Source organism: Xanthomonas sp. NCPPB 3569 (assembly GCF_041475645.2).
In the GTDB taxonomy this organism is placed as follows: Bacteria; Pseudomonadota; Gammaproteobacteria; order Xanthomonadales; family Xanthomonadaceae; genus Xanthomonas; species Xanthomonas phaseoli.
In genome coordinates, this window is the sequence record NZ_CM192969.1 from 2,060,534 (window position 1) to 2,118,204 (window position 57,671).

The following is a 57,671-nucleotide window of genomic DNA, read 5'->3' on the forward strand; positions in this document are numbered from 1 at the left end:
CCGGCACCAGGCTTTCAACCTGCACGTCTTCCAGGCTGATCGCGCGCCCCGCTTCGCGCGCCAGGATCACCAACTTGCGCGCCACGTCCACACCGGACAGATCGTCGCGCGGGTCCGGTTCGGTATAGCCCATGCCACGCGCCTGCGTCACCAGTTCGGCGAACGGCACGCTGCCGTCGTATTTATTGAACAGCCAGGCGAGCGTGCCGGAGAAGATCCCTTCGATCGATGTCACCGTATCGCCGGTATCGACCAGGTCGCGCAGCGTAGTGATCACCGGCAAACCGGCGCCCACGGTGGCTTCATAACGGAAGCGCGCACCGCTGGCATCGGCCGCTGCGCGGATCGCCTCATAACGCGCCAGCGGGCCGGACCCTGCCTGCTTGTTCGGCGTCACCACATGGATGCCAGCGGCCAGCCAACCCGCATAACGGTCGGCCACTTCAGCGCTGCCACTGCAATCGATGATCACCGCATGCGGCAGGTGCGCAGACAGCAGATGCGTGGTGAAGCGCTCCAGATCGGTGGGCGCGGACGCCGATGCAAATGCATCGCGCCAATCGCCGACCAGGCCACGCTCGTCCAGCAGCATGCGACCGCGCGAGACCACCGCACGCAGGCGCAGATCCAGATTGGCCTTGCCCAGCAACTGCGGTTGCGCGATGCGCAGTTGATCCAGCAACGCCGCACCCACATTGCCCGGCCCGATCACGCCCACCGAAAAGGTTTGCGGCGACAACCAGAAACCGGCATGCGCCGCGCGCAACGCCTTGGTCGCATGCGCTGCATCGATGGCCACCGAGATATTGCGTTCGGAAGAGCCCTGCGCAATTGCCAGGATATTGACCTGGGCTCGCCCCAGCGATTCGAACAAGCGCGCAGCCACGCCCGGCTGCCCGGCCATGCCATCGCCCACCGCCGCCAGCACGCTGATGCCGGTGGTCAGTTGCACGCGCTGCACCTGGCCGACCGTGAGTTCATGCGCGAACGCCTGCAACAACGCATTGCGCGCACGCTCGGACTCGTGCTGCTTGACCACGCAGCAGATCGAATGTTCCGACGACCCTTGCGAGATCATCACCACCGACACCTGCGCGGTGCGCAGCGCCGCAAACACGCGCTCGGCCGTACCCGGCACGCCGATCAGGCCGGTGCCTTCCAAGTTGAGGACGGCAAGATCCGGACTGAGCGTCAGCCCCTTGATCGGCCCGCTCACCGCGCTGCTGGCGGTGATGCGCGTGCCCGGGTGTTCGGGCTGGAAGGTATTGCGGATGATGATCGGCAAGCCGCGTTCGATCGCCGGCGACATCGTTTGCGGATGCACCACCTTGGCGCCAAAATACGCCAGCTCGCAGGCCTCATCGTAGCTCAGCGTTTCCAGTTGCACCGCTTCTGGCACCACGCGCGGGTCGGCCGACAGCACACCATCCACATCGGTCCAGATATGCAGCTCGTCCGCATTGAATAGCGCCGCGAAGATCGCACCGGAATAGTCGCTGCCATTGCGCCCAAGCGTGGTGATGCGGTCGGCGCGGTCGCGCGCCACGAAGCCGGTGACCACCACACGCGTTTGCGGATGCGCCTGCCGCCAGGTTGCCAGGCGCTGCGCACTCGCCTCCCAATCCACATCCACACCGAGTTCGCCGCGATTGACCACCAGCACATCGCGCGCGTCCAGCACCGCGCAGTCTTCGCCGATGGCGCGAAAGTGATCGCCCAGCAACTGCGCCGAATACACCTCGCCCAGGCCCTGCACGCGGTCGAGCACCTCGCGCGGCAATTCGCCGATCACCGCCAGTGCACCAAGGATCTGCGACAGGTGTTCGAAACGTTCGTCCAGCCACTCCACCGTCGGCCCGGAATGCTCACCGAGCAAGGCCACCGCCGCACCGCGATGGCGCGCGCGGGTTTCGTGCCAGCGCTCGCGCCATTCGGAAGGATTTTTCGCCGCCAGTTCGGCCAGTTCGATCAAGGCATCGGTGACGCCTTTCATTGCCGAGACCACGGTGACCTGCACCGCCTCGTCGCGGGCAAGCAGCAACTGCGCCACATGCCGATACCGGTCGGCATCGGCCACCGAGGTGCCGCCGAATTTGTGCACGACAGTGCGCGCAGAGGACGCAAGGACAGCAGCGGGTTCAAACGAAACAGCGGGCGATGACATCGACAGACCTCGTTGGGGGAGGCCCCGTCCGTATCGGATGAGAGAGGGAAACCCCCGCATCCTGATCCGGGTGCGGGGCCGTTGTTTTCGGAAGTTACGCGAAGACGACGGGCCGCACCGGGCGAATGGTGGCGGTAGTAATGATGGTGGTAATGCCGGCCACGCCCGCACCGGCCCGCAACAGCGGCCGGCAGGAAGGCGAAACGGTGGCGGAGGCGTTACCCATGCATGCAAAAGACATCACCTGGCCGAGACCTGTCAAGCATTGCGTGAATGGGCAGGCGCATGCGTTGGGCGCACGGAACAGAAAACCTTGCCGCTCAGGGATTTAGCCGCCGCGCTCGCAAGTAATTGATTGCCATGGAAACTGTTACGGCGACCTTGACGGATCGCCGTGCGCAGCTTTGGCACACCTGTCAGCGCCGCCCAGGGGGAAAGCTTCAGCTCGCATCGTTGGTGCCCACCCACGGTTGGCGCCCATCCACGCGTGTGCACCTGTCTGGTCAGCACGGACATCCGAGGCGGCTCGGAGGCCGTCATGCCCCTTGAACAACCTGCCCCTTTGGCGCTGCCGACCTATTGCGTCCCAAAACGGATTTTCGTCGCACCACTCGTGATGAGCGTCGTCCTGTGTTCCAAGCCAGCAAACTAGGCAGATCCAACCAACTGCCTGTGTCACACCACAGGATCAGCCGAGCACCTGAGGATTGAGTTGCCAGACCGAGAAATTAAGCGCCGTCGCAAAGCTTACCCATGCCAGATACGGCACCAGCAACCATGCCGCCAGCGCTTGCCTCTTCGCGAACGCCGCGGTCGTGGCCGCCAGCACCAGCCACAGCGCCACGATGTCGGCAAACGCCCAGGCTCCCATGTGCCATGCGAAGAACAACCAGCTCCACAGCCCGTTGAGCGCCAGCTGCACCACGAACAGAGTCAATGCCAACCGCGCCTTAGTCCAGCCGCCACGGCGCCACACCAACCAGACTGACACCGCCATCATTCCGTACAGCACCGTCCACACCGGCCCGAACAACCACCCCGGTGGTGCCCAGACAGGACGCTGTAACTCCGCGTAAAAACTGGCCGCCTGGATCGATGCCGCCGCGCCCAGCCCGGCGATTGCGTAGCACAGCGCCAGCCAGCCGATAAGGCCGAACCATTGCGATTTTTTTGAAAGACGGTGCGTCATGAGATTTGTGGCGAGTTATCAATGCTCTCTAGGGAAGGTCTGAACAACGCGATCGGAGGATGTGGTAAGCCATATCGGTCGCGGTGACCGCGCTCAGATCCTCGGTTTTTCGCCGTTTTTGGCGCTTTTTCGGGGTATCGTCCCGATTACGGGCGCACCTACCCCGCGGCGGTAATGAACTCTTTGCGCTTCAGCCACAGATTCGACAGCGCAAACAGCATCAGCATCTGTGCGGTGTTCTTCGCCAAACCGCGATAGCGCACCTTGACGTAGCCAAACTGGCGCTTGATCACCCGAAACGGGTGTTCCACCTTTGCACGCAGGCTGGCTTTTGTGTGCTCCCAGCGCTTGGCCAACTTCAGTTCGCGCTTGTTCTTAATCTGCTTCAGCTTCGAGGGCTTCTCCGCGATCAGGTAGCGCAGTTTGCGCTTGCGCTTCATCTCCTCGCGTTTCTCAAGCCCGGTGTAGCCGCTGTCCGCGCACAGCGTGTCCTCCTTGCCGTGCAGCAGCTTGTGCGCTTGTGTGATATCGGCCACGTTGGCCGCCGTGCACTCCACGTGGTGCACCAGCCCGGAGTCATCGTCCACCCCGATGTGCGCCTTCATCCCGAAGTAGTACTGGTTGCCCTTCTTGGTTTGGTGCATCTCCGGATCGCGCTCGCCATCCTTGTTCTTGGTCGAGCTGGGCGCAGCGATGATCGTGGCGTCCACGATCGTCCCGCCGCGCAAGCTCTGCCCCTTGCGCGACAGGTGCGCGTTGACCCGATTGAACAGCTTGCGCGCCAAATCGTGCTGCTCCAACAGATGGCGGAAGTTGAGAATCGTCGTCTCGTCCGGCACCTCATCCAGCCCGCCGATCTTGGCGAAACGGCGCATCGACACCGTGTCGTACAGCGCTTCTTCCGCCGATGGATCGCTCAGTGCATACCACTGCTGCAAAAAGTGGATGCGCAGCATGGTCTCCAGCCGATACGGCTGTCGCCCCGGCTGCCCCGACTTCGGGTAGTGCGGCTCGATCAGCGCCAGCAGGTCCTTCCACGGCACGACCTGGTCCATCTCGGCCAAGAACACCTCACGCCGCGTCCGCTTGCGCTTGCCGTTGTACTCCGCGTCGCCGAAGGTCAGCTGCATCGAAATCGTCTACTCGGGTCGTTGATCGATTGTGGCAGATCACGATGGATTGTTCAGAGTTTCCTTAGTGCGCTCCAGTGAGGATTCCAGACACGCTGAGCCGTCTTCTCAGACAGGCAATGCCCGAATGCAGGCAAATCTGCCCAACTCGAAAACCATAAGCATTCAGGCAGGCCGAAGCGGGAGACGAGCCAGGGCACGAATTCGCAATCGCACTGGTATCCAGGATGTCCAGTTCCATGGATACCTGCCTATAGGCCAAATCCGCCGATGCGTGTTCGCGCTCGGCAATTGCTTGCTGGTGACCCCGGCCCGATTCGAACGGGCGACCTTCCCCTTAGGAGGGGGACGCTCTATCCAGCTGAGCTACGGGGCCAAGGCGGCATTGTCGCACGATCGTTGCGATTGCCAAGCCGGTAGGTGGCCGGCGGAGCCTGCTAAAATCGCCGCCTACCGAGTTGCGGGTGGCTCTGCTACCGCGACCGTCACCGTTTCCAGGAGATCCCATGTCCGCTGACCTGCTCAAGGCGCTCGACCTCGCTGCGTCCAATTCCGGTACCTATCTTGGCGAGGCGACCTGGTCGCAGGCCACCGGCGCCGGGGTGCTGCAGCCGCTCAATCCGACCACCAACGCGGTGATCGCCGAGGTGCAGGCGACCACGCCGGAAGACTACGAGCTGATCGTCCAGCGCGCGCAGGCCGCCTTCAAGGTTTGGCGGACCACGCCGGCGCCGCGTCGCGGCGAGGCGGTGCGTCTGTGCGGCGAGGCGCTGCGCGCGCACAAGGATGCGCTCGGGTCGCTGGTGGCGCTGGAAATGGGCAAGAGCAAGCCCGAAGGCGACGGCGAAGTGCAGGAGATGATCGACATCGCCGACTTTGCCGTGGGCCAGAGCCGCATGCTCTATGGCTACACCATGCATTCGGAGCGCCCCGGCCACCGCATGTACGAGCAGTACCAGCCTTTGGGCCTGGTGGGCATCATCAGCGCGTTCAACTTCCCGGTGGCGGTGTGGGCGTGGAATGCGTTTCTGGCGGCAATTTGCGGCGATGTCTGCATCTGGAAGCCGTCCAACAAGACGCCGCTGACCGCGATCGCGACGATGAAGATCTGCAACGCGGCACTCAAGGGTGCCGGCTTCCCGGACATCTTCTTCCTGATCAACGATGCCGGCACGGCGCTGTCGGAAAAGCTGGTCGAAGACACCCGCGTGCCGTTGATCAGCTTCACCGGTTCGACCCAGATCGGCCGCGTGGTGGCAGAGAAGGTCGCCCGTCGCCTGGGCCGCTGCCTGCTGGAACTGGGCGGCAACAACGCCATCATCCTTGACGAAACCGCCGACCTGAAGCTGGCCATCCCCGGCATCGTGTTCGGTGCGGTCGGCACCGCCGGGCAGCGCTGCACCACCACGCGCCGCCTGATCGTGCACGCCTCCATCTATGACACCGTGCTGGCCACGCTGGTCAAGGCGTACAAGCAGCTCGACAGCAAGATCGGCGACCCCACCGACCCGGCAAACCTGATGGGCCCACTCAACAGCCAGGGTGCCGTTGCGCAGTTCCTCGACTCGATCGCCAAGGCCAAGGCGGCCGGCGGCACCGTCGAAGTGGGCGGCACGGCGATCGATCGCCCGGGTAACTTCGTGCTGCCGGCCATTGTCACGGGGCTGCAGAACAGCGACGCGGTGGTGCAGCACGAGACCTTCGCGCCGATCCTGTACGTGATGAAGTACAGCACGCTGGATGAAGCGATCGAGCTGCAGAATGGCGTGCCGCAGGGCCTGTCGTCGTCGATCTTCACCCAGAACCTCAAGGCCGCCGAGAAGTTCCTGTCGGCGGCAGGCAGCGATTGCGGCATCGCCAACGTCAATATCGGCACCTCGGGTGCGGAAATCGGCGGTGCGTTCGGCGGCGAGAAGGAAACCGGCGGCGGGCGCGAATCCGGCTCGGATGCGTGGAAGGTGTATATGCGTCGTCAGACCAATACCATCAACTACTCCGATTCGCTGCCGCTGGCGCAGGGCATCAAGTTCGATCTTTGATCCACGTCGCATGGCGCGCCGGGCACATGCTTGGCGCGCCGTGCGGTCGCAACGGGCCTGCTGCAGCGGTCCGCGCGGCATCGCCGACGCACATACCCCGGGGTGTTCCCACTATTGCGGCCGCGGTGCCGCCCGGAAAACATTGGCGGCTGCAGGCGAAGCCCAGCAATCCGGCTCTGTGCAGCGCATGCCACGTCTGCACCGGGCGCAGCGCTCGCCCAACGGTAAAATGCCGGCGCCACGTGGCACCGGCCCGGCTTGAGCCCGCCGAGCCGCATGGCGCCCGTTCGGCACGCCGTCAGCCAGCGTCCGGCAGCACGCGCCTCGACAGGCATGGCCACGCCCTACCCGCACGCGCGGCGATTTCAGCTCATCGCGCACGCAAAACCAGCCCCGCAACGACGTTTGGCCGCAAACGGCACGCCTTTTGCCCGGCAGCTCTGGGATAATCGTGCGACGCCAGCCTTCGGCTGCCCGCCTTTCAAGGAGTTCATGATGAACGTTGTCGTTCGACAGACCAGCGCCATGGCGATCGTCAGCCTGGTTGCGGGCATTCTCGGCTGGACGCTGATCCCGTTCCTGGGCAGCATCTGCGCCATCATTACCGGGCATCTGGCCCGCGCGGAAATCCGCCGCAACCCCCAGGGCCTGGATGGCGACGGCCTGGCCATCGGCGGCCTCATCATGGGCTGGCTGGCGGTGGCGCTCTGGGTGGTGGGAATCGCGTTTTTCCTGCTGTTCTTCGGCGGAATGGCCTGGCTTGCGGCCGCCAACAGTTGAGCATGGCCACGCCCTCTTCCGCCCAGCGCTTCAACGACCGCGTGGCGGCCTATGTGCGCTACCGGCCCAGTTACCCCCCGCAGTTGCTGCGCTGGCTGCATGACGAACTGGGCGTGACGCCCGCAACGGCAGTGGCCGACATCGGCGCCGGCACCGGCATTTCCAGCCGCCTGTTTCTGGAAGCCGGGCATGCGGTGACGGCGGTGGAGCCCAACCAGGCCATGCGCGAAGCCGCGCTGCAGTGGCTGGCGGAATTTCCAAAGTTTCAGGCGATCGACGGCACCGCCGAAGCCACCGGGCTGGCCGATGCCAGCGTGGGCTTGGTGTCTGCGGCACAAGCATTCCACTGGTTCGACATGCACGCGGTACGCGAGGAATGGGCGCGCATCCTGCAACCCGGCGGGCTGGCGGTGGTGTACTGGAATTCGCGCGAACTGGACAGCACCGCGTTCCTGCGCGGCTACGAGCAGCTGCTGCTGGATTACGGCACCGACTATTCCGCAGTGGCCGAGCGGTATCAGGACGACGCCACCATGCAGGCGTGGTTCGGCGAAGGCTTCCGCGCGATGGCCCGCTTCCCGAATGTGCAGCGGCTGGACTTCGAGAGCTTGCGCGGCCGCCTGCTGTCGTCCTCGTACGCCCCGCTTGCGCACGACCCACGTCATGCCCCGATGCTCGCCGCACTCCGCACGTTGTTCGATGCGTCTGCGCACGACGGGCTGATCGACTTCCAATACCAAACCCGCGTGTTCGCCGGGAGATTGAACTGACCCGCATGTATTCGCTTGCCCGCCCCTTCCTGTTTTCCCTGGATGCCGAGCGCGCCCACGCGCTGGCGTTGCGTTCCATCGACACCGCCTACCGCACCGGCACCACGGCGTTGCTGGCCAGGCGCCCGGTGCCGCTGCCCACCCCGGCCTTCGGCCTGATGTTCCCCAACCCGGTGGGGCTGGGTGCCGGGCTGGACAAGAACGGCGAGCACATCGATGCGTTGTTTGCGCTGGGCTTCGGCTTTGTCGAGATCGGCACGGTGACGCCGCGTGCGCAGGAAGGCAACCCCAAGCCACGCATGTTCCGATTGCCGGAATACCAGGCGGTGATCAACCGCATGGGCTTCAACAATCTGGGCGTGGATGCGCTGGTGGCCAACGTGCAGCGCGCACGCCGCACGGGAGGCCTGCTCGGCATCAACATCGGCAAGAACAAGGACACGCCCAACGAGGAGGCCACCAGCGACTACCGTTACTGCATGGAGCGCGTGTATCCGCTGGCCGACTACATCACGGTCAACATCTCCTCGCCCAATACCGCAGGCTTGCGCGAGTTGCAGGAGGAACAATCGCTGCGCCGCCTGATTTCCGACTTGCGCGAAACCCAGGAAGCGCTAAGCGCGCAGCACGGCAAACGAGTGCCGATGCTGGTCAAGGTGGCGCCGGACCTCAACGACCGCGACATCGATGCCGCCGCACGCGTGCTGGCCGACCTGGCGGTGGATGGCGTGATCGCCACCAACACCACGGTGACGCGCACGCTAGTGGCCAATCACCCGCTGGCTGCCGAAGCCGGTGGACTCTCCGGCGCGCCGCTGCTGGGGCAATCCACGTTGGTGCTGCGGCGCCTGCGCGCGCGCCTGCCCGAATCGATCCCGTTGATTGGCGTGGGCGGCATCAACTCCGGTGCCGATGCGGTGGCCAAGATGGCAGCCGGTGCGAGCCTGGTGCAGTGCTACAGCGGGTTGGTATATCGCGGACCGCAGCTCATCGGCGAATGCGTCAACGCCATCCGACGCCGCCGCGAAGCACCCAGCGGCGGTGCGGTGTCGCCGTTATGAGCGATGCCGTGCACACAGGCTGGCAGCTGAGCGAACAGGCGCCGCTGCGCGCGCTCAACACCTTCCATGTGGAGGCCACCGCGCGCTGGTTACTCAACGTCCACGCGCCTGAGGCATTGCCGCAGGCATTGGCCGCGCCCGAGATCGCCGGACAACCGTTGCTGGTGCTGGGCAGCGGCAGCAATGTCCTGCTGGCCGGCGATCCGCCGGGCTGCGTGCTGTGTTTCGACAACCGCGAGACCTCCATCATCGCGCACCGTGCCGACCACGCCATCGTGCGCGCCGGTGCCGGCGTGAACTGGCATGCGCTGGTGCTGTACTCGCTGCAGCAGGGCTTGTCGGGGCTGGAAAACCTGGCGTTGATTCCGGGCACCGTGGGCGCCTGCCCGATCCAGAACATCGGCGCGTATGGCGCGCAGGTGGGCGACTTCATCCACGTGGTGGAAGCCTTCGACCGACATGGCCAGCAGTTCGTGCGGCTGGATGCGGCCGACTGCGCGTTCGGCTACCGCGACAGCGTGTTCAAGCAGCAGCCCGAGCGTTATCTGATCGTGGCGGTGGAATTCAATCTACCGCTGCTGCACGAACTGCGACTGGACTACGCCGGAATTCGCGAGGAACTGGCGCGCATGGGCGCCGAACTGGCGGGCGCGGCCGATGTGGCGCAGGCAGTGATCAACATCCGTCGCCGCAAGTTGCCGGACCCGGACGTGCTGGGCAACGCAGGCAGCTTCTTCAAGAACCCGCTGCTGCCGAGCGAACAGATTGCCGCGTTGCAGGCCAGCTTTGCCGACATGCCGGTGTATCCGGGCGAGCATGCCGGCCAGGGCAAATTGTCGGCCGCCTGGCTGATCGAGCAATGCGGCTGGAAGGGCAAGCGCGAGGGCGATGCAGGCGTGTCGCCCGAGCATGCGCTGGTGCTGGTCAATTACGGCACCGCCACCGGCGCGCAGTTACTGGATTTCGCGCGGCGCATCGCCGAGTCGGTGCGCGAGCGCTATTCGGTGATCCTGGAGCCGGAACCGCGCATCATCGGGGCGCATTGGTGACGCCAGCGCAGGTATCGCGGCGAGCCGCGCTGTGGATGCTCACCAGTACCTTCGCCTTCGGGTTGATGGCAATCACCATCCGCCTGGCCTCGAGCACGATTGCGACGACCGAGATCGCATCTTTCCGCAATGCGTTCGGGTTGCTGGCGTTGTTGCCGTTGATCCTGCGGCCGGGCAAGCCGCTGCCGCGCACGCGGCAATTGCCGCAGTATTTCGCCCGTACCTTGATCGGCCTGGCCTCGATGCTGTGCGGGTTTTGGGCGATCGGCCATCTGCCCCTGTCGCAGGCCATCTCGCTCTCCTACTCCACGCCGCTGTTCGTCACCGTGCTGGCCGTGGTATGGCTGCATGAGCAGGTCCGGCTGCGGCGCTGGCTGGCGGTGGCGGCGGGTTTTATCGGCGTGCTGGTGATCCTGCGACCAGGCTCGTCCACGTTCACGCCCGGCTTGCTGATTGCGCTGTTGGCTGCGGTCATCAGCGCCATCGTCGCGATCCAGATCAAACAGCTCTCGCGCAGCGACGACTCGGACACGGTGGTGTTCTACACCTACGTGTTCTGGGTGCCGATGTCGCTGATTCCGGCGCTGTTCCAATGGAACTGGCCGCAGGGCATCGGCTGGGTATGGCTGGTGGCCACTGGCATCTTCGGCACCGCCGGGCAGTTGTTCTGGACGCGCGCACTCAAGCTGGGCGAAGTCTCTGCGTTGCAGCCGATCAGTTTCATGCAGCTGCCGTTGGTGGCGCTGCTGGGTTGGTGGCTGTTCGGCGAGGCGATCGAACGCCACACCGTCATCGGTGCGGCCATCATCATCGGCGCCAACGTCTATATCGCCCATCGCGAAACGGTGCTGGCGCGTCGCGCCGCCACGCATGCACCCGTGGAAGGCGCCAAGCCAGGCGAGTGAGCCGGCATCCTGAGCTGCCAGGGCATGATCGGGAATGCATCTGGTCGGGACGCCAACGTACACTTCGGTCCCCAAGCGCAGCGCACGCTGCGTGCCGTAGCCCTGGCAACCTCATCCGCTGTAGTGTTATGGAGTTCGCATGCCGGTTCCAAGCAAGACAATCGGTTTGATCGGTGGCATGAGCTGGGAATCCACGCTGCCCTACTACCGCATCATCAATCAGCGCGTCCGCCATGCATGCGGCGGCCTGCATTCGGCGAAACTGCTGCTGTACAGCGGCAATTTCCACGACATAGAACGGCTGCAGCACACCGGCGATTGGGAGGGCGCTGGTCAGGCGATGGCAACCGCCGCGCGTGCGCTGCAAGCAGCAGGCGCCGACTTCATCGTGCTGTGCACCAACACCATGCATTGCGTTGCCGACGCGATCACCGCCGCGACGCCACTGCCGCTGCTGCATATCGCCGATGCCACCGCCGCTGCGCTCATCGCAGCGGGCGTCACCCGGGTGGGGTTGCTCGGCACGCGCTTCACCATGGAGCAGCCGTTCTATCGCCAGCGCCTGCAGGCGCGCGGCCTGGACGTGCTGGTGCCGCCGGCCGAGGCACGCGCTCAGCTGCATCGGGTGATCTACGACGAGCTCTGCCAGGGCGTGATCAAGCCCGAATCGCGCGCGTACTTCCGCCAGGTCATGGCCGAGCTAGGCCAGCACGGAGCGCAAGCGATCATCCTGGGCTGCACCGAGATCTCGCTGCTCGTGGACGACACCGATGCACAGTTGCCGTTGTTCGACACCACCGCACTGCACGCCGAGGCAGCGGCGCTGGCAAGCGTGTCCGGCTGATTCGCAGCGAACGTCCAGGCGCGCGCGGTAACCAAAGCCCGCAAGGGTGTTCGCGTAAGGTTTGATGGGTGTCATCGGCATTTCAATGCCAAAACGGCGTAGCGATGGCCGCGCCCGGCAGCTAGCATTGCCTGCTCGGCGCGTCGGCAGGCTTTGATGGCAATGCGCGCCACCCGCGACAGGATGCGACTGCATGACCAGCCATGCCCCATCAACCCAGCTCACCCGCAGCGATTACAAAACGCTGGGCTTGTCTGCGCTGGGCGGCGCGCTGGAGTTCTACGACTTCATCATTTTCATTTTTTTCGCGAAGGTGCTGGGCGAGCTGTTCTTTCCGCCAGGCATTCCGGAGTGGACGCGGCAGCTGCAGACATTCGGCATCTTTGCGGCCGGCTACCTGATCCGCCCGTTGGGCGGCATCGTAATGGCGCACTTTGGCGATCTGCTCGGACGCAAGCGCATGTTCGCGCTGAGCATCGGATTGATGGCGTTGCCCACACTGGCGATCGGCGTGCTGCCGACCTACGCGCAGATCGGCGTGGCCGCACCGCTGCTGCTGTTGACGTTGCGCCTGTTGCAGGGCGCAGCCATCGGTGGCGAAGTACCCAGTGCGTGGGTGTTCGTGGCAGAACATGTGCCCGCGCGGCGCACAGGGCTGGCCTGCGGCACCTTGACCGCTGGCCTGGCTGCCGGCGTGCTGCTTGGTTCGCTGAGTGCCGGCGCACTGAATCGTGCGTTTTCTTCGGACCAAATCGCCGAGTACGCCTGGCGCCTGCCGTTTTTGGCTGGCGGCATCTTCGGCCTGCTCTCGGTGTACTTGCGGCGCTGGCTGCATGAAACGCCGGTGTTCGCCGAGCTGGTCGCCATGCGCGCACTGGCGCGCGAGACGCCACTGAAGGTGGTACTGCGCGATCACCCGCGCAGTCTGGCCATGTCGCTCTGGCTGACCTGGGTGATCGCCGCCGCAGTGCTGGTGGTGTCGCTGATGACACCCACGCTGCTGCAGAGTGCCTACGGCTACCCGGCACCGGTTGCATTGCAGGCCAATCTTCTGGCAGTGCTGATGCAGGCGATCGGCTCGGTGGTAACCGGGGCACTGTCGGATCGTTGGGGCAACGGGCGTGTGCTACTGGCCGGCAGCGTGTGCCTGGGCGTCAGCGCATGGCTGTTCTACCGCTTTGCGGGCGACCCCCACCTGCTGTTCCCGCTGTATGCCCTGCTCGGCGCTGCGCTGGGCGTGCTGGGTGCGATTCCGCGCGTGATGGTCGAAGCGTTTCCACCGGTGGTCCGTCTGTCCGGCGTATCGTTCGCCTACAACCTGGGCTATGCAGTGTTCGGCGGCCTGACCCCGCTGCTGGTGGTGATGCTGCTCAAGCAGCACCCGATGGGGCCGGCGTACTACGTGATCTTGCTGGCTTCCATCGGCGCCATGGTTGGCGCCCGATTAGCGCAGCGGGAGCGTATCAACCGCCGTTAATCGGCAAACGGCACGCGCCCAGGTTGCTCTGCCACCGCGCCAGCCGGCGTGCGCCAATGCGGCCGCCGCGCGCCGCGGAACATCACCAGATACAGCCCGACCACCCACACCAGCGCGGCCGACCAACCGCCCAGGATGTCGGAGGGGTAATGCACGCCCAGGTAGATACGCGAGATGCCCACCAGCAGCGCGAACAGGCTGGCGGCGATGCTCACCGGCCAGCGCCAGCGCGTGTTCCAGGCCAGCGCGATGACCACCGCGGCCAGCGTCATCGAGCCCATCGCGTGGCCGCTGGGAAAACTGAACGTGCTCTCCGGCGCGATCGATTCCCACAAGCTGGGGCGGTCGCGCTGGAAAAACTGCTTGGCGCCCATGTTGAGCAGCGCCGAGCCACCGAATCCCAGCGCGGCAAACGTGCCCTCGCGCCAGCGCTGCAGCACCAGCAACACCAACACGATGGCGATATCGGCCGGAATCACGCCGTATTGGTAGCCGGCCTTGGAGATCGCGCCGAAAAACGCATCCAGGCCGGGCGTGGCGATGCTGCGCATGCTCCACAGCAGCGGCTCGTCGAAGTACACATTTTCCAGCGCGTGGACTTCATCGGCCAGGTCCACGAACAGCCCTAGCGGCAGCAACACCCCTGCGAACAGCAACGCCATGCGCCACGCATTGCTACGCAACCACCCTTTGAACCCGGCCGGCGATTCAGCCGGCGCGGCGGACATAGGTACGTTCGACGTATTGATCGATCAACTCGATGAATTCGTAGGCGATGTTTTCGCCGCGCAAGGTGACGCTTTTTTCGCCATCGATGAACACCGGTGCCGACGGCGCCTCGCCCGTGCCCGGCAGCGAAATCCCGATATTGGCGTGGCGCGATTCGCCTGGCCCGTTGACCACGCAGCCCATCACCGCCAGGGTCATGTTTTCGGCGCCGGGGTTGGTGATTTTCCACTCCGGCATCTTGGCGCGCACATGGTTCTGTACCACGCCGGCCAGTTCCTGGAAGAACTCGGAGGTGGTGCGGCCGCAGCCCGGGCAGGCGGTGACCATCGGGGTAAACGCGCGCTGGCCGGTGGTCTGCAGCAGTTCCTGCGCCACCACCACTTCCTGGGTGCGCGACTGCCCCGGCTCGGGGGTCAGCGAGATACGAATGGTGTCGCCAATGCCCTCCTGCAGCAGCACGCTCAGGGCCGCCGCCGAGGCCACGATGCCCTTGCTGCCGATACCGGCCTCGGTCAGGCCCAGATGCAGCGCGAAATCGCAGCGGCTGGCCATGTCGCGATACACCGCGATCAGCTCCTGCACACCGGACACCTTGGCCGACAGGATGATGCGCTCGCGCGGCAGGCCCAGCTCCACCGCACGCTCGGCTGAATCCACCGCCGAGCGGATCAGCGCCTCGCGCAGTACCCGCCCGGCATCCCACGGGGTATCGCGTTGCGAATTTTCGTCCATCAGCTGCGCTGCCAGCGACTGGTCCAGCGAGCCCCAGTTGGCGCCAATCCGCACCGGCTTGCCGTACTTGATGGCGAACTCGATCAACTGACTGAACTGCAGGTCCTTCTTCTTGCCGAACCCGACATTGCCCGGATTGATGCGGTACTTGGCCAGCGCCTCGGCGCAGGCCGGCTCGGCAGCGAGCAATTGATGGCCGTTGTAATGGAAGTCGCCGATCAAGGGCACTTCGATGCCCATCATGCGCAGCTTGTCGACGATGCGCGGAATGGCGGCAGCGGACTCGGCATTGTTGACGGTCAGGCGCACCATTTCCGAGCCGGCGCGCCACAGATCGGCCACCTGCTTGACGCTGCCGGCGATGTCGGCGGTGTCGGTGTTGGTCATCGACTGGACGACGACCGGATGGCCCCCGCCCACGGTCACGCTGCCGATCTTGACGGCCTGGGTGATGCGGCGCGGCCAGGCGGTGGCGTCGGCGGGAGGGGTTGGGCGGGTCACGGCGTCATGCATCCCGCTATTTTAGCCTGTCCGCCGTGCGCTCACAGCTGAAGCGAGAGGCACGCCGATTTCTAGAGCGTGTTCTGTACGTTGAGGTGAGTGCGAAGCGTCCTGTGGCGCGTCGCGACAAGGCGGCGCCTTGACCACGCTTGCCGCCTGGGCAAGGCGCGCAACGCGGTATCGGCGCGCCACAGGATGCTTCCCGGAGGGTTGGCCGCCGGCGGCCCGGAGAGCGTGGCCAACGCATCTCATCTCAACGTGCATATCCCGCTCGAGGCCGATGCGACGGTTTGTCGCAGGCCACCATCTTCCCAAGCGCATAGCATTGCCGGGATGAACAGCTCCGACGCTTCCTTCCTGCGGACCCTCTGCAGCCTGCGATGGCTGGCCACTGCCGGCCAGGCTGCCACCATCCTGGTCGCGACCGGGCTGATGGGCCTGAACCTGCCGCAGCAACCCCTGTGGGCCGGCGTGGCCGCGTTGGCGGTCTTCAACCTGTATGCGCAGCTGCGCGTGGCGCACCGCGGCGCTGTGAGCCCGGCCACCGAGTTCGGCCACATTCTGGTCGACGTGACCGTGCTGACCTGGATGGTGGGCTGGAGCGGCGGCATCGCCAACCCGTTCGGCTCGTTGTTCCTGGTGCTGATCGCGCTGGCCGCACTGGCACTGCCGCTGAGCTGGGCGATGGCGGTAGCGGCATCGTGCGTGGCCGGCTATGTCATCAGCGCGGCGTTCGGGCTGCCGCTGCCCTACGGCGGCTTCGACCCGCTCAGCCTGCACATGTGGGGCATGGCGGCCAACTTTCTGCTGTCCACCGTGGTGGTGCTGGCGTTCGCGACTCGGCTGGCGTTTTCGATGCGCGAGCGCGAACGCGAGATCTCCACCTTGCGCGAGCGCTTTGCGCGCAACGAAGGCATCGTGGCGCTGGCCACGCATGCGGCGTCGGTGGCGCACGAATTGAACACCCCGCTGGCCACCATGACGCTGCTGGTGGACGACATCGCCGACCAGTGCGATCAGGTGGAACTGCGCGAAGACCTGGACACCTTGCGCGAGCTGCTGGTGCAGTGCCATGAGCGCGTGCTGGCATTGGCGGCACCGGCCGACAACGGCCATCTGAGCCGCGAGGTGGCGGTGAAAGACGTGCTGGAACAATGGCGCCTGGTGCGCCCCACCATCGAACTGCGCCGCAATGATGACGCACCGATGCGGCTGATGCTGCAGCCCGGCGTCAGCCACCTGCTGATGGTGCTGCTCAACAATGCCGCCGATGCCGGCGAACGGGCCGGGCGTCCGCAGATCGACCTGACCCTGCGGGTGGAACACGACTATCTCAGCGGCGAAGTGCGCGACTACGGACCCGGCTTCGACACCGCGCAAGCGATGCTGCCGGGCACGCTGTTCAATAGCGGCAAGCACGACGGCATGGGCGTCGGGCTGGCGCTCTCGCATGCCACTGTCGAACGCCTGCAGGGCGAGCTGTGGATGCTGCCCGCCGAAGGCAGCGGCGCGCGCGTCGGTTTTCGTCTGCCGCTCTCCGACCACGAGGCACTCGCATGACAAGTCCCCCAATCCGTACCGGCCTGCTGGTCGACGACGACACCTTGTACCTGCGCACGCTGCAGCGCAGCCTTGCACGCCGCGGCGTGGAAACGCTCACCGCCACCGATGCGGCCAGTGCATTGTCCACGGCACGCAGCGCGTTGCCGGATTTTGCGTTGATCGATCTCAAGCTCGGCCACGACTCCGGTTTGAGCCTGATCCAGCCGCTGCGCGAGATTCGCGCCGACATGCGCATCCTGCTGGTCACCGGTTACGCCAGTATCGCCACGGCGGTGGAGGCGATCAAACTCGGCGCCGATGACTACCTGCCCAAGCCGGCCAATATTCCCACCATCATGCGGGCGCTGGGCGAAGAGGATGACGAGTTGCCAGAGCCGGACGAAGAAGAAAGCGCGCAGGAAATGATGACGCCGCTCAGCCGCCTGCAGTGGGAGCACATCCAGCAGGCGCTGCACGAAACCGGCGGCAACGTGTCGGCGGCCGCGCGCCTGCTCGGCATGCATCGCCGATCGCTGCAGCGCAAGCTGACCAAACGCCCGAGCCCGGGGCCGTTACGCTAGCCGTCTTGCCCCTGTCGCCGGACCTTAAACGGCAGGGATATCGCGAAGACTTGTGACGCATCTGAAATGCGTGTCACGCGTGCCGGTGTGCCGATGCCGGCCGCGCAACGGCGCACAGATCGACAGCGTTGCAATGCCCTTGTGCGCGGCCGAAAAACTACAGTTTCCGGCTGCAGGACTTCATCTCACAGCGGGCCGAACACGCTTGCCCGACGCGAGGTTGCCGCGATGCCATCGGTGCCCAGGATCAGGTTGCGGCCCCAGCTGCTCAGTTGAGCGGCATTCCAGCCGATCGCGATATCCAGCGACTGCGTGCTGCTGTCGTTGCCCGACCATGACCAGCCCATGTAGCCAACCTTGTAGTCGCGCGCGCGGCGCATGATCGCCGCTTCGTCCACATGCGCACCGCGATGGTCGCCACCGAATTCGCCGATCACCAGCGCCAGCTTTTTATCGTTGAAGGCGCGCAGATAATTGTTGATCGTGGCATCGCTACCGAACACCTCGTACATGTGCACGCTGAACACCAGGTTGCGGCGGCTGTCGCGGGCCAGCAGCACAGCGGCGTTGTCGCGCATGTAGAACTGCCAGTCCTGGCCCCAGTTGGGCGCATCCACCATCAAGGCGTGGGTCAGTCCATTCTTGCGCAAAGTGGCGATGGCGGTAGCATGGCCGTTGACCCATTCGCTGGCAGTCAGGCTATTGCCGAACGGTTCGTTGGCGATATTGATGACCACATGGTCTTCATTGCCGATCAAGGCCTTGCGGATGGCGACCCAGTAATTGGTCGCATTGAGCAGATTCGCAGCGGCGGTGTCTTCGCCGTAGCCGGTGGTGTCGTGGACCTCCAGCACGGCGATCAAGCCCAGGCTTTTGCAGCGCGCGATGATGCGGGCCACATCGGCCTCCGGTGTGCGCGTCCAGCGGTAGCCGGAACTGAGCACGACGCGCACGCTGTTGGCACCGGTGGCCGCGATGGCTGCCAACGCCGCATCGGTGCGGCCCGCGTACCAGGCATGTGGAAGATTGACGCCGCGCAGCACCAATGCATTGCCATTGGACTCGCGCAACTGCGTGCCGGACACCGTGAGCCCGGCATGGGCGGCAGACGGCAGCGCCAGACCGGCGGCGACGAGAAGCGTGCGTTGTGCAAAAGACAGCAATGAATTCACGATGATTCCAGAAAAGAAGTGACAAAAGCCGCGGCGGCCAGCCCACAGCGCGAGTGAAGACTGTGTCAACTCGTGTCACGCATGAGGCGAATGCGCATCACAAAAGCAAACATCGGCCAAAGACCATTGGTCGCATGCGCGACGCGGATAGTTGCGCTGCGTCAACACTGCTGCCTCCAAAAGGTGATCGGCAGCGCACGCGGGATATTTAGGCGTCGCCACCGGAGGGCATGCGCCACTGCGCATCGGAGCGTGTCCACGTCCTGCAACGGCAGCATTGGCCGGTCGAGGGAAGCGGATCGACCGTTTCCGGCGCATGGCCTGCGACAGCGCTGCGCAAATGGCATTCCGATCGCGCGCGGCGCGTGTGTGGCGCTGCCAAGGCACTGTTCGCGTGTTCCAACGCGGCCCGGGTCCGCCTGCTGCAACTGAACGGCACCAATCGGCGCCAATCAAGGGATTACGCTTCAGGCCGATACGAGCACATGCCTTCCCTGCCTGCCCCCGTCGCGTCTCTTCTTCCGCCCACGCTCGACGAGTCCACCCGGCTCGAGGTGCTGCGCGGCCTGTGCCTGCTGGATTCGCCGCCAGACCCGGTGTTCGACACCGTGGCCGCGATGGCCGCGCGCAGCCTGGACGCGGAAATTGCGGTGGTCTCGCTGGTGGACGAGCACCGCCAGTGGTTCAAGGCGCGCATTGGCCTGGAAGCGCGCGAAACGCCGCGTAGCCAGGCGTTCTGCGCGCATGCGATCCGCTCGGACGAGGTGATGGTGGTGCCGGATGCGCAACTGGATCCGCGCTTTTGCGACAACCCGCTGGTGCTGGGCCCGCCGTTCATTCGCTTCTATGCCGGCGCACCGCTGAAGCTGCGCGACGGCCATCGCATCGGCACCTTGTGCGTGATCGGCACCAGCCCGCGCCCAGGGCTGGATCAAGCTGCGATCACGCAGCTGGAAGGCCTGCGCGACCTGGCCGTGCTGCGCGTGGAAAACCTGCGCAGTACCACCTACCGCGATGGTCCGACCGGGCTGCCCAACCGCTCGCGCTTTAGCGAAGACCTGGATACCTGGCTGTCGCAACGCGACACTGCACCGGCGACCACGGCGGTGGCCATCGATGTCTGCGGCAGCGACTACTTCCGCGATATGGTCAAGGCGCTGGGCTGGGAATACGCAGACGGCTACGTCGCCCTGGCGCAGCGCCGCCTTGCGGCCTATCTGCCCGGCGGCACCCTGCTGTATCGGCTGGACCCGACGACCTTCGGCTTCCTGGCCCAGGCGGAAGGCCAGCGCCTGGCCACGCTATGCACCAAGGTCTCCAAGGCGTTCACCGAGCCGTTGGAACACCAGGGCATTCCGCATACCGCGGTGGCTTCGATCGGCGCGGTGTCGCTGCAGTCCAGCTACGGCGCCGCCGATACCATCCGCTCACTGACCACCGCGGTGGATATCGCGCGCGAGCGCTGCCTGCCGTGGAGCATGTACGAGCGCAAGCACGATGTCGCCCAGCGCAACTCCTTCCGCCTGCTCGCCGCCCTGCCCGCTGCCCTGGACAGCGCCAGCCAGCTGCGCCTGCACTTTCAACCGCGCGTGGACCTGCACGACCACCGCTGCGTCGGCGTGGAAGCCTTGCTGCGCTGGCAGCACCCGATGATTGGCCCAGTGATGCCGTCGGATTTCATTCCGATGGCCGAGAAAACTGCGCTGATCAACCGCATTACCGCCTGGGTCATCGACAACGGCATCGCGCAGGCAGCGCGCTGGCAGCAGCAAGGCCTGGACTTCAACCTGGCCTTGAACGTGTCGGCTGCCGATCTGGACCGCCCCGGTTTTGCAGGCCTGTTGCGGCGTGGCCTGGATCGTCACAAGCTGGACCCGCGCCGGCTGGAGATCGAATTCACCGAAAGCGCGATGATCCGCCACCCCGATCACCTGGCCGAACAACTGGCCGCCATTGCGGCGCTGGGCGTGCATATCGCCATCGACGACTTCGGCACCGGCTACAGCAATTTCAGCTATCTCAAGCAGCTGCCGGCCAGTTCGTTGAAGATCGATCAATCCTTCATCCGCTCGCTGCCGGACAGCCAAACCGATCGCACCCTGGTACCGGCGATGATCCAGCTTGGCCACAGTCTGGGCCAGCGTGTGGTCGCCGAAGGCATCGAATCGGCGGAGGCGTACGCGCAATTGCGCGCCTGGGGCTGCGACGAAGGCCAGGGCTACTGGATCGCCAAACCGATGCCGGCCGCCGCGTTGGAAACCTGGCTGGAAACGCCGTGGCACGAGCAACATGCCGCGCCGGCCAACCTGCTTGCCGCCAGCTTGGCCGCGGCGCGCGTCTAGGCGCAGCCAACAAACCAACCGCTTCCACCATTCGGTGGCGCGTGCGGTACGCGAGCGGCATCTCCCACGCGTGCACAGTGGATCCTGTGGGCCATCCAAACCCGCTTGACGAAGCTCGCCGCCGAAACGGCAGGCTGTCAACGCAGCGCGGCGCAACACCAAGGTGCCGCGCCGCGCTGCATTTCAAGACATGGCTGCTTACCAGAACACGGTGTACAGCACGATCAGAATCGCGATCACGCCGGCCGCGCCGATCTTGAAGCCGAGGGTGGTGCCGTAGGCGACGTCGTTGGTACGGATCAGATCGCGTGCCTGCGTGGCAGGCGTCAGCAACGACACCACCACCGCCAATACCAGCGCGGCAACGAACACCACACCGATGCGGTCCATGAATGGCAGTTCGGGCCAGGCGAACTTGAGCGTGAAGGACAACACCACCGAGCCGATCGCCGCGGTCAGCGCGCCGGCTTCGTTGGCCCGCTTCCAGAACAGGCCAAGCATGAAGATCACCACCACGCCCGGGGTAAAGAAGCCGGTGAATTCCTGGATGAACTGAAAGCCCTGATCGAAGTTGCCCAGCAACGGCCGCGCGGTGAGGATGCCGATCAGCACCGAGGCGGCGGCCACGAGACGCCCCACGCGCACCAGCTGCTTCTGCTCGGTCTGCGGACGGAACTTGGCGTAGAAATCCAGGGTGAAGATCGTCGCCACCGAATTGATCTTGGAGGCCAGCGAGGCCACGATCGCCGCAACCAACGCGGCAAACACCAGGCCCAGGATGCCGGTCGGCAACAACTGCATCATGGTCGGGTAGGCCTGATCGGGCTTGGCCAGATCAGGCGCCAGCACCACTGCGGCAATGCCCGGCACCACGATCACCAACGGCATCAGCAGCTTCAGGAACGCGGCAAACACCATGCCCTTCTGCGCCTCGCCGATGTTCTTGGCGGCCAGCGCGCGCTGGATGATGTACTGGTTGAAACCCCAGTAACTGATGTTCATCACCCACAGCCCGCCGAACAGCACGCTCAGGCCCGGCAGATCCTTGTAGAACGGGTTGTCCCTGGTCAGGATCATGTGGAAGTGCTCCGGGTGCGCCGTCCACAGGTGCTGGAAGCCGGCCAGCACGCCGGCACCATCGCCAATGCGCGCCAGGGTCAGCCCCGCCACCAGCAGGCCGCCCAGCACCAGCAGGGTGACCTGCACGATGTCGGTCAGCGCCACCGCCTTCAATCCGCCATACAACTGGTAAACCAGCGCGAACACGCCGATCAATGCCAGCGCCAGGGTCTGGTCCATGCCGGTGACCTGGCTGACCGCGATCGATCCCAGCCACAGGATCGAGGTCAGGTTGACGAACACGTACAGCAGCAGCCAGAACACCGCCATCAGCGTGCGGATCCACGTGCCGTAACGCTGCTCCAGGAACTGCGGCATGGTGTAGATGCCGTTGCGCAGGAAGATCGGCAGGAAGAACTTGCCGACGATCAGCAGCGTCAGCGCCGCCATCCATTCGTAGGAGGCGATCGCCAGACCGATCGCATAGCCGGAACCGGCCATGCCGATGATCTGTTCGGCCGAGATGTTCGCCGCGATCAGCGAGGCGCCGATCGCCCACCACGGCAGCGACTTGCTCGCCAGGAAGTAATCCTCGGCGCTCTTGCTGTGGCCTGCCTTCTCGCACGAGACCCACTGCGCGAGCACGAAGATGCCGGCCAGATAGACCAGCACGATCACGATATCCAACGTCGCCAAACCCACTGCACTCTCCTGTCTGGCTTTGGGGTGTGCGTCGAACGCCAGACAGGCCTGCAGAATGCCGCCGCAACGCACGGCGTGCGCCACGGCAGCGCGGCGAACCGCAGCTGCAGGCCATCCCGGCCGATCGACGCGCGCGTCCCGCGGCGGCTGATGACACCACCGATCAGGGTGGCCGCTATACCGCGTCGCCGGCACTGGCGACGCAGCTGTTTGGTCTCATCTCAGGCGCGCACGCACGCCTGCGGGAATGCTGCTTACTTGACCGGGCAGTCGACGGTGACTTCGGCTTCGTTGAGCGCGCCAAGCGACACCTTGGACACCGACAGGTCCAGCGCGGCAGCGCTTTCGATGCTGGCGACCTGGGTCAGCTTGGTCACATCCGCGCCGGCCACTGCGAAGCACTTCAACGGCACGCCGACCACTTTCCACTGGCCTTGCGGCAGCGCAGCCAGGGTCTTCTGGACGTCGACACGACCACCGCACTTGTCGCCACAGCCCACGCCCAGCCACACCGGCGCGGTCACCGCGCTGTCGCGGCGCAGGGTCAGCTGCAACTGCACATCGCCGTTGCTTTCACGCGAGACGTCCACCGGCTTGGCGGACACCAGCAACACGCTGGAGGCGGTACTGCCGGACCACACCAGACGGCGCGCATCTTCCTGCGCCTTGTGGTCGACTGCGGTCATCTTCAGGCTGCCATCGGACAAGCCCACCGGCAGCGTGGTTGCCGGCATGTTGGCCTGACCGGCATTGGACAGCTGCATGGCGATGCCGAGCGCAGGCTTGCCGCGCACGAAGTACATCCCGCCTACCGACTGCTCGCCGGACACGCCGGATTCTTCCGGCAGTGCTGCCAGGTCGCCCTTGTCGGCGTAGGTCAGGCCGAAGCCGAACTTGAACTGCGGGTCGTAGTCCTTCTGGCCGACGTTATTGGCGAACTGCACGGCGGTCTTGGGCCAGGAGAAGCTGAGCTTGCCCTTGAAGTCGTTCTGCACCGAGCCATCGGCCTTGCGCAGCAGCACATCGGCAATGCCCTCGCCTTCGGAGCCCGGCAACCAGGCAGCGACGAACGCGTCGGAGGCGTTGATGTACTGATTCATCCACAGCGGACGCCCGCTCAGGAATACCGCCACCACCGGGATGCCTTCGGCCTTGAGTTTCTTGATCAGGGCCAGTTCGCTTTCGTCGCCCGGCTTGTACAACAGGGTGGCGATATCGCCCTGGAATTCGGCATACGGATTTTCGCCGAACACCACCACGGCCACGTCGGGCTTGGTCTTGTAGGCGCCATCCACGGCCAGCTCGGCGCTGCCGCCGGCGGCCTTGATCTGCTTGTCCAGGCCTTCCCAGATGGTGGTGCCGTTGGGATAGTCGCTGCGCTTGGTGCCGGTGCCCTGCCAGTTCAGGGTCCAGCCGCCGGACTGCTTGCCCATGTCGTTGGCACCGTCGCCCAGCACCAGCACGCGCTTGGTCGGATTCAGCGGCAAGATGCCGGCCTGGTTCTTCAGCAGCACCAGCGACTCACGTACCGCCTGACGGGCGATCGCACGGTGTTCCGGTGCGCCGAGCAATTCGTACTTGCCACCGAGTGGGCGCTTGGACGGCTTGCCGGCCTCGAACAGGCCCAGGCGCATCTTCACGCGCAGGATGCGGCGCACGGCATCGTCCAGACGCTCGGCCGAGATCTGCCCGGACTTCACCGCCGCCAGTTCGGTCTCGTAGATACCTTTCCAGCTGTCGGCGGCCATCGCCATGTCGACACCGGCGATGAACGAGGCCGGGCAGTTCTGGTTGGTGCAGCCCTTGACCTGGCCGTGGCCATTCCAGTCGCCGACCACGAATCCGCCGAAATTCATGCGGCCCTTGAGCACGTCGGTCAGCATGACCTTGTTGCCGTGCATCTTTTCGCCGTTGAAGCTGTTGAACGAGGCCATCACGCTCTGTGCGCCAGCGGCAATCGCAGGCGGATAGCCGGCGGCGTGGATATCGCGCATGGTGGATTCGGACACCTTGGTGTCGCCCTGGTCCTTGCCGTCGGTGGTGCCGCCGTCGCCGACGAAATGCTTCACCGACGAAATGACGTGGCTGCCGTCCAGGAACTGCGGCGTGCCCGGCACGCCCTGTACGCCTTCGACCATCTTGCCGGCAAAGCTGGCCACCACCTCCGGCGACTCGGAATAGCCTTCGTAGGTGCGGCCCCAGCGGTCGTCCTGCGGCACGGCCACGGTCGGCGCAAAGGTCCACTCCATGCCGGTGACGCGGGTTTCGGCAGCGGTGACTTCGCCGATCTTCTTGATCAGTTCCGGATTGCGCGTGGCGCCCAGGCCGATGTTGTGCGGGAACAGCGTGGCGCCGACGATGTTGCTCTGGCCGTGCACCGCATCGATGCCGAAGATGATCGGAATCGCGTTGCCGCCCTTGGAAGTGTCCATCGACGCCTCATATAACGCGTCGGCCAGCTTCAACCATTCGGCCGGGCTAGCGTTGTACTTGCCGCCCGGATCGGAATTGCCGCCGGCCAGCACCGAGCCGATGCGGTACTTGCGCACGTCGTCCGGGGTCATGCTGGCGATATCGCCCTGGATGGTCTGGGCGACCTTCTCTTCCACGCTCATCTTGGCCATCACATCGGTGATGCGCTGCTCCAGTGCCGCGTCCTGCGGGAACGGCCACTTCGGCGACGGCCACTGGTCCGGATGGATGGCGGTCGAGGCCTCGGCAGGTGCGGCGGCCGGGGCGGTCTTGCTCGCTTCGGCAGCGGTGTCCTTGCCTTGGCAGGCGGCCAGCATCAGCACCGCAGCGGCGGTGGCCAGGCAGAGGGCGCGACGCGCGACGGGCGCGGCGGTACGACGGAGCAGCTTGTCCAAGATTCGTTTCTCCAGGGTGGTTCTCCCACGGCGATGCGTTGCGCCGCAGGCCATTAGGCGGCGTACGCTTGCGTGATTCCCCTACCCTGTCAACAACAGCTGCCCGTATGCCGAATACCGGGCAACTTATTGGCCGCGGCTATAGCATTGGAATACCGGCAGCACCTGTGAAACCGCGCAAAACCACCTGATCTGCCGCAGCGTCTGAGCGCGCGAGCAGATGCACTTTGCTGCATCGCACCACCCGCCGGTCTGACCAATGCGCAGCATCGGCGTGTCAAGGGAATCTGGCAGCGCTCGCTTGCCATCACACGTTCGAATGCAGGCCAACGGGTGAGCCTGCTGTCAAACAACCGTCATACCAGCGGCCTAGCGTGACCGGCTTGCCGATGCGCCACGGCCATCGTTGATCGTCGCCTTTGCCTGGAGTTTCGATGTCCCCCTCCCCCGACCCCTCCCGTCGTCGCCTGATGCAATTGCTGGCGGCCGTCCCCCTGTTGCCGCTCGGCAACGCCAGCGCTGCCGCCCTGCAACAGCTTGGCGGTGCGGCGTGGGCCGCGCGCCCGCTGCGGCCGTCGGACAACCCGACCCGCCTGGTCTCGGCCACCTTCCACGGCATGCCGGCGCCGAGCCTGGCCGATCCGGCGGCAATGGCCACCACCACGGTCGGTTCGGCCCTCAGCGTGACCCGCAGCGACGGCAGCACGCAGCGGTATGCGCTGGCCTACCACCCGTTCTTCATTACCGGCGATCAGGTGCCGGACGGCAACGGCGGCACCGTGCTGGCGGGCGGGTACTACGACATCCAGCATCGCCCGATCATCGACCGCTCCAAACCCGGTGCCGAGCGTCCGTTCTTTTCCGATTGCCCGGACGGCTCCTCGCTATTGACCCTGCCCAATGCCAAGGTGCCAGGCGTCAAGGGCAACCATGTGTTCGCAGTGGTGCAGTTCGAATACACCACCCGCGACCAGGCCGGCAACGACACCAACCGTCACCTGCCTGCGCCGATCGCGGTGCTGACGCTGGACCAGGACCCGGCCACCGGCAAGCTGTCGCTGGTGAAGTACCACAACGTCGACACCGCACCGGTCCATGGGCTGTGGACCACCTGCGGCGCCAGCCTGTCGCCGTGGAATACCCATCTGTCCAGCGAAGAGTACGAACCCGATGCCACCGCGCTGGCCGGCAACACCCAGTTCCGCAGCTACAGCACGCATCTGTACGGCGACCCGGAAAAAGCCAACCCGTATCACTATGGCCACCTGCCGGAAATCACCGTGCACCCGGACGGCACCGGCAGCGTGCGCAAGCACTACTGCCTGGGCCGCATCTCGCACGAGCTGGTGCAAGTGATGCCCGACCAACGCACCGTGCTGATGGGCGACGACGCGACCAATGGCGGACTGTTCATGTTCATTGCCGACCGCAAGGCGGATCTCTCCGCCGGCACCTTGTATGTCGGCAAGTGGCACCAGACTTCGGGCGTCGGACCGGGCGCGGCCACGCTGCGCTGGATCAAGCTCGGCCACGCCACCAGCGCCGAGATCCAGGCCATGGCCGACCGTCTCACCGCTGCCGACATCCTCGACGTGCACCTGAGCGACCCGAGCGATGCTTCGTTCACCAAGATTCCGTTCAACGGCACCTTCAACTGGATCCGCATCAAGCCCGGCATGGAGAAGGCCGCCACGTATCTGGAAACCCATCGCTATGCCGCGCTGGCCGGCGGCAGCCTGGGCTTCACCAAGCTCGAAGGCACCACCGTCAACGCGCGCGACAAGGTCGCCTACATGGCCATGTCCTATATCGTCACCAGCATGCTCAACGGCTCGGGCGATGTGAAAGTGCAGGGTCCGGAAGCTGGCGCGGTGTATGCCCTGAACCTGCGCGGCGGCCAGCGCGATAGCCAAGGCGCGCCGATCCACAGCGATTGGGTGCCGATCGACATGGCCGCCCCGGCCGCCCTCACCGGCCACAACCTGGCCAAGGCCGACGCGCTGGGCAACCTGGCCGACCCGGAACGGATCGCCAACCCGGACAACCTCAAGTTCTCCGAATCGCTGCGCACCTTGTTCATCGGCGAAGACAGCAGCCTGCACGTCAACAATTTCCTGTGGGCCTACAACGTGGACAGCGGCACGCTGACGCGCGTGCTGTCGGTGCCGGCGGGCGCCGAATCGACCGGCCTGCATGCGGTCGACGAGATCCACGGCTGGACCTATGTCATGAGCAACTTCCAGCATCCCGGCGACTGGGAAAGCCCGTTGCACGACACCGTCAAGGCCACGCTGGATCCGCTGGTCCGCGCCAACTACAAGGATCGCTTCGGTGGCGCGGTGGGTTATCTCACCGGCGACCCGGTGGCAGTGCAGTTGAGCAAGGCGTAAGCGTCGCCGTTTCCAGGTACGGCGCTGCATGACGCAACAGCCGACACGTGCAGCGGGGCATTCCCGCTGCTGTCGCATCCCGGTAGCAGCGCACCTGGGCGGGAGGAGCGTTGCCGATATGGACTGTCGCGCCCGGGTGTGCTCCTGCGGGTAAGGTCGATGGGTGTCTGGCCGCGTCGGTGAGACGGATCAAAGCATAAGCGCCTGAGCAAGCGACTCAGGACTGCCGCAACTCCAGCGCTGCCATCACGATGGGCTTGGCCCAATCGGGTACCTGCGCCAGTTCGTCCGGCGTTTGCGGGTAATGCAGGCCGCTGCGGTCCAGTTCCAGCACCAGTATGGGCGATGCCTGAGCTGCGGCATCGGCCGATGCGCTGTTGTCGTAGACATGCAGCACTGCCAGGTGAGGCAGCAAGGCAATCAGGTTGGCACGCGAGGCGTCGTAACGCTCGCGGATCTTGTGCTCGGGAATGGCATGACCGCCGGCCGCAACCCGCGCCGCCACGCGCTCGATATGCAGGTCCACGGTCGCCAACCCGCAAAACCAGACCGCGACCGTGTGCTGCGCGCAGGCCTCGCGCAGCAGGCGCGGAATGGTCGTCGCGCCCAGCGTGGTTTCGAAGGCGAAATCGCTGCCATCGGCCATGGCCTGGCGCAGCCGCCGTACGCCTTCCTGCCAGGCCTGCGCGTTCGCTTCTGCAGGCGCCCAGCCCTGTTCCACCAAGTCCCTGGTGAAGGCGTCCGGGTTGAACCAGGTGGCGCCGTCCTCTTGCAGAAACCGGCCCAGTAACGAACTCTTGCCCGCGCCATTGACGCCGGCCAGCACCAGAAGATTACCCATCGCTTACAGCGACGGGCCCAGGGTGACCTTGCGGCCGCGGCGTGCCGGTGTGGCGATCGCCTTGGCCAGGCCCGCACCCTCAGTCGCCCCCGCAAGATGCGCGTCGAACTTCGCCTGCAGTGCCTGCAGCGACTGCGCGCGCGCCGAGGTTGCGGCCGCCGCACTGGCCTGATTGACCAGGCGCCGATACTCCTCAGCATCCACCACCACCGCTTCGGGATGATTGTGGTTGGTGATCACCACTGCCCCGTGCGAGCGCACCTTGCGCATCAGGCTGGGCCAGCCCTTTACCTTGATGTCGGCAGCGGGGGATTTTTCGAGCTCGGGCAGATCCTGGAAGCGCGACATGGGGAAATCCGGGGCGAAGTGCTGGCGATCAGCCTACTCCCAAATTCCCAATTTAGGAAATTTGTCCATTTTGTCCAAACAATCCGGTCGATCATGCCGTCCAAAACAAAAACGGGGCCCGCAGGCCCCGGTTTTTCAAGCGCGATGCGCACATGCTCAGCCGCGCAACTTGTTCAGCAGCTCGCGCGTCACCGGGTCGGCCACATCGGCCGATTCGCCCTTCAGCGCCGGCAGCAACTGGCTGGCCAGCTGCTTGCCCAGCTCCACGCCGAACTGGTCGAACGCATTGATGCCCCACATCACCGATTGCACGTAGACGCTGTGCTCGTACATCGAGATCAGCGCGCCCAGCGCCTGCGGGGTGAGCGCATCGAGCAGGATCACCGTGCTCGGGCGGCCGCCCGGGTAGCTGCGGTGCGGGTCGCTGCTGTCCTGCCCGTTGGCCAGCGCCTCGGTCTGCGCCAGCACATTGGCCATCAGCGCAGTATGGTTTTCCGCGTACGGGTCGTCGTTGTGCACGGTGCCGATGAAATCGGCCGGCACCACGCTGGTGCCCTGATGCAGCGCCTGGAAGAAGCTGTGCTGCACATCGGTGCCGGCACCACCCCACCACACCGACACGGTGTCGCTGTCCACCGCCGAGCCATCGAGCTTGACGCGCTTGCCCAGGCTCTCCATCACCAGCTGCTGCAGGTAAGCCGGCAGCAGTGCCAGGCGCTGGTCGTAGGTCATCACCGCGTGCGTGGCGCTACCGAGCAGGTTGCGGTTCCACACTGCCGTCAGGCCATGCAACACCGCAACGTTTTCTTCCAGCGGCGTGTTGAGCACATGTGCATCGAACTGCGCGGCGCCTTCCAGCAGTTGTTCGAAACGCTCGAAACCAATGGCCAATGCAATCGGGAAACCCACTGCCGACCACAGCGAGTAGCGCCCGCCCACCCAGTCCCACATCGGCAGCACGCGGCCGGGTGCGATGTCGAAGGCCTTGGCGGCACGCTCGGGGTTGGCACTGACCGCGTACAGCCGCTCGCTGCCACCGAGCCAGGCATGCAGGATGCTGCCGTTGAGCAGGGTTTCCTGGGTGCCGAAGGTCTTGGAGATCAGGATGCCGGCGGTGCGTGCCGGATCCAGCGTGGCCAGCGTGCGCTGCATCGCCGCACCATCGACGTTGGAGACGAAATGCACGCGCAAGCGCGCTCCGGCCACCGGACGCAAGGCATCGGCCACCAGCCGCGGGCCCAGGTCCGATCCACCGATGCCGACACTGACGATATCGGTGACCTCGGTCGCTTCCAGCTGCTGGATCAGCGCGCCCATGCGCTGGCGCACGTCGGCAGCGGTGGCATACGCCTCCGATGCCACCGCTGCGTCGGTCAAATCGCCGCGCAACGCGGTATGCAGGGCCGCGCGCTGTTCGGTGACATTGACCTGCTCGCCACGGAACAGGCGCTGGAACGCGCCGGAAAGATCGCGCGCGCGCGCGATGGCGAACAGCGCATCGAGCGCGGCGCGGTCATACTTCTGCCGCGCGAAGTTGAAATACAACGGACCGACTTGCCTGGCGTATTGCGTCGGCCGCTGCGGCTCGGCGGCAAGCAATGCGGGGATGGCAGCGCCGCGCAGGCGCTGGGCGTGGGCGTGAAGCGCGTCGAATCCGTTGGTGTGTGTCATGCGGCCTGCGTGGGGATGCTGTGGTTGGTGTGGGAGATCGCGTTGTGCGCGTTCACATATACCAGATTGGGCTTGAAGGTCTTGGCTTCGTCTTCGCTCATGCTGGCGAACGCCGCCACGATGATCAGATCGCCCACCTGCACGTGACGCGCAGCGCCACCGTTGAGCGACATGATGCCGCTGCCGTCTTCGGCGCGGATGGCATAGGTGCTGAAACGCGCACCGTTGGTGACGTCCCAGATGTGGACCTGTTCGAATTCGCGGATGCCGGTCGCTTCCAGCAGCAGGCCGTCGATGGCGATCGAGCCTTCGTAGTTGAGCTCGGAGTGGGTGACGGTGGCGCGGTGGATCTTGGCTTTCAGCAGGGACAGGTGCATGGACGGAAGGCAACGACAAAAGGAAAGCCGGCATTTTAGCGGAAAGCGCCCGTCCCCACCGGTTTGCGCTGCGGCCGGTGGTGAGGGCTTCAGGCCTGCGCAGCACGCACAACCGCGCGCCCGGTTCGCTGGCGCTGCCGGACGGCTCCGACGGCGCGTCGGCCTGCTCAGAATTCCAGGTTGTCGATCAAGCGCGTGTTGCCCAACCGGGCCGCGATCAAGGCCACGCGCGCGCCGGTGTGGCTGTCGCCCGGCTCGCTGAGGTCAGGCAGCCGCACCACCGCGTAATCGACCCTGAAACCGGCCTGTTCCAGCGTGTGGCTGGCCGCATCTTCCACCTGCGCACGCGGCGTGCCGGCGGCATAGCTGTCGCGCATCTGCAGCAGCACCTTGCGGATCGTGCCCGAGATCGGGCGATCTTCCGCCGACAGATACTGGTTGCGCGAGCTCATCGCCAGGCCATCGGCCTCGCGCACGATGCTGCCGCCCAAAATTTCGATCGGAAACGCCAGGTCGGCCACCATCTGCCGGATCACCGCCAACTGCTGGTAATCCTTCTTGCCGAAGGCGGCCACGTCCGGCTGCACCTGGTTGAACAATCGCGCCACCACGGTGCACACGCCATCGAAATGCCCGGGCCGGCATTCGCCTTCCAGCACATCGCTGACGCCGGGCGCATGGATCGGTGTGGCCAGCGCGGTGCCGAGCGGGTACATGGTGTCCACGTCCGGCAGCCACAGCGCATCGCAACCGGCGTCTTCCAGGCCGCGCAGGTCGGCCTCGGGCGTGCGCGGGTAGCGCGCAAAATCTTCATTCGGTCCGAACTGGGTCGGGTTGACGAACACGCTGGACACCACGCGGTCGGCGTACTGGCGCGCCAGCATCACCAGCGAATAATGCCCGGCGTGCAGGTTGCCCATGGTGGGCACCAGCGCCACACGCAAGCCCTCGCGCTTCCAGCCATTGACCAGGGCGCGCAGTGCGGAAAGATCGGTCAGGGTCTGGATCATGCGGCGTATGCATGCTCTGCATCGGGAAAGCTGCCGTCGCGCACCGCCTGTGCATAGGCGCGCACCGCGCCGGCAACCGAGCCGCCCTCGGCCAGAAAATCCTTGACGAACTTGGGCCGGCGGTGGCCACTGTCCAGCCCAAGCATGTCGTGCATCACCAGCACCTGGCCGTCGCAACCGGGGCCGGCACCGATGCCGATGGTGGGCACGCTGAGGTCGGCACTGATCTGCGTGGCGATCGGCGTCGGCACGCATTCCAGCACCAGCAGGCTCGCACCGGCGTCGACCACGGCCTGCGCGCCACGACGCAGCTGCTCGCCAGCCTCGCCGCGGCCCTGCACCTTGTAGCCACCGAACCGCAGCACCGATTGCGGGGTCAGGCCCAGGTGCGAGCAGACCGGGATCTCGCGCTCGACCAGGTAACGGATGACCTCCAGCTTGTGCCCGGCGCCTTCGATCTTGACCATCTCCGCGCCAGCCTGCAGCAGCTGGGTGGCGGCGTCCAATGCACGCTCAGGCGTGGCGTCGGCCTGGAACGACAGGTCGGCCACCAGCAAGGCGCGATCGAGCGCACGGGCCACCGAGGCCGTGTGGTAAACCATGTCGGCGGTGGTCACCGGCAAGGTGGAATCGTGCCCCTGCACCACCATGCCGAGCGAATCGCCGACCAGGATCAGGTCCACGCCATTGGCGTCGAAGGTGCGCGCAAAACCGGCGTCGTACGCGGTCAACATGACCAGTTTTCGACCCTCGCGCTTGGCCTGCGCCAAGGCGGGCACGGTCCAGGGCTTGCTGTCGGCGTGGCTGCTCATGAAGTCATTACGTGGGGTGATAAGCCGGCCATTATCTACCCAATCGGCTCCAGCCCGCAGGTATCGATGGCGTGCAGGGCGCGCCGCACTGTTCCATGCCCCGGAATGATCGCCTCCGGCGCCAGCTCCGACAGCGGCAGCAGGGCGAAGGCGCGCGCGTGCAGATGCGGATGCGGCACCTGCAGCTGCGGCAGGTCGATCACCTGGTCGGCGTACAGCAGCAGGTCCAGGTCGAGCGTCCGCGGGCCCCAGCGCTCGCCGGCGCGACGCTCGCGGCCGAACGCCTGTTCGATGCCGAGCAAGGCCTCCAGCAGCGGCAGCGGCGCAAGCTCGGTACGCAGCTGGGCCACGGCATTGATGAAATCGGGCTGGTCTTCGCGGCCCCAGGCCGGCGTGCGATACAAGCGCGAAGCGGCGATCAGCGTGGTCTGCGGCACGGCGCCCAGCGCGGCGATGGCCGCGCGCACGCTGGCCTCGGCCTGGCCCAGGTTGGCACCCAGGCCAACAAAGGCGGTCTGCATGCCCTACTCGCCGGCCGGTGCGCCGGTCCGACGGCGGCGTCGGCGACGCTTGCGCGGTGCGCCCTCATCGCTGTCGTGGTCGGCCTGCGCCGATTCGATCGCATCCACCAGCTCCTGGCCGGAGGACTTCTGCGCCTCGCGCCAGAACTCCACATCGGCGGCGTGGTCGGCCGATGCGAACTGACGCAGCACCAGGAAATCGAATGCCGCGCGGAAGCGCGGATGCGACAAGGTGCGAAATACCCGCTTGCGCTGACGCGAGGAGAAACGCGTCTGCAGTAACCAGATTTCCTGCATCGGCAGCGAGAAACGGCGCGGCAACGCGACGCGCTCCAACTGATGCAAGGTGACGCGATCGGCCGCGCGGCGCTGCGCATCCTCCGGTTGCACGCCTTGCGCCTGCAGCCCCATCAAGGTGCGGCAGAACGCCGGCCACAGCAGCAATGCAAACAGGAAGGCCGGCGACACCGGCTCGTCGTTGGCCACGCGTGCATCGGTATTGCGCAGGCCTTCCAGCACCATGGCGCGCAACGCGCCACTGCGGTTGGACTTCAATGCCGCCGCGCTTTCCGGAAACAACGCGCTGAGCAGGCCGTAACGCTCCAGACCTTCGAAGCTGGCCACACCGTGCCCAGACAGGAACAGCTTGAGAATTTCTTCGAACAACCGCGCAGGCGCAGCTTCGGACAGCAGCCCGGCCAGACGCGGAATGGGTTCGGCGGTGCCGGCTTCGATGTCGAAATTCAACTTGGCCGCCAGACGCACCGCGCGCAGCATGCGCACCGGGTCTTCCTGGTAACGCAACTGCGGGTCGCCGATCAACTTCATCAGGCGCGCCTGCACGTCTTCGAAGCCGCCGCAGTAATCGCGCACCGAGAAATCCTCGATGGCGTAATACAAGGCATTGCAGGTGAAGTCGCGGCGGATCGCATCGTCCTCGATGGTGCCGTAGACGTTGTCGCGCACCAGCCGGCCGTTATCGAGTTCGCGGTCGCCGCTGCCATCGTCGACATTGGCGCGGAAGGTGGCCACTTCGATGATTTCGCGACCGAACACCACATGTGCCAGACGGAAACGGCGGCCGATCAGGCGACAGTTGCGGAACAGCGCCTTGACCTCTTCCGGCGTCGCGTCGGTGGCCACGTCGAAATCCTTCGGGTGGCCGCCAACCAGCAGGTCGCGGACCGCACCGCCGACCAGATAGGCACCAAAGCCCGATTCGCGCAGGCGGTACAACACGCGTAACGCGTTGGGGCTGATGTCCTTGCGCGAGATGGTGTGCTGGTCGCGTGGAATGACGCGCAGCGTGAACGGAGATGTAACTGAGGGTTCGATGATGGCGCTTCCGTCTTGTGTTGCAGGATTGCCCAACGGCTATTACCTCACTATACTAGCGCGCTGCACAAGACGTGACAAAAGCGCTCCCTTCGTCTAATGGTTAGGACGTGGCCCTCTCAAGGCTAAAACAGGGGTTCGAGTCCCCTAGGGAGCACCACGATCGGTCTGACTGCTAAACGCCAGAGCCCCGCAATGCGGGGCTTTTGCGTTGTGGCCATTCGCCTTGCACGTGCCGTTTTGCAGAGCGAACGCGCTGCAGCGCTGCCGGCACGCTTGCTATCCATGCACATGTGCGCAGCGGCACGCTGGCAGAGGCCGCTTGGACGCTCAGCCGGTGACGCTGCCAAGCCCGGCGCACGATGCGCACCGACAGGTATCACCGACGAACGCCCCTTCGCCGGTCAAAAGTGAAAACTGCCACTGCCTATCTGGTCGGCGAACACATCCTCCTTCAAGCAATGTCGCTCACCGAAAGCAGTGTATGGATTGCCGATGGGCACGTGCTGACCATTCCCGCAGATGACCGCAGCGGTCTGGCCGAGGGGATAAAAACATCGCTTGCCGCCTCACGCGCAGGCGTCGCCCACCCGCCTCAGTCGGAATGGAAAAGCATCCAGCAGCCCATGCTTCAAGCCGCAGGCGTCCGAACCTGGGCCGCCCTGGGGAAGAAAGCAAAAGCGGTCGGCATGACGTCTGCGGACGAGGACGTGGCGTTCATTCCTGCGGTCCATTTTCGGGCGCATGGCGGCCACGCCAGTGACGAATATACGATCCACCGCCGCATGGACGACCCGGATTTGGGCTCCGGCTTGCTCGACGCCTTTGCACACGCAAGTTAGCGCCAAACCCTGCGTGCGCCGTGTGTCGCTCGCTGTCACGCACATCCATCGCCATCGACCCGACAGACGCGGGGTCTGTTGATGCACTGGCGCCAGGACGCCATCCTGCGCGGAGGAGAATGCATGTTGCCCGTTATTCGGCAAACGGATGTGTGTCGACCGCCTCGCTACCGGTTTCGGCGACCGCATCGTGGGCATGCAGGCTTTCCAGATGGCGTACCGCCACATGAAAGACTGCGTATTGCTCCGCCAGCGACTTGCGCAGGCGTCGCGCCGCATCTTCGACATACATCAGGTTTGCGCCATTCAAACGCGCAAACGCCTGTTCGTCGGGTCGCCGGACTGCAGCCTGCACCGGCGTCGCCAATGCCTGCTCGCACACACCGATCAACTCGCGGATCTCCAAGCGCTGCGTATCGTCGGCCAGATCGACGCGTACCTGCGCCACGCTGCGTTGGCTATGCGGCGTGGCGTAGGAGCCGTTGGCCTGCAGCCATTGCACAACATCGTGCAGCGCCAGCGCATCGCGCCCGGCATGTTGCTGCGCGAATGCATCGCCCAGCAGCTGCCGCGACAACGCTGCCGAACAGGGGCAGGTTGAGGCGTACAACACCTCCACCTGGAGCTGGACCGTGGTGCGCCCTGCCCTGCATTGCGCGGCGATGTGCACCGGATAGGCACGCCAGCCGCTCAGCCCCTCACTGCGCAAGGCCGGCGTGCGCAGCATCAGCTCGAAGCGCAGCGTCAGCCGAGCGGCGCGGCTTGCGCAATCGGCATGGCTGTCGATCAGCGCCTGCAATAACTGCGAGAGCATGGCCGGCGACAGTGGCTGCTGCAGATGCGTATCCAGCAGGCGATACAGCCGCGACATGTGGATGCCTTTCAGCTCAGCCCGCGGCAGATCGACCTGCACGCTGGCGCGCGCGGCAAGCTGGCTGCCACCGGTCTCCAACTGCACGGGAATGGCGATGTCCTGCATGCCCACCCATCGCAGGGGCGCGCTCAGCGCTGATGGTTCGGTCACAGCAACATCGGGAAGCGTAGCGGACATCGTGATCTCGTCGAAGATAAAGGTGACGACCGCGCCTCAGGCGCGGCCAGGAAACGCAGCGAAGTAGTCGTCGATTCCCGCATGCAATGTCTGCGCGAGTTCGTCCTGATGCGTATCGCTGCACAGGCGGCTGCAATCGTCGCGATTGCTCATGAAGCCGGTTTCGACCAGCAGCGACGGAATGTCCGGCGACTTCAACACCGCAAAACCGGCCTGCCCCACCTGGTCTTGATGCAGGCGCGTCACCTGCTGCAGGCGCTCCAACATCAATGTGCCCAATGCCACACTGCTGGCGATGGTGCCGCTCAACGACAGGTCGGCCAGCACCTGCGACAGCACCGGATTGCTCGGCACGCGCAGCCGGCGCGCGGTATCGCCCATGTCGTCGGCAGCGTTTTCGCTATCGGCGATCCAACGCGCCAGTGCGGAGCTGGCGCCAGTCTGCGACAGCGCAAACACCGAGGCGCCGCGCGCTTGGCGCGTTGGTGCGGCATCGGCATGGATGGAGACGAACAGGTCCGCGCTGTGGCGATGGGCGATCAACACGCGCTCGTGCAGCGGCACGAAGCGGTCGTCGCTACGGATCATGGTCGGCCGGTAACGCGTATCGGCCGCCAGACGCTGATGCAGCCGCGCAGCGATCGCCATCGCCACATGTTTTTCGTAACGCGCATCGGCACTGACCGCGCCCGGATCCTTGCCGCCGTGGCCGGCATCGATCGCGATGATGTAGGGATGCAGGCGCGAGCGGGCCGGGCCTACGGGCGCTGTCGCTGCAACATCGCCGATGACTGTCAGGGCCGCGCCACCGGGCATGGCGGCAAGCTCCAGCACCAGCGCACTGCCATCCCGGCGCACGTTGACCGTACAGGGCTGCCGCAGATCCAGCACGACGCGCAGACCATCGAGATGCGGCGCGCTGCGTATGCGGGTCACCGCAACGCTGGCGGGCATCGGATCGATGCAAGGCGACTGCGGCGACACGCCAGAAAGATCGATGACCACACGCTCAGGATCGGACAACCTGAAACTGCGGTAGGCCACCTGCGCGCCCAGTTCCAGCCGCAGGCGAAGCAACCCGCCCTGCTGTTGCACGCGGCATCCCCGCAGCGCCGGGAGCCCCCGCGCAGCCCCGAACGTCGGCGCAAGCATCAAGGCAGCAGCTCCACCCCGTAATAGGTGCCGACGCTGCATCACGCCCTGCCCTCACAACTCAGGCAATCGACCCGCCACAGCAAACGGCAGCGTAGAGCGCAGTGCGATTCCGGACGGCAGCTAAAACATAGAAGAAGGCAGGGCACGGGAGGCAAGACTGCGCGGCGAAGATGAGGTGTTATAAGGTAACATTAATTCAGCAAAAGCAAGCCGGTTGCCGCCTTCGTTCAGCTCCTCGTCCAGAAGCCGCCCATGTCCCACCATATCCCCGAGACCTACGACGCCTGGCGTCGCTGCATTGAGATTGACTGCGCCCAGCCCCTGACCGCAGCCTTCATTGCCCAACGCCTCACAGCGCTCCAGGACCCTGCCGATCACCACACTCAGCAGTTCCTGCGTCGCTGGGGGCCTGTGCATCACCAGCAGGTGATGAGTGGTTGGGCGTGCTGACAACGATCTCAAGCTGAGTCGGTAAGCTGGTCCGTCCGGAGCGCTACACAGACTGGGAAGATAGATAGGTCTAGGGAAGGTCTGAACAACGCGATCGGAGGATGTGGTAAGCCATATCGGTCGCGGTGACCGCGCTCAGATCCTCGGTTTTTCGCCGTTTTTGGCGCTTTTTCGGGGTATCGTCCCGATTACGGGCGCACCTACCCCGCGGCGGTAATGAACTCTTTGCGCTTCAGCCACAGATTCGACAGCGCAAACAGCATCAGCATCTGTGCGGTGTTCTTCGCCAAACCGCGATAGCGCACCTTGACGTAGCCAAACTGGCGCTTGATCACCCGAAACGGGTGTTCCACCTTTGCACGCAGGCTGGCTTTTGTGTGCTCCCAGCGCTTGGCCAACTTCAGTTCGCGCTTGTTCTTAATCTGCTTCAGCTTCGAGGGCTTCTCCGCGATCAGGTAGCGCAGTTTGCGCTTGCGCTTCATCTCCTCGCGTTTCTCAAGCCCGGTGTAGCCGCTGTCCGCGCACAGCGTGTCCTCCTTGCCGTGCAGCAGCTTGTGCGCTTGTGTGATATCGGCCACGTTGGCCGCCGTGCACTCCACGTGGTGCACCAGCCCGGAGTCATCGTCCACCCCGATGTGCGCCTTCATCCCGAAGTAGTACTGGTTGCCCTTCTTGGTTTGGTGCATCTCCGGATCGCGCTCGCCATCCTTGTTCTTGGTCGAGCTGGGCGCAGCGATGATCGTGGCGTCCACGATCGTCCCGCCGCGCAAGCTCTGCCCCTTGCGCGACAGGTGCGCGTTGACCCGATTGAACAGCTTGCGCGCCAAATCGTGCTGCTCCAACAGATGGCGGAAGTTGAGAATCGTCGTCTCGTCCGGCACCTCATCCAGCCCGCCGATCTTGGCGAAACGGCGCATCGACACCGTGTCGTACAGCGCTTCTTCCGCCGATGGATCGCTCAGTGCATACCACTGCTGCAAAAAGTGGATGCGCAGCATGGTCTCCAGCCGATACGGCTGTCGCCCCGGCTGCCCCGACTTCGGGTAGTGCGGCTCGATCAGCGCCAGCAGGTCCTTCCACGGCACGACCTGGTCCATCTCGGCCAAGAACACCTCACGCCGCGTCCGCTTGCGCTTGCCGTTGTACTCCGCGTCGCCGAAGGTCAGCTGCATCGAAATCGTCTACTCGGGTCGTTGATCGATTGTGGCAGATCACGATGGATTGTTCAGAGTTTCCCTAGGGTGGACGACGCGCTATGGACCCTACCAATGGGCAAGGACGTGGATCGCGTTGTCTTGCCTAAGAAAAATAGAATCTCCTCAGACCCAGGCGTGAGCGAGCCCACTACAAGCGATGCAGCCAGGCGCAATCAAGCCCAACTCGTCTATAAGACAAGAAATTTCATAGTGCTCACACGGCGCGAAGCAAACGGGGATCAGTGGTTCGTGTCTCCCTGATCAGCACGGGATTGGCCTCAGCGACGAGAAATGTCAGAACCAATGCATGGCGGCGATGAAACATACCGCCATGCACTCTCAATCTTGCTTTTAGCTCAGCTTCCACGTCATTCAAGTCGCGCCGGACCGCCTCCGCCGATGAGGAATCAGCAATGACACGCACCGCCACGCCACGAGTCTCCCTTGCTGCCCATGCGCGCACCTGGATGAAATGCCTGCCAGCCGTAGGCAGAATTTCGACGCAATTGAGAACACAGCGATATGCGCTCAACTGCATCTCCAAAGACAAGCTCCTACAGTCGCCACGAAACACACACTGAAACTGAGAAGCGCAGAAGCGCTCAAGCGCCGGCGAACGTAGTGCTTGATATAACCCATGCGTTTCTATTTCTAAGGAAACTCTGAACAATCCATCGTGATCTGCCACAATCGATCAACGACCCGAGTAGACGATTTCGATGCAGCTGACCTTCGGCGACGCGGAGTACAACGGCAAGCGCAAGCGGACGCGGCGTGAGGTGTTCTTGGCCGAGATGGACCAGGTCGTGCCGTGGAAGGACCTGCTGGCGCTGATCGAGCCGCACTACCCGAAGTCGGGGCAGCCGGGGCGACAGCCGTATCGGCTGGAGACCATGCTGCGCATCCACTTTTTGCAGCAGTGGTATGCACTGAGCGATCCATCGGCGGAAGAAGCGCTGTACGACACGGTGTCGATGCGCCGTTTCGCCAAGATCGGCGGGCTGGATGAGGTGCCGGACGAGACGACGATTCTCAACTTCCGCCATCTGTTGGAGCAGCACGATTTGGCGCGCAAGCTGTTCAATCGGGTCAACGCGCACCTGTCGCGCAAGGGGCAGAGCTTGCGCGGCGGGACGATCGTGGACGCCACGATCATCGCTGCGCCCAGCTCGACCAAGAACAAGGATGGCGAGCGCGATCCGGAGATGCACCAAACCAAGAAGGGCAACCAGTACTACTTCGGGATGAAGGCGCACATCGGGGTGGACGATGACTCCGGGCTGGTGCACCACGTGGAGTGCACGGCGGCCAACGTGGCCGATATCACACAAGCGCACAAGCTGCTGCACGGCAAGGAGGACACGCTGTGCGCGGACAGCGGCTACACCGGGCTTGAGAAACGCGAGGAGATGAAGCGCAAGCGCAAACTGCGCTACCTGATCGCGGAGAAGCCCTCGAAGCTGAAGCAGATTAAGAACAAGCGCGAACTGAAGTTGGCCAAGCGCTGGGAGCACACAAAAGCCAGCCTGCGTGCAAAGGTGGAACACCCGTTTCGGGTGATCAAGCGCCAGTTTGGCTACGTCAAGGTGCGCTATCGCGGTTTGGCGAAGAACACCGCACAGATGCTGATGCTGTTTGCGCTGTCGAATCTGTGGCTGAAGCGCAAAGAGTTCATTACCGCCGCGGGGTAGGTGCGCCCGTAATCGGGACGATACCCCGAAAAAGCGCCAAAAACGGCGAAAAACCGAGGATCTGAGCGCGGTCACCGCGACCGATATGGCTTACCACATCCTCCGATCGCGTTGTTCAGACCTTCCCTAACGGATACAACGCGGCCACGTATTGCTGCAATAGTTGCGATTCGATGACACCCACTCGTGTCATCTCCATGGCTAGCGAATGCTGCCCTTTTGCCCTCAAATCAGCCACTACATCTTTGCGCATTCTATTAATCTGTACATTAATGTCGGAGTATTCAAGCACACGATTGCGCAGCAAACGCTCGGCGCTGGCGTAGCTTGTGCGGGCAAAAGCGTAGGCATCGTTATTGGATTGATTCGATCTATTGTCGAGGACAGGCTCACGTAGACGGGCATCGAAAATAAACAGGATCGTCGTCACAACCGCATAGAGCAGCTGGAGATTGAAAACATTCTGATCAAAAAAACCGACCTGGTATACCTTAGGGAAACTCTGAACAATCCATCGTGATCTGCCACAATCGATCAACGACCCGAGTAGACGATTTCGATGCAGCTGACCTTCGGCGACGCGGAGTACAACGGCAAGCGCAAGCGGACGCGGCGTGAGGTGTTCTTGGCCGAGATGGACCAGGTCGTGCCGTGGAAGGACCTGCTGGCGCTGATCGAGCCGCACTACCCGAAGTCGGGGCAGCCGGGGCGACAGCCGTATCGGCTGGAGACCATGCTGCGCATCCACTTTTTGCAGCAGTGGTATGCACTGAGCGATCCATCGGCGGAAGAAGCGCTGTACGACACGGTGTCGATGCGCCGTTTCGCCAAGATCGGCGGGCTGGATGAGGTGCCGGACGAGACGACGATTCTCAACTTCCGCCATCTGTTGGAGCAGCACGATTTGGCGCGCAAGCTGTTCAATCGGGTCAACGCGCACCTGTCGCGCAAGGGGCAGAGCTTGCGCGGCGGGACGATCGTGGACGCCACGATCATCGCTGCGCCCAGCTCGACCAAGAACAAGGATGGCGAGCGCGATCCGGAGATGCACCAAACCAAGAAGGGCAACCAGTACTACTTCGGGATGAAGGCGCACATCGGGGTGGACGATGACTCCGGGCTGGTGCACCACGTGGAGTGCACGGCGGCCAACGTGGCCGATATCACACAAGCGCACAAGCTGCTGCACGGCAAGGAGGACACGCTGTGCGCGGACAGCGGCTACACCGGGCTTGAGAAACGCGAGGAGATGAAGCGCAAGCGCAAACTGCGCTACCTGATCGCGGAGAAGCCCTCGAAGCTGAAGCAGATTAAGAACAAGCGCGAACTGAAGTTGGCCAAGCGCTGGGAGCACACAAAAGCCAGCCTGCGTGCAAAGGTGGAACACCCGTTTCGGGTGATCAAGCGCCAGTTTGGCTACGTCAAGGTGCGCTATCGCGGTTTGGCGAAGAACACCGCACAGATGCTGATGCTGTTTGCGCTGTCGAATCTGTGGCTGAAGCGCAAAGAGTTCATTACCGCCGCGGGGTAGGTGCGCCCGTAATCGGGACGATACCCCGAAAAAGCGCCAAAAACGGCGAAAAACCGAGGATCTGAGCGCGGTCACCGCGACCGATATGGCTTACCACATCCTCCGATCGCGTTGTTCAGACCTTCCCTTAGGCATTGAAAACTCAAGCGAAAAGCTCGCCAACAACGCGCCTAAGGAAACTCTGAACAATCCATCGTGATCTGCCACAATCGATCAACGACCCGAGTAGACGATTTCGATGCAGCTGACCTTCGGCGACGCGGAGTACAACGGCAAGCGCAAGCGGACGCGGCGTGAGGTGTTCTTGGCCGAGATGGACCAGGTCGTGCCGTGGAAGGACCTGCTGGCGCTGATCGAGCCGCACTACCCGAAGTCGGGGCAGCCGGGGCGACAGCCGTATCGGCTGGAGACCATGCTGCGCATCCACTTTTTGCAGCAGTGGTATGCACTGAGCGATCCATCGGCGGAAGAAGCGCTGTACGACACGGTGTCGATGCGCCGTTTCGCCAAGATCGGCGGGCTGGATGAGGTGCCGGACGAGACGACGATTCTCAACTTCCGCCATCTGTTGGAGCAGCACGATTTGGCGCGCAAGCTGTTCAATCGGGTCAACGCGCACCTGTCGCGCAAGGGGCAGAGCTTGCGCGGCGGGACGATCGTGGACGCCACGATCATCGCTGCGCCCAGCTCGACCAAGAACAAGGATGGCGAGCGCGATCCGGAGATGCACCAAACCAAGAAGGGCAACCAGTACTACTTCGGGATGAAGGCGCACATCGGGGTGGACGATGACTCCGGGCTGGTGCACCACGTGGAGTGCACGGCGGCCAACGTGGCCGATATCACACAAGCGCACAAGCTGCTGCACGGCAAGGAGGACACGCTGTGCGCGGACAGCGGCTACACCGGGCTTGAGAAACGCGAGGAGATGAAGCGCAAGCGCAAACTGCGCTACCTGATCGCGGAGAAGCCCTCGAAGCTGAAGCAGATTAAGAACAAGCGCGAACTGAAGTTGGCCAAGCGCTGGGAGCACACAAAAGCCAGCCTGCGTGCAAAGGTGGAACACCCGTTTCGGGTGATCAAGCGCCAGTTTGGCTACGTCAAGGTGCGCTATCGCGGTTTGGCGAAGAACACCGCACAGATGCTGATGCTGTTTGCGCTGTCGAATCTGTGGCTGAAGCGCAAAGAGTTCATTACCGCCGCGGGGTAGGTGCGCCCGTAATCGGGACGATACCCCGAAAAAGCGCCAAAAACGGCGAAAAACCGAGGATCTGAGCGCGGTCACCGCGACCGATATGGCTTACCACATCCTCCGATCGCGTTGTTCAGACCTTCCCTAAAGCATTCCCTCTCCAACCATGCCTGAAAGTTAGTACAACCATCGGCACTAACATCGCGACCATCAAAACGTTTCGAATCGATGGGTCATTCAAGACACCAAGAATGAAGAAGAGGCCGAGGATGACAACCACAGCGACGGCAACATCCCGTGGAAAGCTGGAACGCACTGGACTGCGATTCCAATTGACCCACAACATCACTGGCAACAACAGGGTAATCACGCCAAGGTAGCTGCCCGCCCCATATCGCAAGAGCAGGTCGATTACAGGGTAAATCTGCGGCCCACCAAGCAGCCCGTTCAATAACAGACTGCATAAAGCATTCCAAAGTGCTAACGCGAGAGCAGCGGGAATAAGCCACTGCTCTCTCTTGACGATGTTAGGAGCGCGGTAACGCAGAAGGCCAATCGCACAGGCGATCAAGGGAGCATGCAATAGGGGGCTCAAGTACGACCACAGCGGACTGAACCCCTGCAGCTCGCCCAGAGGAATCCGCAAGAACAACATCGCCGCAGCGTCACCCACTAACAGGAACGGCCACTCTCGATATGGTCGATAGAGCAAGGTAACGACCCGCAAGCCAACTGGCAGATACCACTGGTCAAGGGAAAAACGCCAGAGAATCAGAAACACCAAGCAGTAGCACACGCTGATCAGCATGCCTCTGACAAGGTCTTTAGCTACCGCCATACCACCACTCCTTGGTTCCACGATGCGTCCTAGTCTGGAGGGAACTGCTCAACGGAGTATAGCGATGGCGCACACATTGCGATAAAGGCGTGTACGTTCCGGCGCGTAGCGTGTGCGTTTAACGACGCGCATTGCACTTTGCTGGTGCATTAGCCCCATACATGGATGCGCGCTGAGCTCGGTAGCAAGCGATAGCAGCGCTATCCGACGATTCATTGGAGAGGAGCACAAGCGCGCAATGCTGATGACGCGAACCAGGCCTTGCTGCCTGGTTCGGCTTGCTGATGCGGCTTATGCAAGCGTGCATAGCGTCTGGCCATAAGAAATCGTCCCAAGAAAAAAGGCCGCGCACTGCGCGGCCTTCTTCGTTTTCCATGCCGATATCGGCATACAGAGGCGATCAGCCCTCCATTTGTTCCAGTTCCTTGCCTTTGGTCTCGTAGACGTACTTGAGGACGAAGAACACCGAGATGAAGGCAGCCACGGTGTAGATGCCGTAGGCGCCGGCCAGCCCGATGCTGCCGAGCAGGATCGGGAAGCTGACGGTGATGGCGAAGTTGGAGGTCCACTGCGCGGCACCGGCAATGGCCAGGCCCGAGCCGCGGATCTGGTTGGGGAACATTTCGCCCAGCATCACCCACATCACCGGGCCCCACGAGGCGTTGAAGAACACCACGTAGACGTTGGCCGCCACCAGGGCGAGCATGCCCATGGCGTCGGACATCGCAAGCTTGCCGTTGGGATCCAGCGAGGCGGTGGCAAACGCGTAGGTCACCAAGGCCAGCGAGACCGCCATACCGGCCGAGCCGATCCACAACAGCGGCTTGCGGCCGATCTTGTCCACCAGCATTACGGTGACCAGGCAGGCACCGATGCTGAGGCCGCCGGAAAGCACGTTGATCAACAGCGCATCCTGCTCGGAGAAGCCCACTGCCTGCCACAACACCGCGCCGTAGTAGAACACCACGTTGATGCCCACCAGCTGCTGGAACACCGCCAGGCCCACGCCGATCCAGACGATGGGGCGGATCTTGCCGGTGGCCTTGTTGATCAGGTCGGAGAACTTGGGCTTGTGCTGGTCGGCCGCCATCGAGGCGGAAATCTCGCCCAACTTGGTCTGCGCGGCGGCATTGCCGTACAGGCGCTTGAGCACTACCAGCGCCTGCTCGCGGCGGCCCTTGACCACCAGGAAGCGCGGGCTTTCGGGGATGACCAGCAGCAGCAACAGGAACAGGATCGAGGGGACCGCCTGCATCCAGAACATCCAGCGCCAGGCGGCCTGCCCGGCCCACAACGGCTCGGTGGAGGCACCGGCAGCATTTGCCAGCAGGTAATTGCTCAGAAAGGCGCAGAACAGCCCGCTGATGATGGCGATCTGCTGCATCGTCGCCAGCCGGCCGCGATAACGGGCCGAGGCAACCTCGGCGATATACGCCGGTGAAATGACACTCGCCGCGCCGACGGCAAAGCCGCCCATCACGCGCGCAAAGATGAAGAAGCCGGAACTGTGCGAGGCACCGGCACCGATGGCCGAGAGCAGGAACAGCGCCGCAGAAATGATCAGGACCGCGCGGCGGCCCCAGCGGTCGGCCAGGCGGCCGGCAAAGAAGGCGCCGATGGCGCAGCCCAGCAGCATCGAGGCGACCTCGAAGCCGGTCTCGGCGGCGGTGGACTGGAAGGTCTGTTTCAGGCCGTCGACGGTGCCATTGATCACGCCGCTGTCGAAGCCGAACAGGAAGCCACCGATCGTGGCCACGCAACTAATCAGGATGATGAAACGGGTGTTCTCGCCGGCATCGGGGGCGCCGTCAATGGAAACACTGGACATGGGTTCACCTGGGAACATGCAAGGGAGCGTCCACGGGGGTGGCCGCCATCGGCCGGCGACGCAGTGCGCCGCCGGCCACGGGACATCAACGCGTCAGATACTGATTGATCAGGTTTTCGTACGCTTCCTGGCGGCCGCTGATCTGCTGCGGCGCATTGCCGGCCGCATGCTTGGCCAGATCCGCCAGCGTGGTCTTGCCTGCGGCAAAGTCAGCGCCCGCGCCGCTGTCGAAGCTGGCGTAACGCTCGGCGCGCCATTGCTCCAGCGGCGAAGACGTCAGCAGTGCGTTGGCCACTTCCAGCCCGCGTGCGAACGCGTCCATGCCGCCGATGTGGGCCAGGAACAGGTCCTGCGGGTCGGACGATTCGCGCCGCACCTTGGCATCGAAGTTCAAGCCGCCCGGTGCCAGCCCGCCCTGCCGCAGCACCACCAGCATGGCGCCGACGGTGTCGTACAGGTCGGTCGGGAACTGGTCGGTGTCCCAGCCGTTCTGCGGGTTGCCGCGGTTGGCATCGATGCTGCCGAGCAGGCCGGCATCGGAGGCCACCTGCAGGTCATGCTCGAAGCTGTGGCCCGACAAGGTAGCGTGGTTGGCTTCGATATTGAGCTTGAAGTCCTGGTCCAGGCCATGCTGACGCAAGAAGCCGATTACGGTGGCGCTATCGAAATCGTACTGGTGCTTCATCGGCTCCATCGGCTTGGGCTCGATCAGGAAGTTGCCCTTGAAGCCGATCGCGCGACCGTAATCGCGTGCCAGGGTCAGGAAACGCGCCATGTTGTCCTGCTCGCGCTTCATCTGCGTGTTGTGCAGGCAGGCATAGCCTTCGCGGCCGCCCCAGAACACGTAGTTCTCGCCGCCGAGTTCAACGGTCGCATCGATCGCGGCCTTGACCTGCACTGCCGCACGCGCCACCACATTGAAGTCCGGATTGGTCGAGGCACCATTCATGTAGCGCGGGTGCGAGAAGAGGTTGGCGGTGCCCCACAACAGCTTGACGCCGGTGTCGGCCTGGCGCTGCTTGGCGATGCCCACCATGTGCTTGAGATTCTTTTCGTACTCGCCGATGTCATCGGCATCAGGCGACAGGTCGATATCGTGGAAGCAGTAATACGGCACGCCGAGCTTGGTGAAGAACTCGAACGCCGCGTCGGCCTTGGCTTCGGCGCGGTTCAACGCGGTAGTGCCCACGTCCCACGGATACGCGCGCGTGCCCGGGCCGAACGGATCGGCGCCGTTGCCGCAGAAGCTGTGCCAGTAGGCCACGGCAAAGCGCAGGTGCTCGGCCATGCTCTTGTCGCCGATCTTCTTGTTGGCGTCGTAGACCTTGAACGCGAGCGGGTTGTCCGAATCGCGGCCTTCGAAACCGATCTTGCCGATGCCGGGGAAATATTCTTTCGCGCCGATGTACACGGTGTTGCTCATGGGGTGTGAAGTCCTTGCTGCTGGGGGAGTTGTCGAAAAATTATCGATCAACCGGCATAGAGCGGGCTGACGACATGCAGGTGCTTGAGGAAGGTCTGGTAGTGCTGCTGATACTGGGCCACCCGCTGCGGGTTGGGCCGTGCGGCAAGCGCATCGTCCACCTGCAGGTGTTCCAGCACCACATCGGCCAATGCGGCATCGCCGCCGTCGGCGCGCTCGCAGGCCCACAAAGCCTGGAGCGCGGCACCGAACGCAGCGCCTTCGGGCTGGGTCGGCACGACGACCGGCAGGTTGAAGATGTCGGCCACCATCTGCCGCCACTGTGCGCTCTTGCTGCCGCCGCCGGTGAGCAGGATGGTATCGAACTGCAACCCGGCAGCAACGAAGGCATCGAAGCCGTTGCGCAGGCTGTAGGTGGCACCTTCCATCGCGGCGCGATAGAAATGCGCGGCGGTGGTGTTGTGCAGATCCATGCCGAACAGGCAGCCGCGCGCGGCCGGCAGATCCGGGGTGCGCTCGCCGTTGAAGAATGGCAGCAGCACCAGGCCGTCGGCGCCCGGCGGCGTGTCGGCGATCATCGCTTCGGTCTGCTCGCGGGTGATGGAGAACATGCGCATCACCGCCTCGGTCGCGACGGTACAGTTCATCGTGCAGATCAAGGGCAACCAGCCGCCGCTGGAGGAGCAGAACGCAGCCCAGCGCGCCTCATCGTCCACTACCGGGTGGTCGGCATAGGCGAACAAGGTGCCCGAGGTGCCCAAGCTCATGGTCAGGCGCCCTGGCACCACGTTGCCGGTGCCGATGGCGGCCATCATGTTGTCGCCGCCGCCGGTGGTGACGCGCACACCGGCCGGCAGATTCAATGCCCGGGCGGCGGCATCGGACAGCGCGTAGACCGCGCCGGTCTCCACCAGCGGCGGCAACGCATCGCGCAGGTCGCGCTGGGCATCCACTGCGCTCAGCATGCGCTCGGACCACTGTCGCGTACGTACGTCCAGCCAGCCGGTACCGGAGGCATCGCCCACTTCGGCAAAGCGCTCGCCAGTGAGCCAGAAGTTGATGTAGTCGTGCGGCAGCATCACCGTGGTCATCGCAGCATACGCTTCGGGACGATGCTTGCGCGTCCACGGCAATTTGGAGGCGGTATAGCCGGCCATGATGGGGTTGCCCGCCGCGGCCACGCTGCCTGCGGCGCCGCCGACGGCATCCATGATTTCGTCGCATTCCAGCGCGGTGCTGGTATCGCACCACAGCTTGACCGGCGCGGTGACGCTGCCGTCGGCTGCCACCGGCACGAAGCCGTGTTGTTGGCCGGAGACGGAGATGCCGCGCACGCGCGCACGCTGTTCGCCATCGAGCTGCGCGAAGCAATGCACGATGCCGTCGATCCACCACTGCGCCTGTTGTTCGCGGGTGCCATCGTCGCGGCTGATCAGCTCCATGGGCGCGGCGATGGTGGCGACCACGGCGCGCTCCTGCGGATCGTAGGCCACCAGCTTGACGCTCTGCGTTCCCACGTCCAGTCCTACATACAAGCTCATTGCGTCACCAATCGGTTGTTGTTGAGTCCCACCTGCCGGGTGCGGCCTGCGCCCAGTTCCAGGTCCAGGGTCTGCCCTGCGTAGGACAGTTGATAGCGCCCGCCACGATCGCTGTGCAAGCGTGCCTGTTGCAAGCGACCGCCCTCCCATTCCAGATCCACGCTGGCGCCGCCACGCACGCGCAAACCGCGCACGCTGCCGCGCGGCCAGGCCTTGGGCAAGGCAGGCAGCAGGAACACGCTACCGCCCCAGCTTTGCAGCAGCATCTCGGTGATGCCGGCGGTGCCGCCGAAGTTGCCATCGATCTGGAACGGCGGATGCGCGTCGAACAGGTTCGGATAGGTGCGCTCGGGCGAAATCAGCAGTTGCAGGATGCGGTATGCATGCTCGCCGTCGGCCAGCCGCGCCCACAGATTCAGCCGCCAGCCGATGCCCCAACCGGTGGTGTTGTCGCCACGGATTTCCAGCGAGCGGCGTGCGGCCGCAGCCAGCTCCGGGGTATCGCGCAGATTGATCTGACTCGAAGGATGCAAGGCGTACAGATGCGAGACATGGCGGTGGTGCATCTCCGGTGCGTGCATGTCCCAGTCCTGCTGCCATTCCTGCAACTGCCCGGCCTTGCCAATGCGGTTGGGCGGCAACTGCTCGCGCAAGGCGGCCAATTGCTGGGCGAACTCCGCATCGATGCCGAGCAACGTGCTCATGGCGATGCATTGCGCAAACAGGTCGCGCAGCAGCTGCGCGTCCATGGTCGGCCCCGCGCACACGGCCGCGCCGAACGGGTGCTGGTTTTCCGGCGAGATCGAGGGGTTGGTGACCATCGCGCCGGTCTGCGGGTCGCGCACCAAGGTGGCAACGAAGAACTCCGCCGCGCCCTTGAACAACGGGTAGATCTTGCCCAGGTAAGCGCGGTCGCGGCCGTAATCCCAGCGGTCCCACAGTTGCTGCAGCAGCCACACGCCGCCCATCGGCCACAGGCTCCACTGCGCACCGTCAATCGGGCCAGCCTGGCGCCACAGATCGGTATTGTTGTGCACCACCCAACCCGGCGCATCGTAGAGCGCCTTTGCGGTATGCGCGCCGGTCTGGGCAAGGTCGAACAGCATGGCTTCCAGCGGTTCGACGCATTCGTGCAATGCGCAGGCCTCGCTGGGCCAGTAGTTCATCTCGGTATTGATGTTGATGGTGTACTTGCTTTCCCACGGCGGCTGCATCAGGTCGTTCCAGATGCCCTGCAGGTTGGCCGGCTGGGTGCCGGGCCGCGAGCTGCAGATCAGCAGGTAGCGTCCGTATTGGTGATACAGCGCAGCCAATGCCGGATCATTGCCTTGCGCGAACCGCTGCACGCGTTCGTCGGTGGGCAGCTGCATGGCATCGCTGCTGCCGAGGTCGATCGCCACGCGCCGGAACAGGCGTTGATGATCAGCCACATGCGCACGCAACAGTGCAGGGAAATCCAGCTTGGCAGCCTTGCGCAGGCTTGCGGCGGTCAATGCGAGCGGATCGCCATCGACCGCATCGAAGCGTTGGTAACTGGTCGCGGCGCTGAGTAGCAACACCACTTCGTCGGCCGCCTCGATGCGTAGACGGTCGCGCACCTGGCTCAATTTGCCGCCGCGCACCTGCGGCAGCACCCGCAAGGCAAATCGCAGCTTGCCTTCGATGCCGGCGAAGCTGCCGTTGCGACCACTGAACAGCAAACCGCCCTGCTCGGCGGTGACCTCGCCGGTTTGCGGGCTGTCGATGCCCACACGCAACGAAATGCCGCCGGGGCGGTCGCACGACAGCCGTACCACGATGCATTGCGCTTGCGCGCAGACGAATACCTCGCGCCGATGCACCGCGCCGCCGGAGCGGAACGTGGTGGTGGCCACCGCGGTGTCCAGATCGAGCTGACGGCGATAGTCGCTGATGCCGTCGGCGCGATCGAAATCCAGCAGCAGATCGCCCACCGGTTGATACGGCATCTGCTTGAGCGGACGCGAGAGCAGCTTTGCATCGGCCAGTTGTTCGGCCTCTGCGTAGCGCCCGGCGAAGATCAGCGCACGCACCTGCGGCAACGCGGCCAGTGCCTCAGGGCTGGTGGAATCGTAGGGCCCGCCAGCGTAGAGCGTGTCCTCGTTGAGCTGCAGGCGCTCGTGGGCGATACCACCCCACACCATCGCACCGAGTCGGCCATTGCCGACCGGCAAGGCTTCCACCCATTCATTGGCCGGCTCGCGATACCACAGCTGCAGGGCCTCTTCTGCCGCGACGGGCGGGGGCGCGGATTGTTTCGAAGCCTGCGCGGCCGGTGCAGCCGCCGGCATGGCGCCCAGGACCGCGATGGCGGCCCCGGTTGCCTTGCACAGCTCGCGACGGGTCAGCACGGCAACCGCCATGCTGCCTGGCCGGAACCGCGCGCGCCTGCCTTGCGGCGTTCCGGCATCTGGGTGCTCATCGACTGAAGACAGCCTGCGATCATCGACGACGCGCTTTGCCCGACGCAATCTTGCGCTGCAACACGCTGACCGGCTTGCCGTCGTACTGGATGCTGGCGTCGGTCTTGGGCGCGAGCGCGCCGGCATCGTCGCGTGGACCGTCGACGAAGCGCACGTTGATGGTGCGTTTGGCCTGCATGCCGGTCCAGCTGCCTTCGCGCTTGCCGATGCTCAGTTCGCCCTTGGCCTGGTTCCAGACCAGCGGGATGCGGCTGAACTCGCCCTTCTCGTAGCCGTAGCCTTTGCCATCGTCTTCATACAGCGAGAACTGGCCATCGGCGCCGGTGTAGATCACCACGGTGAGCGGTGCATCCGGCACCTGGTCGACGTATTCCTGCACCGGGCCGGTCGGCACGATGGAGCCGGCACGCACGAACAGCGGCATGCGTTCGATCGGCGCGGCCGCTTCGATGGTCTGGCCACCTTCGTAACGCTTGCCGGTGGCGAAATCCAGCCAGCTGCTGCCGGCCGGCAGGTACACCTGCCGCGAGGTGGCGCCGAAGCGGGTCACCGGTGCGACCAGAAAGGCCGGCCCGAACAGGTACTGGTCGTTGATGTCGCGCACCTTCGCGTCATCCGGGAAGTCCATCATCATGCCGCGCATGATCACACCATCGCGCTGGTAGGTGTCGCCGGCCAGGCTGTAGATGTACGGCAACAGCGCATAACGCAAACGGTTGTAGTAGGCCATGCTCTCGTAGAACGGCGTCCCTTCCGGTGCGATGTTCCAGATTTCGCGATACGGGAACTGGCCGTGCGAACGGAAGATCGGCACGAACGCACCGAACTGGAACCAGCGCGTATTGAGCTCGCGCCATTCCGGCAGGTGGGCCGGATCCTGGTCTTCGTAACGCTTCTCCACCGCAAAGCCGCCGATGTCGAAGGTCCAGTTGGGCAGGCCCGACAGCGCCATGTTCACGCCACCGGAGATCTGGTCGCGCATGTCGTCCCAGCGCGACACGATGTCCCCGCTCCACACCGCCACCGCATTGCGCTGGGTGCCGGCATAGCCCTTGCGCGAGAGGATGAACACGCGCTTGTCGTCGGCCGCACGGTCGCCCACGTACACGCCATGGGTGTGCGGCAACGGGTAGGAGTTGAAGTACTCGGTGGACGAGCCCAGCGCGTTCGGCGTGGTGCGTGCCTTGCGCTCGGCGATGTCCAGATTCGAATGCACGTCCGGCTCGTCGGCGTCCATCCACCAGGCATCGAAGCCCTTGCTGTTGAGCTTTTCGTTGACCTGGCGCCAGTAGATCGCCTGCGCCTTTTCCGAATACGGGTCGTAGAACGAGTTCTTGTAGCCCTTGCCGATCCAGTCCAGCTCACCGACCTCCACGTTGCGCTTGAACATGAAACCGGCCGCGTCCAGTTCCTTGTAGTTGGCGGTGGTGGGATAGAACTTGGGCCAGATCGAAATCATGATCTGCGCATGCATGTCGTGCACGGCCTTGACCATGCCGTCCGGGTCCGGGAAGTGCTGCTTGTCGAAATCGTGCGAGCCCCAGGCATCTTCCGGCCAGTACGACCAGTCGAGCACGATGTTGTCCAGCGACAGCTTGCGCTTGCGGTATTCGGCCACCGCGCCCACCAGCTCGTCTTGGCTCTTGTAGCGCTCGCGGCTCTGCCAGAAGCCGTAGGCCCACTTGGGCAGCATCGTCGACTTGCCGGTCAGCTCGCGGTAACCGGCAACGGCCTGGTCGTACGAATCGGCGGAGACGAAGTAGTAGTCGATCATCTGGCCGGCTTCGGACCACAACGACAGGTCCTTGGCTTCGGCTGCCGGCAGCGGGTCGCGGTGCAGCAGTGCGATGTAGCTGGGGTCGATCAGATCCCATTCGATCTTGACGGTGTGGCGCGTGCCCGGTTCCAGATCGAGCTTGAATTCGTGATTCCACGGGTTCCAGTTCTGGCGCCAGCGGTCGATCACCAGATTGCCGTCCACATACAACTTGGCGTATTCGCTCGAATACAGCGAGAAGGTGTGTTCGCCATCGATGAGCGCTTCGATCTCGCCCTCCCAGGTCACTTGCATGCGGCTGTTCTTGTCCTTAGTGATCGCTTTCTTCGGGTACTTGGGCAGATCGCTCAGGTACTGGTAGTTCACCTCGCTCTCGCGGCGTTCGAGGATTTGCTTGCCGTTGATCGCATAGCGTGCGGTCAGCGCGCCGGCCTTGCCCTTGGCGTCGTACAACTTCAGCGTTTTCGGCAGCGGCTGCAGGCCGCGCGGGTCGCCCAGGCGGGTGATCGAGTTGTTGTCCCACAGCAGGCCGTAGTTGCGGCTGGACACCAGGTACGGCACCGCCATGTCGATGTTGTTCTGCTGCAGCTCGACGTTGCGGCCCTTCTGGTTCATCCAGCCCTGCTGGTGCTGGCCGAAGCCGTACAGCGCTTCGTCATCGGGCGACTGGAAGCGCTGGCGCACGCTCAGGTACTGCTTGCCCTCGACCTTCAACGGCGCAAAGCTGCGCCCGCCGGCCACTTCCGACAGCACCGGCTTGCCGTTGGCATCGGCAAAGCTGACATGGCCATCGACGGTGGAGATGCTGGCAGTGACCTTGCCGGTCTTCAGCTGCACGCTGTCGCTCTGCTCGGACATCTGGAACGCGCTGTCGCCCTGCACCGGCACGCGCATCAGGCTGGGGCTGCGCGCGAAGTCGCCGTCCGGGTCCGCGCTGACGCGGATGATGCCGCTATCGACCACCTGCAGGCGCACCGGCGCAGCGCCCTTGGCGCTGGGCACCACGGTGACGCCATCGGCGGCCTTGCGCACTTCCTGCGCATGCGCGGCGTTGGCCAGCAGGGCCAGCGACAACGCCAGGCAATGGGCCAGCGGTGTACGCCGGTTGGCGGGCACGGTGCCGGCGGAACGGATGGTGGTTTGCATGATCACTCCCTTTGAATTGCGAAACAGGCTGCGGGGGCAGCGCTGCGTGGTCTTGATGATGATGTGGTCGACGCGTTGCGGGCAGTCGTCCGGTGGGCGTGGTAGCGGCAGGTGCAGCGGTGCACCCTGCCGCGTCGCTCGCATCCGCTGCGCCGGCATGACGTCGGCGCAGCGGGTGTCACCGGCCCTTACTTGAACGTGGCGAGCTTGATCTTGAGCAGCTGCGGCGCGCTGGAGAAGTTGACGCCGTAGTCGGTCTGGTCGCCATTCCAATTGCGCACGAACTTCCAGTCTGTGCCTTCATAGACGCCCTCTTCGACGCGGTCGTAAATCATGTTGGCGGTCGCTTCGCTGGCCGGGTGCAGGGTCACGCGCGCGTGGTAGCCGGTGACCAGGAACTCGTCCGGCCCCAGCTCTGCGATCAGCGCAGCGCCGATCGGTTCCGGGTTGCCCGGCGGCTCGCCCTTGAACCAGAACTGCGGCACACCGTAAGTGATGGTGGCGCTCCAGCGGTCGTTGAGCTTGAGCTCCTGCACGGCCTGGCCGGGTTCTTCGGCAGTGCCATGCAGCTTGCCTTCCGAAGCGGCCTTGGCGAACGGGCGCATGCCACGCTTGACCAGATCGAAGCCCAGCGCAAACGGCGCCAGGGTTTCTTCGTTGACGTGCTTGGCACCCAGCGGATAGTTGGAATAACGCGTGTAATCCATGCCGAACGCCGACCAGCCGATGCCGTCATGGCCCAGCGTCGGGAACAGGTAGCGCGCGTACTCGGGGCGGTTGCCGGTTTCGGCGACGAACAAGGCATTGTCCGGGCGTGCGTAACGTTCCAGCACCGTGGTGTACATGCGGTATTCGGGCATGTAGATGTCCGGCGCCAGCAGGTCGATATGCGGTCCGGCCGCCTTCCATACATCCAGCACGTTGTCGGTGGGGCCACCGCTGGCGTACTGGCCGGGCTGGCCCGGATTGAACGGGCCACGCAGCGCGGCGTTGACGTACATCGGCAACGGATAGGCGGCCTTGCCGGCTTCGGTCACCTGGTCGATGTAGCGGCCGATCGACCAGGCATGGAAGAACTCATCGGCATCGGCACCGAACACCTGCGTCCAGGTGCCCGGCTGCTTGTTCATGCGCTTGAGCAATTGCTCCGGCACCGGGCCGTCGAACAGCTTCTGCGCCATCGGCGAGAAGTCGCGCACGCTGCCGTAGGTGCCCGCCTCGTTCTCCGGCTGGATCATGATCACGGTGTGCTGCGGGTCCACCTGTTTCAGGTGCTGCATGAAGGCGACGAATGCCTTGCGGTCGGCATCCAGGGTGGCCTGCGCATGCGGCGACAGCGAGCCGATCGACTTGCCTTCGCGCGTCACCACGCGCGGGAAACGCTGGTTGTCGGTCTTGACCCAATGCGGCGCGTACTGCGGGCCGTTGTTCTTCCAGGTTGCAAACCACAGCAGCACCAGCCGCACCTTGTGTTCGCGCGCCTGGGTGAGCAGCGTATCGACAAAGGAAAAATCGAACCTGCCTTCTTCCGGCTCCACCTGTTCCCAGGCGATCGGCACCTGCACGGTGTTGGGGCCCAGCACCTGCATGGCCGGCCACACCTTGTCCATGATGCCGGGGTAGTTGCTGGAGTTGTTGACCTGCGCGCCCAGGATCAGGAACGGCGCACCGTCGACCATCAACGCATGCTTGCCATCCTTGCTGACGAATTGCGGCATCGGGGTCTGTGCAGCCGGCGCCTGCGCATTGGCCGGCGTTGCCGCAACGGTGCTTGCAGCAGGGGTGGTTGCGGCAGGTTTGCCGGCATCGCCCTTGTCGCCAGATTGGCAGGCAGCCAGGGCCAGCGTCAGCGCGGACAGCAGCAGCGGACGCAGGCAACGGCGTGCGTTGGAATGGGAAATGGCACGTGCAACGGGGGAATGCATGGACATAAGGCTCCGTGTCACCAGGTATCGGTGCGGAAGGGGGAAACAGGAAGGGCGTCGCGATTGATCAGATTGGCGTCGTTCGGGTTCTCGCTCCAGCCGTAGCGCACGGCGACCGGTGCGGCGACCGCATCGCTGCGCACGATCACGCGATCGCCCTCGATCTGCGCGGTGGCCGGGTGGAAACGTTGATCGGCACCTGCAATACGAAAGCCCTGCACGGCACCACCGCCACGCACCTGCAGCGCACTGCCCTGCAAGTCGAAGCTCAGCACCGCCTTGCCGTCGTCAAAGCGCGCGCGCTCGAACACCGGCGCGCTGTACACCAACGTTTCGCCATAGGCCACATGCCGCGCTGCCAGCGCCAGGCGATGACCGACATCGCGCTTGTTGGTGGGATGGATATCGGTGGGATTGCCGATGTCGATGATCACCTCCTGCCCGGTTGCCGGCAGCGCCAGCGTCTTGGACTGCGATTCGCGCAACAGCGCCCACGGACTCAGCTCGCCCGCGTCGCCACCGGCCTTGAAGTTGGCCAGCTGCACCCACAGGAACGGCAGCGCCTTGTCGCCGCGCTCGACACGCCATTGCTGGATCATCGCCGCGAACTGCTCGCGGTATTTCACCGCGCCGGTATCGGTGGCATTGGTTTCGCCCTGGTACCAGATCACGCCCTTGACCGGGAACGGCTGCAGCGGATGGAT

At 64.4% G+C, this 57,671-nt stretch carries 45 protein-coding genes, 2 tRNA genes and 1 pseudogene (2 of these 48 running past the window's edge); 18 read left to right on the plus strand and 30 right to left on the minus strand.

What is annotated here, in order from left to right:
* The 4 genes from thrA to ACCQ03_RS08870 form a co-directional block, all read right to left on the minus strand.
* On the minus strand, positions 1 to 2,164 hold the 5' portion of the coding sequence (gene thrA / locus ACCQ03_RS08855) for a bifunctional aspartate kinase/homoserine dehydrogenase I (protein WP_057677587.1). Its footprint begins 344 nt before the window's first position; the window shows 2,164 of its 2,508 coding nt (coding positions 1-2,164); the start codon lies at positions 2,162 to 2,164; its stop codon lies off the left edge, out of view.
* Positions 2,165 to 2,852: 688 nt separating this feature from the next.
* Entirely contained in the window at positions 2,853 to 3,353 is a 501-nt protein-coding gene (locus tag ACCQ03_RS08860) for a TspO/MBR family protein (protein WP_057677588.1), read from the minus strand.
* A 158-nt stretch (positions 3,354 to 3,511) separates the two neighbouring features.
* On the minus strand, positions 3,512 to 4,483 hold the full coding sequence (locus ACCQ03_RS08865) for an IS5 family transposase (protein WP_150147813.1): 972 nt from the start codon (positions 4,481 to 4,483) through the stop codon (positions 3,512 to 3,514).
* A 299-nt stretch (positions 4,484 to 4,782) separates the two neighbouring features.
* Positions 4,783 to 4,859, minus strand: a tRNA-Arg gene (locus tag ACCQ03_RS08870).
* A 130-nt stretch (positions 4,860 to 4,989) separates the two neighbouring features.
* Here ACCQ03_RS08870 and amaB point away from each other — a divergent pair.
* The 8 genes from amaB (at position 4,990) to ACCQ03_RS08910 (ending at position 13,408) form a co-directional block, all read left to right on the plus strand.
* Positions 4,990 to 6,522 (plus strand): L-piperidine-6-carboxylate dehydrogenase, encoded by a 1,533-nt coding sequence (gene amaB / locus ACCQ03_RS08875; RefSeq protein WP_057677508.1) that lies wholly within the window; start codon positions 4,990 to 4,992, stop codon positions 6,520 to 6,522.
* Between the two features lie 495 nt (positions 6,523 to 7,017).
* Positions 7,018 to 7,302: a DUF4190 domain-containing protein gene (locus ACCQ03_RS08880; protein ID WP_011347158.1), complete on the plus strand. Its 285-nt coding sequence runs from the start codon at positions 7,018 to 7,020 to the stop codon at positions 7,300 to 7,302.
* A gap of 2 nt (positions 7,303 to 7,304) precedes the next feature.
* Entirely contained in the window at positions 7,305 to 8,072 is a 768-nt protein-coding gene (locus ACCQ03_RS08885; RefSeq protein ID WP_057677507.1) for a class I SAM-dependent methyltransferase, read from the plus strand.
* A 5-nt stretch (positions 8,073 to 8,077) separates the two neighbouring features.
* Positions 8,078 to 9,133, plus strand: a complete 1,056-nt coding sequence (locus ACCQ03_RS08890) for a quinone-dependent dihydroorotate dehydrogenase (protein ID WP_005923429.1) — start codon at positions 8,078 to 8,080, stop codon at positions 9,131 to 9,133.
* Entirely contained in the window at positions 9,130 to 10,182 is a 1,053-nt protein-coding gene (gene murB, locus ACCQ03_RS08895; protein ID WP_057677506.1) for a UDP-N-acetylmuramate dehydrogenase, read from the plus strand. Before ACCQ03_RS08890 ends, murB begins: the two co-directional genes overlap by 4 nt.
* The gene (locus ACCQ03_RS08900; RefSeq protein WP_209227744.1) at positions 10,176 to 11,087 is read left to right on the plus strand and encodes a DMT family transporter; all 912 of its coding nucleotides are present in this window, start codon (positions 10,176 to 10,178) and stop codon (positions 11,085 to 11,087) included. The genes murB and ACCQ03_RS08900 overlap by 7 nt, the downstream gene beginning before the upstream one ends.
* Positions 11,088 to 11,226: 139 nt before the next feature.
* The gene (locus ACCQ03_RS08905; RefSeq protein WP_057677505.1) at positions 11,227 to 11,931 is read left to right on the plus strand and encodes an aspartate/glutamate racemase family protein; all 705 of its coding nucleotides are present in this window, start codon (positions 11,227 to 11,229) and stop codon (positions 11,929 to 11,931) included.
* Between the two features lie 193 nt (positions 11,932 to 12,124).
* The gene (locus tag ACCQ03_RS08910) at positions 12,125 to 13,408 is read left to right on the plus strand and encodes an MFS transporter (RefSeq protein WP_150145863.1); all 1,284 of its coding nucleotides are present in this window, start codon (positions 12,125 to 12,127) and stop codon (positions 13,406 to 13,408) included.
* Here ACCQ03_RS08910 and ACCQ03_RS08915 read toward each other — a convergent pair.
* Both ACCQ03_RS08915 and ispG read right to left on the minus strand, forming a co-directional pair.
* Positions 13,405 to 14,136, minus strand: a complete 732-nt coding sequence (locus ACCQ03_RS08915; RefSeq protein ID WP_017158055.1) for a phosphatase PAP2 family protein — start codon at positions 14,134 to 14,136, stop codon at positions 13,405 to 13,407. The genes ACCQ03_RS08910 and ACCQ03_RS08915 overlap by 4 nt on opposite strands.
* Positions 14,117 to 15,382: a flavodoxin-dependent (E)-4-hydroxy-3-methylbut-2-enyl-diphosphate synthase gene (ispG, locus tag ACCQ03_RS08920; RefSeq protein WP_057687124.1), complete on the minus strand. Its 1,266-nt coding sequence runs from the start codon at positions 15,380 to 15,382 to the stop codon at positions 14,117 to 14,119. Before ispG ends, ACCQ03_RS08915 begins: the two co-directional genes overlap by 20 nt.
* Positions 15,383 to 15,703: 321 nt before the next feature.
* On the opposite strand from ispG, the gene ACCQ03_RS08925 reads away from it, so the two are divergent.
* Both ACCQ03_RS08925 and ACCQ03_RS08930 read left to right on the plus strand, forming a co-directional pair.
* A complete protein-coding gene (locus ACCQ03_RS08925) occupies positions 15,704 to 16,930 on the plus strand; it encodes an ATP-binding protein (protein ID WP_057678955.1) in 1,227 nt (408 codons plus the stop codon).
* A complete protein-coding gene (locus ACCQ03_RS08930; RefSeq protein ID WP_017158628.1) occupies positions 16,927 to 17,493 on the plus strand; it encodes a response regulator transcription factor in 567 nt (188 codons plus the stop codon). The genes ACCQ03_RS08925 and ACCQ03_RS08930 overlap by 4 nt, the downstream gene beginning before the upstream one ends.
* A 185-nt stretch (positions 17,494 to 17,678) precedes the next feature.
* Here the strand turns inward: ACCQ03_RS08930 and ACCQ03_RS08935 are convergent, their stop codons facing one another.
* Complete coding sequence (locus ACCQ03_RS08935; protein WP_057678956.1) at positions 17,679 to 18,665, minus strand: cellulase family glycosylhydrolase; 987 nt, start codon at positions 18,663 to 18,665, stop codon at positions 17,679 to 17,681.
* Between the two features lie 485 nt (positions 18,666 to 19,150).
* Here ACCQ03_RS08935 and ACCQ03_RS08940 point away from each other — a divergent pair, with 485 nt between their 5' ends.
* Positions 19,151 to 21,007 carry a putative bifunctional diguanylate cyclase/phosphodiesterase gene (locus tag ACCQ03_RS08940; protein WP_057678957.1) on the plus strand — a complete coding sequence of 619 codons (1,857 nt, stop codon included), beginning with the start codon at positions 19,151 to 19,153 and terminating at the stop codon, positions 21,005 to 21,007.
* Between the two features lie 198 nt (positions 21,008 to 21,205).
* Here the strand turns inward: ACCQ03_RS08940 and ACCQ03_RS08945 are convergent, their stop codons facing one another.
* Together ACCQ03_RS08945 and ACCQ03_RS08950 are read right to left on the minus strand one after the other, a co-directional pair.
* Positions 21,206 to 22,768, minus strand: coding sequence for a sodium/sugar symporter (locus ACCQ03_RS08945; protein WP_209227746.1), 1,563 nt, complete (start codon positions 22,766 to 22,768; stop codon positions 21,206 to 21,208).
* A gap of 254 nt (positions 22,769 to 23,022) precedes the next feature.
* Positions 23,023 to 25,635 carry a glycoside hydrolase family 3 protein gene (locus ACCQ03_RS08950; protein ID WP_209227748.1) on the minus strand — a complete coding sequence of 871 codons (2,613 nt, stop codon included), beginning with the start codon at positions 25,633 to 25,635 and terminating at the stop codon, positions 23,023 to 23,025.
* A 434-nt stretch (positions 25,636 to 26,069) separates the two neighbouring features.
* Between ACCQ03_RS08950 and ACCQ03_RS08955 the strand changes: the two genes are divergently transcribed.
* A complete protein-coding gene (locus tag ACCQ03_RS08955; RefSeq protein WP_057659212.1) occupies positions 26,070 to 28,025 on the plus strand; it encodes a PhoX family protein in 1,956 nt (651 codons plus the stop codon).
* Between the two features lie 217 nt (positions 28,026 to 28,242).
* Here ACCQ03_RS08955 and ACCQ03_RS08960 read toward each other — a convergent pair whose 3' ends face one another.
* From ACCQ03_RS08960 to pcnB, 8 genes are all read right to left on the minus strand, one after another.
* Complete coding sequence (locus tag ACCQ03_RS08960) at positions 28,243 to 28,866, minus strand: ATPase (protein WP_057678959.1); 624 nt, start codon at positions 28,864 to 28,866, stop codon at positions 28,243 to 28,245.
* 3 nt (positions 28,867 to 28,869) lie between these two features.
* Positions 28,870 to 29,214, minus strand: coding sequence for a type II toxin-antitoxin system prevent-host-death family antitoxin (locus ACCQ03_RS08965; protein WP_007965758.1), 345 nt, complete (start codon positions 29,212 to 29,214; stop codon positions 28,870 to 28,872).
* Positions 29,215 to 29,370: 156 nt separating this feature from the next.
* Positions 29,371 to 30,885: a glucose-6-phosphate isomerase gene (gene pgi / locus ACCQ03_RS08970; RefSeq protein ID WP_057659210.1), complete on the minus strand. Its 1,515-nt coding sequence runs from the start codon at positions 30,883 to 30,885 to the stop codon at positions 29,371 to 29,373.
* Positions 30,882 to 31,262 carry an aspartate 1-decarboxylase gene (gene panD / locus ACCQ03_RS08975; protein ID WP_003481969.1) on the minus strand — a complete coding sequence of 127 codons (381 nt, stop codon included), beginning with the start codon at positions 31,260 to 31,262 and terminating at the stop codon, positions 30,882 to 30,884. Before panD ends, pgi begins: the two co-directional genes overlap by 4 nt.
* Positions 31,263 to 31,429: 167 nt before the next feature.
* Positions 31,430 to 32,272, minus strand: a complete 843-nt coding sequence (panC, locus tag ACCQ03_RS08980; RefSeq protein ID WP_007965764.1) for a pantoate--beta-alanine ligase — start codon at positions 32,270 to 32,272, stop codon at positions 31,430 to 31,432.
* Positions 32,269 to 33,084: a 3-methyl-2-oxobutanoate hydroxymethyltransferase gene (gene panB / locus ACCQ03_RS08985; protein WP_057659208.1), complete on the minus strand. Its 816-nt coding sequence runs from the start codon at positions 33,082 to 33,084 to the stop codon at positions 32,269 to 32,271. The genes panC and panB overlap by 4 nt, the downstream gene beginning before the upstream one ends.
* 35 nt (positions 33,085 to 33,119) lie before the next feature.
* Entirely contained in the window at positions 33,120 to 33,605 is a 486-nt protein-coding gene (gene folK / locus ACCQ03_RS08990; protein WP_007965767.1) for a 2-amino-4-hydroxy-6-hydroxymethyldihydropteridine diphosphokinase, read from the minus strand.
* A gap of 3 nt (positions 33,606 to 33,608) precedes the next feature.
* Positions 33,609 to 34,976 carry a polynucleotide adenylyltransferase PcnB gene (gene pcnB, locus ACCQ03_RS08995; protein WP_007965770.1) on the minus strand — a complete coding sequence of 456 codons (1,368 nt, stop codon included), beginning with the start codon at positions 34,974 to 34,976 and terminating at the stop codon, positions 33,609 to 33,611.
* Positions 34,977 to 35,025: 49 nt separating this feature from the next.
* Between pcnB and ACCQ03_RS09000 the strand changes: the two genes are divergently transcribed.
* Both ACCQ03_RS09000 and ACCQ03_RS09005 read left to right on the plus strand, forming a co-directional pair.
* Positions 35,026 to 35,100: transfer RNA gene (locus ACCQ03_RS09000), tRNA-Glu, on the plus strand.
* Between the two features lie 301 nt (positions 35,101 to 35,401).
* On the plus strand, positions 35,402 to 35,782 hold the full coding sequence (locus tag ACCQ03_RS09005; RefSeq protein WP_209227756.1) for a hypothetical protein: 381 nt from the start codon (positions 35,402 to 35,404) through the stop codon (positions 35,780 to 35,782).
* Between the two features lie 133 nt (positions 35,783 to 35,915).
* Here the strand turns inward: ACCQ03_RS09005 and folE2 are convergent, their stop codons facing one another.
* Positions 35,916 to 36,833: a GTP cyclohydrolase FolE2 gene (gene folE2 / locus ACCQ03_RS09010; RefSeq protein WP_209227750.1), complete on the minus strand. Its 918-nt coding sequence runs from the start codon at positions 36,831 to 36,833 to the stop codon at positions 35,916 to 35,918.
* Positions 36,834 to 36,869: 36 nt separating this feature from the next.
* Entirely contained in the window at positions 36,870 to 38,027 is a 1,158-nt protein-coding gene (locus ACCQ03_RS09015) for an N-acetylmuramoyl-L-alanine amidase (protein WP_209227752.1), read from the minus strand.
* Positions 38,028 to 38,240: 213 nt separating this feature from the next.
* Between ACCQ03_RS09015 and ACCQ03_RS09020 the strand changes: the two genes are divergently transcribed.
* Positions 38,241 to 38,438, plus strand: coding sequence for a hypothetical protein (locus tag ACCQ03_RS09020; RefSeq protein ID WP_209227754.1), 198 nt, complete (start codon positions 38,241 to 38,243; stop codon positions 38,436 to 38,438).
* 200 nt (positions 38,439 to 38,638) lie between these two features.
* Here ACCQ03_RS09020 and ACCQ03_RS09025 read toward each other — a convergent pair whose 3' ends face one another.
* The gene (locus ACCQ03_RS09025) at positions 38,639 to 39,610 is read right to left on the minus strand and encodes an IS5 family transposase (protein WP_150147813.1); all 972 of its coding nucleotides are present in this window, start codon (positions 39,608 to 39,610) and stop codon (positions 38,639 to 38,641) included.
* Between the two features lie 238 nt (positions 39,611 to 39,848).
* The gene (locus tag ACCQ03_RS09030; protein ID WP_244664312.1) at positions 39,849 to 40,166 is read right to left on the minus strand and encodes a hypothetical protein; all 318 of its coding nucleotides are present in this window, start codon (positions 40,164 to 40,166) and stop codon (positions 39,849 to 39,851) included.
* Between the two features lie 187 nt (positions 40,167 to 40,353).
* Here ACCQ03_RS09030 and ACCQ03_RS09035 point away from each other — a divergent pair, with 187 nt between their 5' ends.
* Positions 40,354 to 41,325 (plus strand): IS5 family transposase, encoded by a 972-nt coding sequence (locus ACCQ03_RS09035; protein ID WP_150147813.1) that lies wholly within the window; start codon positions 40,354 to 40,356, stop codon positions 41,323 to 41,325.
* Between the two features lie 127 nt (positions 41,326 to 41,452).
* On the opposite strand, the pseudogene ACCQ03_RS09040 reads toward ACCQ03_RS09035, so the two are convergent.
* A pseudogene (locus ACCQ03_RS09040) lies at positions 41,453 to 41,827 on the minus strand (MASE1 domain-containing protein); the annotation flags it as partial.
* Positions 41,828 to 41,884: 57 nt separating this feature from the next.
* On the opposite strand from ACCQ03_RS09040, the gene ACCQ03_RS09045 reads away from it, so the two are divergent.
* Positions 41,885 to 42,856: an IS5 family transposase gene (locus tag ACCQ03_RS09045; protein ID WP_150147813.1), complete on the plus strand. Its 972-nt coding sequence runs from the start codon at positions 41,885 to 41,887 to the stop codon at positions 42,854 to 42,856.
* 238 nt (positions 42,857 to 43,094) lie between these two features.
* Positions 43,095 to 44,066: an IS5 family transposase gene (locus tag ACCQ03_RS09050; RefSeq protein WP_150147813.1), complete on the plus strand. Its 972-nt coding sequence runs from the start codon at positions 43,095 to 43,097 to the stop codon at positions 44,064 to 44,066.
* A 115-nt stretch (positions 44,067 to 44,181) separates the two neighbouring features.
* Here the strand turns inward: ACCQ03_RS09050 and ACCQ03_RS09055 are convergent, their stop codons facing one another.
* The 8 genes from ACCQ03_RS09055 to ACCQ03_RS09090 form a co-directional block, all read right to left on the minus strand.
* Positions 44,182 to 44,886 (minus strand): MASE1 domain-containing protein, encoded by a 705-nt coding sequence (locus ACCQ03_RS09055; RefSeq protein WP_244664069.1) that lies wholly within the window; start codon positions 44,884 to 44,886, stop codon positions 44,182 to 44,184.
* Between the two features lie 400 nt (positions 44,887 to 45,286).
* Positions 45,287 to 46,714, minus strand: coding sequence for a sugar porter family MFS transporter (locus ACCQ03_RS09060; protein WP_209227976.1), 1,428 nt, complete (start codon positions 46,712 to 46,714; stop codon positions 45,287 to 45,289).
* A gap of 85 nt (positions 46,715 to 46,799) precedes the next feature.
* On the minus strand, positions 46,800 to 48,137 hold the full coding sequence (gene xylA, locus ACCQ03_RS09065) for a xylose isomerase (protein WP_150145853.1): 1,338 nt from the start codon (positions 48,135 to 48,137) through the stop codon (positions 46,800 to 46,802).
* Positions 48,138 to 48,184: 47 nt separating this feature from the next.
* Positions 48,185 to 49,678 (minus strand): xylulokinase, encoded by a 1,494-nt coding sequence (xylB, locus tag ACCQ03_RS09070; RefSeq protein WP_057679925.1) that lies wholly within the window; start codon positions 49,676 to 49,678, stop codon positions 48,185 to 48,187.
* On the minus strand, positions 49,675 to 52,059 hold the full coding sequence (locus tag ACCQ03_RS09075) for a glycoside hydrolase family 95 protein (protein WP_057679924.1): 2,385 nt from the start codon (positions 52,057 to 52,059) through the stop codon (positions 49,675 to 49,677). The genes xylB and ACCQ03_RS09075 overlap by 4 nt, the downstream gene beginning before the upstream one ends.
* Positions 52,060 to 52,138: 79 nt before the next feature.
* Positions 52,139 to 55,042 carry a TIM-barrel domain-containing protein gene (locus ACCQ03_RS09080; protein WP_342343554.1) on the minus strand — a complete coding sequence of 968 codons (2,904 nt, stop codon included), beginning with the start codon at positions 55,040 to 55,042 and terminating at the stop codon, positions 52,139 to 52,141.
* 188 nt (positions 55,043 to 55,230) lie between these two features.
* Entirely contained in the window at positions 55,231 to 56,973 is a 1,743-nt protein-coding gene (gene galD / locus ACCQ03_RS09085) for a GH35 family beta-galactosidase GalD (protein ID WP_057679923.1), read from the minus strand.
* A gap of 11 nt (positions 56,974 to 56,984) precedes the next feature.
* A protein-coding gene (locus ACCQ03_RS09090; RefSeq protein ID WP_209226297.1) for a sialate O-acetylesterase crosses the window boundary here: on the minus strand, positions 56,985 to 57,671 show its end. Its footprint extends 1,230 nt past the window's final position; only the last 687 of its 1,917 coding nucleotides appear in the window; its start codon lies beyond the right edge, outside the window — the gene reads right to left on this strand; the stop codon is at positions 56,985 to 56,987.

Coding starts and splice junctions, on each gene's coding strand:
- ACCQ03_RS08860 (WP_057677588.1), bottom strand. CDS start 3,353: ATGACGCACCGTCTTTCAAAAAAATCGCAATGGTTCGGCCTTATCGGC.
- ACCQ03_RS08865 (WP_150147813.1), bottom strand. CDS start 4,483: ATGCAGCTGACCTTCGGCGACGCGGAGTACAACGGCAAGCGCAAGCGG.
- amaB (WP_057677508.1), top strand. CDS start 4,990: ATGTCCGCTGACCTGCTCAAGGCGCTCGACCTCGCTGCGTCCAATTCC.
- ACCQ03_RS08880 (WP_011347158.1), top strand. CDS start 7,018: ATGAACGTTGTCGTTCGACAGACCAGCGCCATGGCGATCGTCAGCCTG.
- ACCQ03_RS08885 (WP_057677507.1), top strand. CDS start 7,305: ATGGCCACGCCCTCTTCCGCCCAGCGCTTCAACGACCGCGTGGCGGCC.
- ACCQ03_RS08890 (WP_005923429.1), top strand. CDS start 8,078: ATGTATTCGCTTGCCCGCCCCTTCCTGTTTTCCCTGGATGCCGAGCGC.
- murB (WP_057677506.1), top strand. CDS start 9,130: ATGAGCGATGCCGTGCACACAGGCTGGCAGCTGAGCGAACAGGCGCCG.
- ACCQ03_RS08905 (WP_057677505.1), top strand. CDS start 11,227: ATGCCGGTTCCAAGCAAGACAATCGGTTTGATCGGTGGCATGAGCTGG.
- ACCQ03_RS08910 (WP_150145863.1), top strand. CDS start 12,125: ATGACCAGCCATGCCCCATCAACCCAGCTCACCCGCAGCGATTACAAA.
- ACCQ03_RS08915 (WP_017158055.1), bottom strand. CDS start 14,136: ATGTCCGCCGCGCCGGCTGAATCGCCGGCCGGGTTCAAAGGGTGGTTG.
- ispG (WP_057687124.1), bottom strand. CDS start 15,382: ATGCATGACGCCGTGACCCGCCCAACCCCTCCCGCCGACGCCACCGCC.
- ACCQ03_RS08925 (WP_057678955.1), top strand. CDS start 15,704: ATGAACAGCTCCGACGCTTCCTTCCTGCGGACCCTCTGCAGCCTGCGA.
- ACCQ03_RS08930 (WP_017158628.1), top strand. CDS start 16,927: ATGACAAGTCCCCCAATCCGTACCGGCCTGCTGGTCGACGACGACACC.
- ACCQ03_RS08940 (WP_057678957.1), top strand. CDS start 19,151: ATGCCTTCCCTGCCTGCCCCCGTCGCGTCTCTTCTTCCGCCCACGCTC.
- ACCQ03_RS08955 (WP_057659212.1), top strand. CDS start 26,070: ATGTCCCCCTCCCCCGACCCCTCCCGTCGTCGCCTGATGCAATTGCTG.
- ACCQ03_RS08960 (WP_057678959.1), bottom strand. CDS start 28,866: ATGGGTAATCTTCTGGTGCTGGCCGGCGTCAATGGCGCGGGCAAGAGT.
- ACCQ03_RS08965 (WP_007965758.1), bottom strand. CDS start 29,214: ATGTCGCGCTTCCAGGATCTGCCCGAGCTCGAAAAATCCCCCGCTGCC.
- pgi (WP_057659210.1), bottom strand. CDS start 30,885: ATGACACACACCAACGGATTCGACGCGCTTCACGCCCACGCCCAGCGC.
- panD (WP_003481969.1), bottom strand. CDS start 31,262: ATGCACCTGTCCCTGCTGAAAGCCAAGATCCACCGCGCCACCGTCACC.
- panC (WP_007965764.1), bottom strand. CDS start 32,272: ATGATCCAGACCCTGACCGATCTTTCCGCACTGCGCGCCCTGGTCAAT.
- panB (WP_057659208.1), bottom strand. CDS start 33,084: ATGAGCAGCCACGCCGACAGCAAGCCCTGGACCGTGCCCGCCTTGGCG.
- folK (WP_007965767.1), bottom strand. CDS start 33,605: ATGCAGACCGCCTTTGTTGGCCTGGGTGCCAACCTGGGCCAGGCCGAG.
- ACCQ03_RS09005 (WP_209227756.1), top strand. CDS start 35,402: ATGTCGCTCACCGAAAGCAGTGTATGGATTGCCGATGGGCACGTGCTG.
- folE2 (WP_209227750.1), bottom strand. CDS start 36,833: ATGTCCGCTACGCTTCCCGATGTTGCTGTGACCGAACCATCAGCGCTG.
- ACCQ03_RS09015 (WP_209227752.1), bottom strand. CDS start 38,027: ATGCAGCGTCGGCACCTATTACGGGGTGGAGCTGCTGCCTTGATGCTT.
- ACCQ03_RS09020 (WP_209227754.1), top strand. CDS start 38,241: ATGTCCCACCATATCCCCGAGACCTACGACGCCTGGCGTCGCTGCATT.
- ACCQ03_RS09025 (WP_150147813.1), bottom strand. CDS start 39,610: ATGCAGCTGACCTTCGGCGACGCGGAGTACAACGGCAAGCGCAAGCGG.
- ACCQ03_RS09035 (WP_150147813.1), top strand. CDS start 40,354: ATGCAGCTGACCTTCGGCGACGCGGAGTACAACGGCAAGCGCAAGCGG.
- ACCQ03_RS09045 (WP_150147813.1), top strand. CDS start 41,885: ATGCAGCTGACCTTCGGCGACGCGGAGTACAACGGCAAGCGCAAGCGG.
- ACCQ03_RS09050 (WP_150147813.1), top strand. CDS start 43,095: ATGCAGCTGACCTTCGGCGACGCGGAGTACAACGGCAAGCGCAAGCGG.
- ACCQ03_RS09055 (WP_244664069.1), bottom strand. CDS start 44,886: ATGGCGGTAGCTAAAGACCTTGTCAGAGGCATGCTGATCAGCGTGTGC.
- ACCQ03_RS09060 (WP_209227976.1), bottom strand. CDS start 46,714: ATGTCCAGTGTTTCCATTGACGGCGCCCCCGATGCCGGCGAGAACACC.
- xylA (WP_150145853.1), bottom strand. CDS start 48,137: ATGAGCAACACCGTGTACATCGGCGCGAAAGAATATTTCCCCGGCATC.
- xylB (WP_057679925.1), bottom strand. CDS start 49,678: ATGAGCTTGTATGTAGGACTGGACGTGGGAACGCAGAGCGTCAAGCTG.
- ACCQ03_RS09075 (WP_057679924.1), bottom strand. CDS start 52,059: ATGGCGGTTGCCGTGCTGACCCGTCGCGAGCTGTGCAAGGCAACCGGG.
- ACCQ03_RS09080 (WP_342343554.1), bottom strand. CDS start 55,042: ATGCAAACCACCATCCGTTCCGCCGGCACCGTGCCCGCCAACCGGCGT.
- galD (WP_057679923.1), bottom strand. CDS start 56,973: ATGTCCATGCATTCCCCCGTTGCACGTGCCATTTCCCATTCCAACGCA.